We start from the raw sequence: 46,736 nt of genomic DNA, 5'->3' as shown, positions 1-46,736 counted from the left end.
TTCTTAAAGATATATAAATATTAACAGTAAAGATAGTAAGGATTGATTATCCCTACTATCTTTTTTTATCTAAACGGATAAATTTAAAATACATAGTAATAATAGATAATCCATGTTATTATCAGAATATTAATTATATTCTTTTGATAAAAGGGGGAATGTAGCCTCGGTGCGAGGATAGCACTCCGCAGGACGGTAGTCCGAGGACCTTGATTTTAATAAATGGGTTAAAGGAGTTAATAGTTAGATGAATATACCTAAAAAAGAAAAAACACTAAAAGGTAAATGGCATGAAGTTATATCTATACGAGAGGCACAAACAAAAAATGGTGTAATGTATTATCTCATGGATGAAAACCTTGATTTCATACCATTAGTAAAAGAATATCTCGATATAATACAGGCAAGAGCTGAACGAGAGGTATCTCCTAATACAATAAGAACATACTGTTATCACTTATGGTATTTCGTTGTATTTTTAAAGATTAAAGGATTACAAATTCTGGACACTGATGGTAAACCTGATATTTTAACAAAATTCAAATTGTGGTTAAAGAACCCATATAGGTTTTATGAAAATGTAGACATGTTAGATTACGACTATGAGGATGACGACATAAAAGTTACAACTGTTAATGCAATTATAGATAGAGTAAGCTCTTTATTCCTTTGGCTCAAAGCCAGTGGCAGGATAAAAGATAATCCTGTTGTCTACCGTAATGTAATGATTACAAATGCGATGAGGGACAAAGATATGTTGGCTCATACAAGAAGGAATAAAACAGTACAGAAAAATACTCTTAAATCAAAGGTTCCTCAAATTATCCCAAAGACCATTGAACAAAAGGACTTTAAGAAGTATTTAGAGGCTGTTAATCTCTTACGAGATAAGATTATCCTTCTTGTTCTAAAAGAGGGTGGTGTAAGGTCTGGTGAGCTGTTAGGCATCAAACTTGAAGACATTGATTATGGTGAGCAAGGTATTCATGTTCGTTTCAGACCTGATAACGAAAACGGTTCGAGAGCTAAAGCGGGGTATGGAAGAGACAGGTTCGTTCACTTACCAACTGACCTAATGGTTTTAATAGATAGATATATTAGTAGTGATTGGGTAAACAGTGACCCTGATAGCGACTTTCTATTTGTGGTGGTTAATAGTAATAATCCTATTGAAAATGGTAAACCAATGAAAAAATCAACCCTCTCATCAATCCTTAACTATTACAACAAAAAAACAAAGATTAAGTTAAACACCCACAAATTAAGACATACTCATGTTACCGAATTAGCAAGAGAATACATCATCAAAGGTGAACCGATAAACTGGAAATACATTTCCGAAAGAGTTGGTCATAAAAACGTGTCGACAACGATGGGTATATACGCACATTTAAATGTAGAAGACCATAAAAAAGAGTACAAGCGAATGAGTGATTATAGAGAAGAAAAACGTAAGGAGCGAGAAAATGGTAAAAATTAAAGCAACAATTCATCCTATTTCATCAGGTTCGGAAAACTTAGAAACAAAAGCAACTGTAACTCCTTTTCCCGTTGGAGCTATTGATACATCTTGGATGAGTAAGGGGCAGAAAACATTTTTTGAAGTCTTACAACAACCTGAAAACCGAGATAAAAAGTATGACGAATTATCTACTATAGCAGGATATAAAAGTACATTTACCTGGTATAACGCTATTAAAGATGAACGGTTCACTGAGCTTTTAGAAAACATGGGTGTTCAGGTAAGACACTACGAAGATGACTACCCTGCCCATCACGAAGTTGAATACATTAAAAACCCAAAAGAACGAGAAGAATATCTCAAAGAAGATGTGTGGGATGTAAGAAGGTTATTGAAGAATTATCCAAAACATCTTTCTCCTGTTCAATTTATCGTTAAATTGACTAAATTGGAAAATACTCATTTACGCCAAACGGTAAAAAGGTATTTTGTAAATATGCTTGGAACTTGGGAAGCTAAAACGTTTAAAGAAAACATCCAATATTTGAGTGATTTTTTTAGTATATTGCATGATAAATTTCCAAATATCAAATCTTTTAAGGAGCTAAATAGACAGGAACATATCGAAAAAATTCTTCCTGACATATATTCACGTTCTAACTACAAGTCTATCAGAGCAATAATAACTACCCGTTCTATGTTCCGATATATGTACGAAAATAAATGGTCCGATGGACCAAAAACAGACACTTTATTGATTAGTTATGATACGCCTAAAACGGTAGAAATCCTACCAAGACCCATTCCACCACATATTAAAATAAAATTGGATGATTACTTGGAAAATACAGTAATCCCCCTATTGGAAGATGGTGAGGAAACTCCTATTATATCCCCGACTTATTGGGATTTAATTGTCATTTTAAGATATACAGGAAGACGTGTTGAGGACATAGCTCACTTAATTGCAGATGGAAGTGATATTGATTGTCTGAAATATGATTTGGATGGAGACCCACAACTTTTTCTTGACCATCGCATTGCAAAAATCAAAAAAGATTTGGTCGTGCCATTAGCACATTTAAAGGACTCCAAAGGAAGAAATATGGTGGAACGGGCAATTTTACGCCAAAAGGAACGGGTAAAAGATTTACCCCCTACTTCTGATAAGCAAAAGTATTTATTTAGGGAAGTTATTACTTTCGCTCAAGAAAAAACTCCGATAACGAAGTCTATTAGTTATGCCACCATTTATCAATATGTACTGTCTAAAATATGTAATCAAATCCCATTATCAGATATTGGTGCAGAGTCTGGAGATATTTATAAAATATCTCCACACCAGTTCAGGCATACAGTAGCCACCGAAATGATTGATGCAGGAGTCGATATATACGCTGTTAAAAACTTTTTAGGGCATTCATCAGTTATCATGACAGAAAAGTATATTAAGGTCTACCAACAACGTTTAAAAAAGGAGTTTAAAGATAAACTTCTTAAATCTGATGCTACAGCAATTAAAGATAATCTCCCAGAGCAAGAAGAAATTTTCGGTGATAACAAATGGGTCAAAAACAAAATTATCGCCATTTTCGACCAAGGTGACGGATGTTGTGAGCATCCTTATAAAATGCCTTCCTGTCCTCACCAGGTAGCTTGTAAAACGTGCATTAAGAAAAAGATATTGCCGAGACATAAAAACGCAGTTATAGATACAATAGATGCCTTTACAACGCATTTAAACCAAGCGAAACAAATTGGACTAAATGAAAAAATTGAGGAATTTGACAAGGTAGTTCAGTTCTATCAAACCGCATTGGAAATCATTGAAAAGGGTGAAACATTCGATGCCTCAAAACATTTCTACACAGGAGGTGTCCATTAATGGCTAATATGAGACCAAATACCGCCAAAATGGTTGAATCAAAGAAAATGGAAAGCGAGTTAAAGAAACAAGCTGTTTTAGCCGTTCTTAAGGAACTAACGCTCCTTGATGACCCTATAAGTAACCCTATATCAAAAGCTGAAATATGCCGAAAGGCAGGAGTAAGTAAAACATTCCTTTACTCATACAAAGAGGAACTTCTTAAACCAATTGATGAAGCAATAATGAAACAAAACCAGAGATTAAAGGTTATCACAAAAAAACAGAGATTTAGTGAAAGTTCAAAGGACAAGCTGATTGAGTCACTGAAAAGAAGAATAGCTGAATTAGACGAAGAAAATAGAAAACTAAAAAAGGACAATGCCCTTTTACTTGGGAAGTTGGCGCATAAATAATGATGGGAATAGTTTCTTCTTCAACTAACGGTGCAGGACAATTGAAGAAAGATTGCGAAGTTATAATGTTGGATGTGTGATTAGAAATAACAGGAGGTTGGAATTTTTGAGACTTAGACAAATGGCAGTCGCTTTCCTTTTAAGTGAAGAAGAAGAAGTTTTGTTTCTTCAAAAAAAGCAAAAAGATACTTTTCTCGCAGGGTTTTTAGTTCCAATTGGTGGACATATTGAAGGTGATGAAATCAATGAACCCCAGGAAGCATGTTTAAGAGAAATTGAAGAAGAAACAGGTTTAAAAAGTGATTGCATAAACAATCTAACACTTCGATACATTGTACTTAGAGTAAAGGGAAAGCAAGAAATTCGAATACAGTATGTGTTCTTTGGAAATGTATTTAAAAATGCTACTTTAATTGAAAGTGATGAAGGTTCATTAAAATGGATAGATTATAAGGATATTCCAAACCAGAATGTTTCAGCCACTACCAATGAAATAGTTAAGCATTTCAACGAAATAGGTAAATCCACTGAAAAAGTATATGTAGGCTCAATGAAATCTTTAAAAGGAAACCCTGAAATTACTTGGGGACTTTTAGAGGATTGGGAACTGCCGATTTTTAACTAACGGGTGCTTTAATTAAAAAAGGAATACACAATAAAAATAGCCTGTATCTTTGATTACTAAGTAATCAAAGATACAGGCTATATTTTTAGGTGATTAACTATCCTTATATATATTTAAGAATTTCGAGTCTCTTTTTTGTATATATTAGATTTAAATTGTTTCCACATGTGCGCCATCGTAACCACTATGAATCATCATCGGCGCCGGATAATCTCCATAAGCAACAGATTTGTCATCCGTATTTGTTCCAACTGTCAGAAAACCAATAAAACTTAGTCCCAATACAATCGCCGCTATTTTCTTCATTACTTCAACGCTCCTTTTTCATTCTTTTTCTCTTTTGCTTGATGCTGCATGTGAAAATACTCGCTTGCTTTCACTGGGTTTCCTTCTTTATAGAAACAAAGCGCAAGTTTCTCTGTATATTCTCTCGTATATTCATATAACTCTTCTTTGTCGAAATATGTAATTCCTTCTAAAATTGCCTTTTCGATGTTTTCTGTAGAAATATTTAAGTTCATCTCATTAAGGATATTGAAATGATGTTTGTATAATTCATCATTTTCGCTGCAAATCTCCATTCCCTTGTTAACAAGTTCAGAAACCTTGCCCTTTTCCCCTAGTTTATGATACTCACGCGCCAGTAGTAAAATAGATTTGTAATTATTCGGCATTCCCTCTACAACCTCTGAAAGGTGTCGGATCGCAAGCGTAGAAAGGTTTTGACTCGCATACAGCCAACCGAGATTGTTTCGAACCCGTAGGATTAGTTCCGTTGCGTCCTGTTTTTTAAGAATATCGATCGCAGCTGTGAAATATTCTTCCGATTCTTCAAATTGGTCCAGGTGTACACAAATACCACCTAGTAAGTTTTTACACAGTCCCACGTTAATTTCGCAACCTGGATTTTTTTCAAAAATATCTAGAGCCATGTTCCCAAATTTAATTACTTTAAGTGGTTTATACGTATAATTATAAAACGCAGCTGCTCTATAATAAAATTCTCCAATTTCAATTTCGTTTTGAATTGATTTTAATAAGCCTTCTGCTTTTTCAAAGTGTTCACGTGCTTCCAGGAAGCTTGAAATCGATGTTCGGTGAATTGCTTTGAAGAAATGATAATAAAACATAAGAAGATTATCTGAAGGCGTATAGATCGCTTCAATTTCTCCGAAACTATCTTTTGTAATTCCTAATCCATTCGTTAACACTTTGTATCGGAATTCTAATAGAGAATAATACAATAATAGATTCTTATCATCTTTCATTTCATCTTTTTGTTCTTCGATTTCCTTTTTCATCACTGCAGCTTCTTTGGGCTTTTGAGAAATCATAAGGTGATACCAATCATTTAATAACTTGTACGTATTTTGATTTGTAAAAACACTTATATTCAATTGCTTCTCCTCCTCCTTGGCTCTCTATTTGTCTAAATGTTACCATATTTCTGTAAAGTCTATATTAGTTCCTTTGCGTTAAGTAAAATGATAAATAATTTACAGAATATTCAGTTTATAAAAAGAGATGTGATCCAATATGAATCACGTCCCTTTTACTTATGTTATTTGTTATTTTTGTTGTTTTTATAGGTAACTTGGGTCATATAGACCGCCGGCTTATCTTCGTATCGATAATATCCGTAAAAAACTATTTTTTCCCCTGTATCTGTTACAATATAACTTTCTTTATCCTTAAAAAATCCAGGGAATTCCATCTTATATTTCCTCTGATTTTCCGGTCCTAATTTTTGTTCATAAATTTCGAAGTGTCCGATATTTTGCCCATTAGATTTCTCTACAGACTCCTCTGTAAAAAAGAAGTATTTTTCTTTATCTGAAGCTACGACTTTGCCATTTTTATCTGGTTTCATCCTTTGTCCCTGTGTATCATAGACATATTTTTTCTTATCAAATTCGTAAATTTCATCATCCTTGAGAAGTGTTTTTTTGTCTACATTAAAATATCCGTATAGCCCAGGTGAATCCTTTGTTCTGTCTAATTTCATTACTTCCTTCCCATCTTTTTGAGACATTACAGTTATATGGTTTTCATTTTCTTTATGGAAAATTAAGTTTCCTTTACTAGAACCAACAATGGAATTTTGTAATTTGTTAGAACCTAAAGATTCGTTGATACTTACAGATCGAAGGTTATCTGTTTTGTCTTTAAATACAACATCCCCCTTATAATTTACAAATACATGTGTTACCTGGCTTTCTCCACTTTTTATTTCCAGGGCTCCATAACCCATGGCGACGAATTCTCCACCCGGCACAATAGATTCCACTTTGATCTCTTTATCCTTCGCCCATTTCCCATTCTCAAAAGTAGAAATATAAGGTTTTGCCTTTGAAATAAAAAGAACCCCTAAATTATTACCCTCTGGAATAAAATAAACACTGTCTTCATCGTACTTATCCAGTTCCAAATTCGTAAAACTTTCTTTTCCAAGCTGTTGTTCTACTTTTCCTATACGGAAAGGACTTTTCGGATCAACGATCCTTCCTCCACCTTCAATTTCTTCGGAAATCTCGCCTTCTGTTTTACTTCCTATCGTTTTTGAATCTGTAGAACTTGTTTTGTTCTGTGAGGTTGTTTCTACATTTTTATCTTCCCCACACCCCACTAAAGCAAGCGAAAACACAGACAATATCCCCAATGATTTCATTTTCCAACCCATTCCAACATCCCCTTTGTATTAAATTCGAACTACCCAGACCGGTTTATTTTATACGATTCACAATTTAATTTCTATAATTTTTAAAATAAAACAAAATAAAACAAATCGAACAAATTTTGTTCGATTTTCGATTTCTTGTTCGATTTTAAATTTGGTGTCTTAAACACTGATTTAACAGTCCTTTTCTTTGTACAAGTATACATATTTCTAGTAACGTAACATTAAAATAGAGGACCGGTCGATTTCTTGCTTGTTAAAAAACGAATCTTGTAATTCCTCGTCATTTCTTGGATCTATACATACGGAATCCCAAACGATCTTCCCTATTTTTCTTTAGAAAACATACGAGAAAAGAAACCTTTTCGTTTTTTGTTTTCTGTTGTTTTTTCGTTTTCTTGTTTTTCTAGTAATAATTGTTGTTGTTGGACTGTTTTCTTCAATTCTTCCATTTCTTTCGTTATCGTTTCTGTTTGCTCGGTGACAGCTGCAGCAACTTGTTTTTTCGTTTCTTCTTCTATTTTCGTTTGTTCCTCGGTACTTATTTTATCTTCTAATAACAGCGGTGTTTGATTTTCTAGTAAAAGTTGTTGATCTCCAATTATCTTTTTTAAATCTTTTACTTCGCTCGTTAATAAACAAATCTGTTGAAGCATGACTTCCATTTGTTTGTTCATATCATGGTTCATATTTGATATATTCTCTTTGATCGGTTTAAATGATTCTTCGTTATACTTGTTCATTACTTGATCCATAAAATCTTGATATCGTTTTTGTTCTTCACTCTCTTTTTCTTTTTCTATTAAACCATCTACCATCAATTCGCGTTTCGCTTGCTCTAACGTTTTCCCATCGATGTGCAGCAACATATTGATTCTATGTATCTTTTCAAATTCTGTTTCTGGTATGAAATAAGATTTCCCATCGAAATTGCTTTCGATAACCTGTTCACGGGACCAACGTTTCAACTTATCATATGAAAATTTCATTTTTTTCTTTTCTTCTTCGGAGAAGTTACCCACTTCTATCATTTTGTTCAATTTATCTACAGCCTGTTTAACTTTATAAACTTCAGCCATGGACATCCACCCTCCTATCCTCGCATTATCCACTTATTTTATTACATATTTTTACAGTTGATTACTCGTATATACTCTTCTATTAACATTACAACTTATATAACGGTAAAACCTTCTATAAATATAGAAAAAGTACGAGGATAATCCGTGTACACGTTACCCACGGAACTATTAATACCCAAAACTTACCTGTACAAAAAGTAGAATAAGGTTTATTATTCCTATATACCATGTAATTTCCATGTAAAATACATATAAAACACATGGTTTTTCCAGATAAAAAAACAGCAAACTCGTCTTCTTTTTATTTATTCCATATATTCTATAAGATAATTACATGGAATCTACATGTAAAAAACATGGAATTTTTTAAAACAAAAGAAGGAGATTCTATTTTTTTGAGGAAATATATAAAAGTACCATGGAAAACACACGGAATCTACATGGCATTTACGTGAAAAAAACATGGAATTTCCAAAATAAAAAAAGGATAATCCGTTTTTCTAACAAAATATATAAAAGAGGACATGGAAATTACATGGATTCTTCATGGAATAACTAAGGAAAACACATGGTTTTTCTTTAGTTATTCGAACACACAGTCATTTTTCAAAAGAAAAGGGAGGAATTTAAAATGAAAATTAACTATTTAGTAGGGAACGATAACGGTAATCATGAACAGGATTTAGTGGTAAATGGAAAGATGTATCCATTTCCAAATGTTTATTCAGTGGTAACGAACACAGTGGATCCAGAAGATGTACCAACAGAAGAATTGATTCCTAATCTATTAGATCGCCTACATACCACTGTACAATCTCGTAATCTATTACATAACACATCCGTAACCGTGTTTGTTGGTCAACGAGCAATTAACGAAGGTGAAACGATCCGAAATATGAATTTAAAAGTCGCTGCCAAACACAAACAGGATCTTCCACTTATCAATACATTATCAAACCTAGCTGCTATTGCTGTTAAAGAAGCTTTCAATAAAAAGAAAAAAGTAGTTAAAGAGATTGAATTAATAGTTGATTATATGACAACAGCTTTGCCAGCTTCCCAGTGGACAAAAGACAATGCCGAATATTTCTCAAACCGCTTCACAGGAGAACATCTTGTAACTGTTCACGTAGGTGATACGGACATTATAGTAAAAATCAATATCAAAAATACAAGAACAGTAAAAGAAGGCGTGGTTGCATTATTTGCCCTGATCGAAAATGAAAAAGGTGAATATCGTAACGATGATCTGTTTAAAGAATTTAAAGAAGAATACAGTTTAGAAGATATGGATGGAAGTTTCTTTGAAGATATTAGAATCGTGCATAGTGATATTGGCGATGGAACAACAGAATATGCGGTAACAGAAGGATATGAAACCAACGGGCGCACGCACGGAAAAGAGCACGGGATTGGGCGCACAATGGAACTTGCAATCAAAAACTTTAGTGAGATTTGGGGAACAGAACCGACACGTCAAGTATTTGCTTCTTACTTAAAAAATGAAAAATCGAAGTTCCATGAAGATGCCGTGAGTTCAATGGCAACTGCGAAAAAAGAACTTGCTAATATCGTCCTAGAAGAGATTATGACAACTTCTAAAGATCTTGGTTATGACTATGAAGTTCTGGCTGTGTACGGTGGAGGAAGCATCCAATTAAAAGACGTTTTATGGAAAGAACTAAAAGAATTCTGTGATAGCAAGAAAATCAAGTTACTTTGGGTTCCAAAAGAATATGCAACAACATTGAATGCTCGCGGACTTGAAATCTTTACAAATCTAGCTGCGGAAAAATTAAAAGAAAGTGCCGTACAAGAGTAAGAGGGGGTATGATTTATGGCAACTGCGAAAGAAAAAACAAAAGAAAAAGAAACAAAACGTCCTAAATATAAGCAATTGACCTTACGAAAAAAAGAAAATCCATTATTCGTAGAATGGTTGGACAATCAAAGTGATTTCTCCGATTCTATTCGAAAATTAATCGAGAATCATATTATGAGACACGGAACAAAGGATATGACGGATCCAAATGTTGTGTTGGGTATGGCGAAAGATTTAGTTTTATTGGATCAATTCCAACATGGACAAGTTGTTCCGACTACTAACCAACAAGTACAACAAACACAATCGATCCAAGCAACAGAAGAAATCGCGGCAACAAAACAAGAAGAGCCGGAGAAAGAAGTAGAAGCAACGATCGTAGAAGAGAAGAAGGAATCAGAAGAAAAGAAAAAAACAGGAAGAAAGAATTTGAACTTAGATAATTTCTAATAGATGAAAACGAAAAAACGTCCTTCAGTGACGTTTTTTTATTTAAAAATTGCTTTTACACAAATATCTTCTATAATCTCAACAAAGAAAAGATAATATAGTAAATAATTTAATATATTAAAAAGAAAGGGGATGGATGGTAGTGAATCAAAACCACTCCGATATGATCCAAATCTTATGGTACAACGTAAAAAAGAGCATAGAAAACAATAACGATCAAGGATATACAGTCGATTCAATTCAATTTGATTCGATATTGATAGATATTTTTCCAACAACAAATTTTATCGATGAACAAGCGAATAGATGTGGAATCGCAATTCAACATTCCATTTTCGTTGCTGAACAATATTTTGGGATCCCTATAGAAATTGATTACCAGGCAAGAGAAGAATACAGGATTTTCGAAAACGCCGGTGATGTCCTGGTTTATCTGTACTGTAAAATAACAAAATTAGATAAGACACTAGAACAAATTCTGAAAGAAGTATGAAAAAACGTCCATTGGGCGTTTTTTTTGTTGTTTTTTTGATAGAAACGAGTATGGTAAAGATCGAGGTGATGCCTAATGTGGTATTCTGATTTAAAAAAGAAGATGAAACTTATCACAGACACCTTGTTAAACGGATCTGAAGACCTCGTATACGGCGGTAGAGATTACGAGGATAGAACGAGAAATACAAATGCATCCAGCGGCTTGAGAGACCGTTTAAACAGTGTTATAGAGATAATAAAGACACCGAATTCGAATATAGATTTTGATAGCTTTGGATATGATTACATAGACACGAAGTACAACTACAAAGAAGCTACAGATTACTTTGCTGGACGTAGCTTGAAAGATGAGGAGAGTCAAAAGACATTCCAGGAAGAACTCACGAAAACCAATAAGGAAGAAAAAGTAATAGATTTTATGGAAGAGTTCAAGAAACGAAGACAAGATATACAAAATCAGATCCAAAATCATCAAGAAAATCTACAAAAATATGAAAAAACATCCTATAAAAGAGAAGAATTGTCCAATAAAATTAATCATTTGAAAGAACAATTGAGCACAATCGATGATATGCATAAACCATTTCTGAAAGAACACACAGATCAAACATATCATAGTAACTTCGTAGGAACCGCAAAAAATCGAAAAACAGAAATGCAGCATGCAAAAAATGCCCAAACAGAACTTAAAGAAAAGGGATATAAGCCGATAGAAGTCGCTAGATCGCTAAAAGAAGGGGTAACTCGTATTCAAATGGCTCTATCCGAATCCGCAGCCTTTTCTCCGGCACTCAAAGAAGAATTACAAAGAAATATACAACAACAAATTAAGGAGAACAGCACGATGAAAGAAATGTATTTTTAGTCCTTTTGTTTTTTCAAAGGACTTTTTTTATTTTGATATTCAAACTGTATAGGAGATACATAACTTTTGCCCTATAATCCAGGAGGAAAGGGTGTGACATATATGTTTAATACAGTTCAATTGAACATGGACAACTGGAAATACGTCCTTGAAACCAATTTTTTTAAAAGTGATGAAGAATATGCAACTTTTTTTCGATGGATCACAAAAATAAATGAATTCAATTTCATAGTAGATAAAGAAGGTACAATGGTAGAAACCGAGTTCCTAGGGGATTTAGGGGGAATGGAAATAACAAAAGCAATCAAATTCATTGAACGATTAAAGGAAAATGGTTTTTTATTAGAGGTTATCATGCCGGATAGTGGATACTATATTATAAATCCTAACATAGCGGTACCGAGCGATGCATATACAAATTGGATACATATTTTCAAAGGAGATTTTTTAGAACTAGAACAAAATGGGGTATTAAAAGATCTTCCACATTCATATTGGAAAGAAACATTTAAAGACGAATCATAAGATCCGTCTTTTTTTATTAAATAAAATTACCCTCTATTTTCACATAAACCGATTAAGAATTCTTTTTCTTCTTCTGTAATGATGTTTGGATTAAGCGTTTTATCTTTAATTGCTTCTAGTTCTCCTATTTTAACCTTCGCTTTTTCTTTGAAGTATTTTTCATCTGCCCCAATAGATTTGATTTTACCGATCAATTTGCGATCTAACACAATTGGAATTGTTAAAACTTTAGAAAACGATCTGCTTCCAACAATAATTACTTGATCGTCTGCTGCATCACAGCCTAGACCTGCAATTTCATGATTATGCTTTCCCTTGTATAACATTTTCTCTACATAAAAATACGAAGTAATATATCTCTTATCACCGATTCTAGCATTAAAAAAGATAAAAGACCCAGGTGAAATATGTTTTTTTATAATCTCCCCATTTTTTTTACTATTTCCATAGACTAATTTTGTGAAATTTGGATCCACGTGACCGCTAGCCGCTTTTTCTACACTATAGGTAATTAACATATGTTTTGGTTCATTCATCGCTGTTTCCCCTTTTCTAATTCATATTTTTACCGGTAATGTGTACAATTCTATCACAATAAGTGGAAAATTATTCCCTCTTAGATCTGAATCCCTTCATACAAAAAATAAAAGTGATCCCTCCGGTGAAAGGGGACCACTATGTAAAAGGATCGATTCATACAATTTATTCATACCTTATATACAATAGAATTTTGTTTCCCTATAAAAATGCAACATTACTTAGAGAGACAAGGGAATACTATAATACGTTATGACGTACAACCAACATTTTAACGAAATTATACACTAAGCAAATCAATACATTACAAGAGAAAGATAGTAAATCGATGTTATATAATACATAAGTATTTAATAGATCGTTAGTGTCTATATTATGAACGGGGGCTCGAAATACATGGATGACGTATTGCCTATTGGAGAGAAAAATGGATGTTTTACTATAATCGATGGGTTTGAAGCATATCAAATAGAAGTAATGGCTGAAAAAATATTGCGTTGTGAACAAGAAAAGCAAAAATTTATAAAGGGAGAAAAAAGTAATTGGTCCAACTTTGAGTCTGTAGACGTTTTTGACAAGCGTATTCAAAGTTTCAAAGATATTAAGAATTACAAATGTCAGTGTAAATGTGGAACAATAAAATATTTAGATAAAGATACATTTTTAAGAAAGAAATGGAAGGATTGCGGAGAAAATTGTGAACTGAAACAAAAACGCGTGAGAAATAGAATAGCATCCTATCCTAGAGTAAAAGATAAAAGTTATGATATTGATTATTTACATACCATACATGAATCATTGGAAATATTAGAATGTATTGATGAAAATTACGAGGGAAAACCTATTATATTTAATAAAGGAAGAAGGGGGAAGGAAGGTGGCGAAGTTAAATTATATAAGTTATATAGATGTAATTGTTATCTGTGCAATGAAGAATATCAATTCCTGTCATCAGATTTTAAGATAAAAAATGATAGATACGGATCCAAAGCAAAAGATGGATATTATTGTAAAGCTCGTTGCGACTGTCATAAAATTTCATCATTTCAGTGGCGAACTATAAAAATACTGAGAGAACATAATGTAGCATATAAAGTTGAAGTTGAGTTTCAGGATTTATATGGTGTAGGGCAAAAAAACTTGTTACGTTATGATTTTGCTGTTCTCGATTCAAATAATAGTATTAAATGCCTTATTGAGTGTCAAGGTGAACAACATTATAAGCCTGTAGATGAATTCGGCGGTATTTTACAACATAATTCTCAAGTAAAGAATGACGAATTAAAACGTAACTATGCTAATTCACACAATATATCTTTAATTGAAATTCCGTATACTTGTGATACATACGAAAAGGAAATAAAATTTCTTAAAGCCGCTGGAATTATTTAATCACATAATATAATAGCTGTTATATAATTCACTTCTAGCTTTTTTATTTTATAGAAAAAAAGCCCCAGATAGGACTATATGATTTTCTTCATACCGCACCTACGACATTCTCTTAAAAAGATGAAATCCTTAACAGAACTCTTGAATGAGGTATTGTTACAGTTGTCGCAACGACCACTAATATTATCGGGGAATTCTGTGTATGCGTATATTTTGCCTAGATCGTATTCCTGTTTAGGTTCTTTATTTTCCATTTGTTTCACCTACATATTAATTCAAATTAATATAACTTAATTATAATAACATGAAGTATTTACATAGTGGGGGACAAAAATGACAAACATCATTTTCCACTCAATAAATTGACTTCCAGGATCCTTTTTCTAAAATGACAGTGGAAAAGAGGTGAGTTCCTTGGAAGATTGTTTGTTTTGTAGAACAAAAGAGAAGAATTCTATCATAGATACGCTCCCTTTGTGTAACAGCTGCTGCAATACATACCAGAAAACGAAAAACAAAGTAAAATTGATCGAGAAATACATAAAAGAAGAAGTGAGAGATTATGAATATGAACGAGGAGCCCTGGCAACTCGGATGTATGTGTTAATACATAATCAAGCCAAACATTTAATTGAAACAGATCATGATTGTTTGAATCACAAAGAATCAGCACAATACCATTTAAAACGCGCGAAAATACTTATACATCATCCCTTTGTACGACTCAAATACCTTTTCATGCAAAAATAAAAAGGCGGCTAAAAACCGTCTTTTATTTCATCTTTCGTAGTTGAACAAAAATTTGAGATTCGAAATCTTTAGTTCGTATTTCAACATATTCCCCAAAGTTCTTAAATATAAAATCCATTGTTTCTGTAATGCTTAAATTCCTATGAGACAATCGCAACACTGGACAAAAATAATGTTCGAAGACATATATATCGGCTTTTTTAAAACATTTAATTGTATGTTTCAGTATGATTTCTTCTGAACTTTCCTCACAAAAAAATCGATAGCTTACTTCATACTCCTCTATTTGATGTGGTTTCACTAAAAAAGATACTTGCTCTAGATCTGATACTTCTTTTGTATAAACATACTGTCCTGGATCTACCATCTAAGTTCACCTCTTTTGCGAGATCATAATCAAAAAGATGCATAAATCAAGAAAATATAATACTTTCCGAATCATAAACTTTTAGTAGACAAAATCGGTAAAACATTTATATTTACATAGATCAAACAAAAATTTACCTTTCTATTTTTAAATTTGCAAAGCTGAAAAAATTTGAACATTGCTAGTATAGATTTTTAAATTTTTTTAGAACGACACATAATATGTTTCATGAAACAAACCAAAAACTAACGTGGCGACAATGATGTCCAGTGATTGTACACTCACTGGGCTTTTTTATTTTTAATAGACAAATACATATAAATTTGTATAATAACAACGATCGATAGATCAAAAACATCCTAAATCACCTAATCAGTATTGTAGTTGTGACAAAAACAAAAAAACCGGTTCTCATAATAAGAACTGGTTTTTATTAATTTTGTTACTTCCCAGGTTCGAAACGTCCCTCACCGTATTTATAATATTCCTCAAATTGTTTACACTCTTCTTGTGTATATGGTTTTGGACAATTTTCAGCACTTACATTATTATCTACAGGATCCGTTTTTTGATTAGTATTTTCTTCTTGTTTGTTTGGTACATTAGATTCCTTTATATCTGTTTTATTTGTTTTCGGTAATTGAAGTAAAGATTCAATTTCTTCTTCTAATTTAGGAATTTTATATTCATCGGCTACCACCATATCATTTAACAGTTCGACATCTTTACTAGGGAATTTATTTTCTTTTTTTGCTGCAACACCATTATAGATAAATAAAAGTTCCCCTAATTTATCTGCAGTTTCTTGTTCTATTTTAGATAATTTACCATCTTCATTCTTTTTTTGATAATTAAAAAGAAGTGCAAAACCTTTTGATTCTTTTTCAAAGCTATTTTTTTTAACTTTCTCTTGATAATTATCATATATTGTTGTGAAATCTTTATAACTTTGTTCTGTAAAACCATCAGGAATAGTTTTTGTTTCTGTACAACCTGTAATTAATAATAGAGATAAGATCAAAACACTACATAATCCTATTAATCGATTCATATATTTCCCCCTAATTGTATGTATCTTTGTTTACAGTAATACTGTTATTATCCACTATGTATATAATACATTTTATACTAAATTACTAACGTAAACATATTATAAAAACGTTCATTTTAATCTATAACAGTTGTTTTATATACAAGTAATATATAATCCCTCCTATGAAGATAAATACCCCAATTTATATAGTTATATATAAGCTTTCTTTCTAAAGCAAAAAACAAAGTATATCTTTAGATCCATAACATGTATAATACATTCCTCCAAATATTAAACAAATACAATTTTTATATAAAAGTGTTACGTTTGTAATACAGATTGATCCAAAAATCAAAAGAAAAAACATTTCAAAACCTACTTAGGAAAGAAAGTTGTCGCTGCGCTCCTGTTAAAAACAAAAAATAAAATTTCACGTCATGGAATATATACATAAATGATATGAATAAATAAAATGTATGAACAAAAAAGTTTTTAAATAGGGCGACAGCCCGTTTTCCTTCAAAGCAAAAGGTTTTAAAATGGTTTTTTATTATGTTTGGATCCCTTTTATATGTGGATAAGTCAAAAAGTAATGTTACCTTATGGCGTCTAATTCAATTTAAAAAGTATTTATATCGATTTTTTTACAATAAATAATGTAAAGCTATATCGTCTTTTTGTTTTTGGGTTTTATGGTTTTCCAACTTTTTTAGGTGCGAGACTGACCAGAGGGTGAGCGAAGCGAGGGGGACTGGTCCCCCTTTCTTGTAAAACGAATAGCGAGATCTATTTAACATAACGAACAATTTAAAAAAACTCATTTATAATAGTTAAATCAAGTCGAGTAAATAAAAATCAACTTTTTCAGTTTGCTCGACTTGACGATCACGTAACAAATGAGTTTTTTTGAATTGCAAGGGCGAAGCGTTTTTTGCTTCGGTGAAAAAATTTTTTAAATGGTTTTCTTAAAAAATTTTTTTCACGTACCCTTGGTTAATATATATAACAAGTAAAAAACAATTCGCTTTTTAGTTTGGTTTAGTACAAAGTAAATTGCAATGTTAACCTATATCGTCTATTTTTTAGAATAAAAGTATCTATATCGATTTTTCATTAACTAATGTAAAGCTATACCTACTTTTCTAAAAAACAAATGAACAGAATCATATGTACATTTTATTTATCCACAACTAAATTTGATGTCAATTTAGGTTTTACAACAAACAAACATGCACTCAAATTTAATTGCATATACACATTTTGTTTAAGTTCCTGTATCAAAAAAACAAAAACAGAAGAACAAAGAATAAAGAATAAAAAAAGACCTAATTATTTATAATAGCGTCAAGACGTGAAATCAGTTGGGGCAGTAAGGGTGAACCATATTAAAAGTAGGAGATATACACTTAATTTTGCACGTAAAGTAGGAGATATACACTTAATTTTGCACACTATTATTTTATTTACTATCCAAAACGATCCAACATGATAAAGCTAAAGTAGGAGATATACACTTAATTTTGCACGTTTTATGGAGTCATATGTTTACTTCTATGAACAAAAGGAGTCATATGTTTACTGTTGGTCATAGCACGTTTTTAAGTTAAAAAACGGAGTCATATGTTTACTATAATGAAAAGGAAGGTATTTATTTACCCATAAAAAAAGAAGCGTTTTTCGCTTCTTTTTAAGTCTATTTTGTTAAATCGAAAAGTGTTGTAATTACTTCTTTCCATCCAGGATCACATTTGAAACCAGGACTAGAGTATATGAGTTTTGGGTTAATTAGAAATAATTTTTTTCCATTCGATCTCCACTGAGCAAGGATGCCGACATCTAACAATATTTCAAGACATTCTTTCAATTCTTTTTGCTCGTTTACGCTCAAAACAGTGACATTTTGACCCGAATATATATTCCATAGTTCATAGTTTTTCATGAATTGGAATCGACTTCTTTTTCGTCGAGAAGACAAAATTTCTTTTACCGTTTCGCCTTCTAAAATAACATCTTCGGAGTTATTTTTTGCTAATAAATAAGTATTATAACTAAAGTTTGGGACAAGCGAGCCGAACAAAGCTAATGGGTAAATTGGTGAAACTTTTCTATTGTTCTTTTTAGCGACATTTTCTCTAGCTGTTAATTTCTTTTGAACAGCAGTGATATATTTTTTTAATTCTTCTTCATCAATTTTTTGAGTGAATTCTTTTTTATTATTTTTACCACGGAAAACAATCTTTCCAGTTGCTCTATACTGTTTTCCATTTTTAATACCAGAATCTTCTTCTATGATAATACCGTCATTGAGGAATGATTCCAAAATCATCTTCCCAGTTTTATTAGAAACGCCCCATAAATGATACAGATCTTTTGTACCCAGGACCTTGTCATCGATTTTCACAAGGGTATCTTTGAAATTGATATATGGCATCAATTTCACCAAACAATCCTTTGTTAAACGATTATAATCTTCAATAATTTTTTCATATTCTTTCGAACACTGAACAAATGGTTCTGTACGTGAATTTTTATTTCGGTATTCACGGGCTTTTTTCTTCTTCGCTTCTTTTTCAGGATCCAAAATAATAACGGGTTCTGTAATATGTGGGATAAGTCCCAAATCCTCACCGGTTTCCAGGTCTACAGCGTGAACAAATTTGTATTTTGTTTTCTCCGCTTTCGCGGTGTTTCTTTTCTTTCTAATCATAAAAAATCTCCCCTTTCGATTCAAAAACACGAAATTTCATCGTTTTTTCATCAAAGAGAGAAGGAATTTACCAACTTTTATATAACTAATATATACAGTATTAAACTTGATTTTCGAGTTTAATATGATATACTAATCACATATAAGTTAAAAATGAATGTGTTTCTCTTCGGATAAGAGAATGGTAATTCCTAAGGTTCTCCTTGTGAGTTCCGCAAAAAGGTTTGTGTTCGCAGCACAAGCCTTTTTTTGTTGCTTGTTTATTATCAAAATTGTACACGAAAAATCAACAAAAGACTAGTTTTTTCGATAGTTTTCTATTTATATCTAGTTCTCTTGTTACTGTAATAATCCTTCTTTGTATCGTATCAAACAGAAAGAAAGTTCTTTTTAGTATAGTAATAAAATCATATTTCTTTCCGTCTTTTCAAATTATTCACGGAACAGTTCCGGAGGGAACTTGAATACAAAATGTTTAATACTATCAAATTCCATGACATGAATTAAACCAGACTGTTGCAATGAAGAAATGAATAATTTGATTTTTTCTCTTGTCCTATTGTTCACTTTGGATTTTGATCCTGAAGACAATTCCCATAGTTTCAACTCTCCGAACGGTTTCGAAAGTTTTAGCTCTTTTTCTACAATGAAATGCTTTTTGTCTTTTTCGACGACGATCTTTCGTTCGAAGTCTTCACAAATAAATAAAAGGTTATCATAATTCACATTCATTAACATGACCAAGAAAAATGATAAAGGGTAAACGTTGTGAGTTCCATGTTCCCCTTCGTGTAGGAACTCATCTTCCCAAATTTCATGGAATTTGATAATACATTTCTTTAAAAATTCACATGAAATACTTTCATAGCACTCTTTTTTCGCTTCTAAATCGAAATATTTCTCTGTGAGAACATATCGATTTTCCCTATCTTCACGAACTTTTAACAAAACCTCATTCTTTACTAGATTAGAAAGATATTTTGTTCCCGTAGGTTTACTTACGCCCCAATAATCAATAATACTCTTTGTATTTCCTAGTTCGATTTCTTCCATTTCATTATCTTTAGGTGTATGTACAAGACCGTCTTCGTCTATGAACGGCAGCAATTTCGCTAGAAAATGTAATTCTGGTTGTGAAAGAACTCCAAACAGTTCTTCGAATTCTTCATGTATGTAAATGTATCCTACCATTTCACTCACGGTACGCCCTCACTTTCAAAACTTGTCCTTATTACTATTCTTCAGCATTTTTTCTCATTTTACAAGATTCCTAGGTACAATATATTTATAAGGAAAAAAATGTAAATTAAGGAGAATGAAAGATGAATTATAAAATTGAACATGTACTGAAGATTACGGATGGAGAATACAAGGACTACAGAGAAGTGTATTTCGTTTCAGAAAACACGAGTACAAAGATGATTTACATGCTGTTAGATCCGAATAACGTATGTAAAAACTTCTTTTCCTTGGGAAGAACGTATATGGAAGGGGTAATGATAAAAAGAGAAGTGGAAGGAATGATAAGATCCGAAGGATATAGATTGAAAGAGTTGTTTTCTAATACAGAGACAAGTACAAATCTGGTCACATTTCAGTATCTGCAGTTGTTAAATAATCTTATAAAAGAGAATCAAAAGATCGTATGCGTACAGGAAGAGGAAGAAGATCCAGAGTACCACTATCGCATGTTTGTACAGTTACACAATAAAGAAACGATGGAAATAACAGAGTGGTTCAAAGAAGAGAACATAGTGAAAGGACGGATCGAATCAGGAATAGGATTCCCGAAATACATGAGAGAAAAAGGGTACAATATACACGTTGTAAGGCACCTAGAAGACGTTTCTACATTATTTTAACGATGGAGGGGTAAAAACTATGGATTTAGAAGTTTACAAAGTGACAATCATCACCTACGGCGTTTGTAAGGGTTTTGAAGAGGTTTGTTTCACCGATGGAAGTAAAGAGTGGGGAGAATTAATGGTATTATTGAATACAGAGAAAGAAATCGTACGTTATTTTTCTGAGGAAGATTCTTTGGAAGAACAAGAACAAATGAGGGCTGCTGCAGAAGAAATGATTGGATCTGGTGTGTATCGTTTGAAAACTTTGTTTATGGAAAAAGAGAAGACAAAGTATCTATATGATTTTCATTACGTTTTTAAAAGAGAAGAATTAGAACAACGACGTTTTCTCTATTTCGAACAAATTCCAAAAGGGTATGGGAAATACAAATACATTATTTATCAAGATAAAGAAGGTAAAGGTAATGTAACGTACTGTTTTCCAGAGTTCAATTTACAAGAAGATTACTATATTATATCCGATGAACATTTCATAGAAAAATTAGAGGAAATGGGATTTGATTTGACTGATATCAAGGAAACGAAATTGCCATTTTAAAGAACACTCCTCGTGAGTTGTTCTTTTTTATATGAATTGATGATATGGGTCCTTTTTTGTACGTCTCATGGAGTCATCTGTTTACTATTCTTTCGGGATGGAAGTGTGATATAATCGAAGATATGAGTTGTAGTGAAGATGTAAATCCGACTATACTACAAAATGCGGAATTTCAAAGCTATGAAATAATTTACAGAAAAGATGGAATTGTGAAGCACGCATGGTCACGTCATTTTATTGTTATGAACTAACTTCTAGTAAAGATGAAAATCATTTCATTTGTTTATGTACCCATTGTTTTTCTTTATTCAAATATCTCAAATTAGAGAATAAACCAAAGAACATTTCAGAAAAAGAAGTGTTCTTTTTGTGTTCTCGATAGGGAATGAAACATATATTAGTACCCATACCTCTTTTCTTATTTATCTAAAAAAAGTTAGAATCGTAGATGTCCAGGGAGAATACATTCCCTGGTTTTTTTATGCGCAGAATTGACGATCTGCCCTCGAATTTGTACGTTTTTTGGAGTCATATTTTTACCTTTTCAGTGGACTTATATCGATTTATACGTATAATCCAATTGTTTGAAAAGAGGGGTGATAAGCTTTGAAAAAAGGTTTTACTTTAATAGAAATATTAATTGTAGTATCTATCATTTCTGTATTGGTCCTGGTGTTCATGGTGAGCACAAAAGGATATGTAGCAAAAGCCGATTTACAGCGGCAAAAAACAAATTCTATGGTATTGGAAGAAGCAATTCGGCAGCATAAATTAGAAAACGAGTCTTTACCATTTTCTACGAAAATAACAAAAGAAATGTCAAACGAAACAAAAAAAATCATCGAACAGCAATTACGAAGTAAAGGCGTTACGTTCGATTCAGTGAAAGATTCGTTTTACGAGTTAGATAGACAGAAAATAAAACAATATATAAAAGGACAAATGAGCAATTTTGAACGTTATTTCTCTTCGAGCGCGAAAGAATTAGAAGGTATGGTGTTCACCTACGATACACTTAAATCGAAGAAGGAGGGCGTTTTCAGTGGTTCTTACTTGCTTTTAGAAGTAGAGGAAGGTGGAAATGAAGTGAAACCACCAGAGCCACCAGCAGTTGTTTGTAATACTTCTGATCCATCTGCAGACGAAACAATTCGTACACCTAAAACAGGAAGAGGGATATCCTATGATCCCTATATAATCACTACAGTTGGGGAACTCCAATCGATAAAATTAAAACCTAGTTCTTATTACGAATTAGGAAATGATATAGAAGGTTGTGTAACGAAAAGTTGGAACAATGGATTAGGATTTGAACCGCTGCCATTATTTACAGGAGTTTTGTTTGGGAAAGAGTTTACGGTCAAAAACTTATACATTAATCGACCTAATCAAGATTTCGTTGGTCTCTTCTCACAAACCAATAGACCTTATTCTGCTCTACATATAAAACTGAAGGATCCTGAAGTAACTGGGAGAGATTATGTCGGTGCTGTTGTGGGTTCTTCTGGTACAAATGATAGTTTGCAATATGAATTCACTCACGTTGAAAATGGGAAAGTTACAGGTAGGAACTACATAGGAGGTCTGATTGGAAAGCTAGGAAATTCAGCTTCTTTAAGTTATTCAAGTTTCACAGGACAGATAAAAGGTGCTGAAAATGTCGGTGGGCTCGTTGGTTCCATAGAGTTCAAATTCAATATGACAACTAGTTATTTCATCGGCAGTGTCGTTGGAGAAAACAATGTAGGAGGGGTATCCGGAAAAGCAGATGTAAACAATGGATACATAGCTCTAAACAAAGTGTATGTGGTAGCAGATCTTACAGGAGGTACGAATGTAAATTATCTGTACGGCGTTCGAAACCTTAAAGTTGGTGGATGGTATGACATACAATTTTCCGATGTGTATTTTGATAAAGAAAAAACGAAATACATTACACAAGAAAAGCAAGGAGAAGTAACGGGACTCACAACAGAACAAATGAAAAATCCTGCGAATTTCAGTGAATACTGGCACTTTGGTAGAGATTGGGAAGTCGATCCGAGCCGAAACGACGGATATCCTATTGTTATAGTTACATATGAATAGATCTTCTTCGGAGGATCTATTTTTATTGTCTTTTTAAAGAAAATCGTTAAAATGACTGAAAAAAATATATAGGAGGTGGACATTTTGGTAAGAAAAATCGAACTGAAACATGTAAATGAAATTGTAGAAAATGATACATATGAAGGGTTTAAGGAATTAGCTATACAGATTATATCAGGTGGTAGACCTATGAGCCTTGTACATGTTTTATTAAACAAAGAAGGGAATGTCGAGGATACGCATTTCAAAGGCAAAGGAACCGCATATACAACCAGAGATAAGTTTAATAAGTATGAACGATCTATAAAGAAATACATCGATACAGAGGAGTTTGAAACGCAGTTATCGACCATAGAAACAACAAAAATAAACGAATTCGAACTATTTAAGAGATATAAGAAAAAAAGAAGCCTATTAGAAAATAAAACAGAAATCTTTTACGTAAAAGAAGAAATGAGATCATATTATTTCCTATCTTTTTATAAAGAAAACAACGGAACAACGAAAGCTGTTACGTATTTGTTCGATAATTTTTTGAATGGGGCAGAAAAAACGTTACGAGGCGAAGAATTTATAGAAGAATTAAAAGAAAAAGGCTATAACTTGACCGAAATGAACAACAAAGATGAAATCGAAGCAATAATAAAAAACCAGTCCTAACTATTAAGGATCTGGTTTTTACAAGATTACTTTACTTTTATAAGGAATGCATTCTGAGGGAACTTGAATGACTTGAAAATAACATCCACGCGTTGTGGACCTTCTTTTTACTACGTATCATCGATAAAATCAAGTTTTTTGTTATACTAAAAAGAAAAAAGGCGGGAAACAAATATGAATGCATACACGGAAGAACAATTTGTATATTTCACCGGAAAGTTAAAACATCTGGAAACGATCAAAGAGGATAAAGAAACGTACTGGACGGAATATAATTTATTACAAGACTGGCTGCAGCAAAACCAATTGAGCACGGCATTTATTAACTGGGTAGAAAAGAAAATCGAACAAAAAACAAGATAAAAAAACAGACGATTATTTTCTGTTTTTTATATCTTGTTCCATTTTTTCGTAATAATCGATCACCTTTGCAATATTATAGCCGACACGTCGCAGAGATTTATAGAATGTTCGATGCTGGTAAATTAATTGTGTGGATATTTCGGATGTATATTCCTCAAAAACATCATTTATTTTTATAAGTTCATTTTTCCGATTCCGTACATAAAAGAAGAATTCGTATTTTCCGCTATGTGATTCTTTATATATACATGTAATGGGGATCTGTTCTTGTTTTAATCGTTGTCTGTACTCGTAATCCTCGAAATATCTCAACAGGTCGTTTTCTTCACGTTCCGAAAAAACAAGCTGCAATCTCCATGTTTTCTTATCAACGAATTCTTTTATTTCACGGAATTCTTTCCTATCGCGCTTATAATGTCGATTCATTCGCACAAACTCGTCTTTTTCATTCACTAGGACTCCAACGGGTAAAAACAGACCTTGTTTCCAGAATTTCAGTTCCTTATATCCCTTAAACGGACCATCTACGACTTCGAAATAACTCCTTAATTCGAACATCGAACGTCTCCTTTTCATCCTTTTGTTCTTATTCTATACATAAGAACAAAAAGAGAGACACTTTTATTTCGTTAAAAAGAACAATTTAAAGAACAGATACATATGAGATAAAACTCAAATTTGGCGTTTTTTCCAAATAAGATTTTGGACAAACTCCCAAATATGATGATTTTCCCAAAATAAAATTTGATAATTATTGACGAAATGGACTAGGAATCTTATAATAAACATATAATAAGTAATAAGTAGAGGTAGCCTACGTTATACCCAGATGGTTTGGGGTGAAACTCCATCGGAACATGCTACTCGTCATACGTGCGAGATTGCTACCATTTATTTTTCAAATTCAGAACCCTGTGTCCACAGGGTTTTTTATTTTATAAGGGAAAAAGGGAACGGAACCATGTCTATTCTTAACTTATCCGATCTAGAGAACCATCCTACGAGAACGAAACAACACGAAATTTCAATTTCATTGCTTGCAAATTATTATGAAACATATTTGCATCCAAATTATTATGATTTCAAGCTTAACAATGGAGTAACAATACGGATTGATTTCCATAAAGAGCATTTTTGCCATTTGGTTGGAATAGATCAAATATCTACAGCTAAGTTTAAAAACCCTAATGACACACGGTTATTCATGTATCGAGGGAAAAACGGATTTAGACGTTCCAAAAACGGAAAATATGAATTCAATCATCTACGAGCATTACATCAACATGAATTCAACAAACAAAAAGATAAAATGTTTTTCTTTCACTTTATACACACTATGTTAGATTCCGTTAACCTAACACTTGTGAATTATACAATCATATCCGGTAGTACGATTCGTTGTGATTTCATGTTTTATGATACATACGACAACGCTTTGTTACACTTGGGAGTAGAAAAAGATCGGAAAACCGGTTATTTTTTCCCAAAGACATTTTTCGTACGTTATTTAACAAATACACAGGCGGATAAATATGTAAAACCACAAACGGTCGTGGGAATTACACAATTAACAAAAGTACCTAGATAGTTTATCCTATTTAGGTTTTTTTATGTTTATATAGACAAAATACATACGTGCTTTATCGAGAATACAATATCATCTAAATGTTTCTTTTTGAGTTTTTTGATAATCGGAGAAAGCCTTTCGAATCACGGTGGGGACGTGATTCGAAAGGCTATTTTTACATAAGACAACCTACGTTTTTTATAAAGAATGCATACGATGTATTCCACTACTTAAGCCCCTTTTATATAATCGACCTGGAAAATCGATTAAGGGGTACATAATCGCTTGAGACAAATTCCAAATCACAGTTGCCGTTCATATACTGTTATCCCATAAGACAGTAACCTCTTCATAAAATTCGACCTGGAAAACCGAATAGAAGAGGTACATAAGGACAAAACACCAATTCTCCATCAAGAACATATAATGAAATTGGAATCGTAACAAAACAAAAAAAGAACTGGCATCGCTGCCAGTTCTTTTTTCATACAAATAATTTCAGCAGCCATGATAAAGCTGCGCCAATCACTGTTGTACCGGTCGCAAAAAGAACCGATAACTTTAACATACGATATTTCGTAATCGTTAAATCTAATGAAGCATCTGTTACATTGTTATGTATTTCTACAACTTTAAAATTGTATTCATGCTCACTCGAACGAACGTATAGCGCCTTGTCCTTTTTGAATTTTAGCTTGAATACTGTTTTGAATTTATTCACAGAAATTCCCCCGTATGATTTTTCCTCAAATCAAACCATATAGATCACATGTATTGGCACATGTATCACTCCCGGCGAGAATACTCCGCAAATGAATTGTACCCTGTTTTTCTGAGGAAATCCAGAGGTGAACAGTTAATTTCCAATTTTTTTCATGCTCAAAATAAAAAATTCAGACGGATTTGTTTTTGTTTTTTTACAACAGCAATGAATTCATTTTTTACACGTTCAGAGTAAACATCATGCTCAAAAATACAATAAAGATGGAACAAATATCCGCCGGGATGAATGAAATAATTGCAAAACTCTTTTGTTTCTTTATCATAATCAATAGAAAATTGTAATTCGCTTAACATAGTAGAACGACAAACGATTTGATGTCTCGTATCATAATGATAAATTGGTTCCATGCTTTCGAAAACTATGTAAGATTCGTCTATGAATAGATCATTACTCACAATTTGTACAACTTCCAGCATAGCCATACTTTGATATTCTACAAAGCGTTCTAGTCTTTCGGCTTGATAAAATTCTGAAAAGGCGATGTAAAGCAAATCCTCTTTTGTGAATTCAATTTCTTCTTTTGTTTCTCTACATAAATAATAAAAACTATCTATAATTCCATGTACTTTTTTATGTTCTTTGGTTGTTAGTATTAATATTTGAGTTGGTTCACCATCTTTAACAAAAGAATAATGGTACATTTGAGGGCGTTTTGTTCTTTTTATTTCCATTTTATGTTCATATGTTAATTTAAACATTCATTTTCACCTCATTTCACAAATAATAAATTCATACGTACTGCAGCATCGCTTCTAACAAAAGAATAAAACAAAGAATGTCCGCGTTCTTTTTCTTGTTCGATTTCTTCAGATAGATCTATAAACAAATCATAAGATTCAATATGGCAATTCACTTTTTCATCTACACAAACTAGTATCTTTATAATCATTTTCGTCTTTCTGTCCATAGAAAGACGAATAAAGTACGGTATAACGCCTTTTATAGAAAGATCCAGGAGAAAAACATCTGGATTCATTGAATTAATTATTTCTTTAAAGGTTAAATTTTCAGCACAAATAAACACACGGTATCCCCCTTTGTCGTTCAGGTTCATCCGTGTGTTTCGTTTTTCATCGTATTCATTTTTTTACTTGCTCCTTATAGAATAAAATGTAATCTTTGTTCTTTCATCTTTTTGATTTGTTCAAGCAAATACTTCAAATCTATTATATTAATACAACCACAATACTTTGGGTTGTCTATAAAAGCATTATAATAGCGGCAAACATGACACACATCATCCATATGCATCGTTTTTATATCTGTTGTAACCCAATCATTTAATTCAGGCTGAAAGAATGCTTCAAACCCAATCCTATTCTTTCCTTTTTTGAACGTGATTATGATCCACATCGTATTTCTTTCAAAAAATCCACTTGCATACAGATCTTCTATTTTCCGTTTGGATTTTCGTATTTCCACTCTTTCTATATCTAAAAAATGCTTTTTTTCTTCGAAATCCTCTTTCCAATGATTATCCATTTTTATAATCTCTTCCCACGTTTTTGTTAATCTATTTTTCTTATCATTCACCATTTATTCACCCCTTTTCTATTTCAACATCTGTTGTAATCGGTACCCTTTTAATATCCGAACCGATTTTTTATATTCTTCTTCAGTTAAAACGTTTTTTCTGAAATTGCTTTCTAATATGTACATAATTCTCTCGTAGCCTGTCGTGATAAAAATTTTATTTCCAAACATACTCCACGGGCTCCCTGTAAAACTAATCGTTTCCCAAATTTCATTATCTACTAAAGTTATATAAGACCAAATCTCTGTTTCTATTTTCCGAGGAACTTTTATAATACACTCGTCAATCGCTAGTTCTTTTAAGAAAAATCTAAAATGGATTTCTGTTTGATTTATGTACCACCATGTAAAATTACAAAATTGCCTTTCTTCTTCAGCAACTTCTCTTTCTAAAAACATATTAAAAAAATCATTAGGACTATAACAGTTCACAAGACCTCCCATCACGTCACCTCTTTTTTATTAAAAAATGTACTCTAAACGATCTTTTGTATATTTCTTCTTAAATTCTGGACTTACTTTAACTTGTTCTGGTTTGTTTTTAATAATATCGAGCATTTCTTCAAAGTATTTTACTCCGCTTTTCAGACAAAAGGCTTCTTCCTGATCTTCTTCCCATTCCAAAGCTTGTCTTACTTTTTCTAATTCATCTTGTACACATGAAATGAAACTGTTCTGACTTAGCATCTTACGAGCGATAGTTTCTATTTCATTCGTTACATGAGTGATATGGTCTAGTGAAATAAGATTTCGATGAGATTCATACCCAATAAGAACAGAATGATCTTTTAAATAAACATGTAAATCGAATTCTTCATGCATTGGTTTTAGTTCTCCGATTACTTCTTCACTTATATTCATCACCATGAAGCGGACGTAAAAGTCATGAAAAGAATTCGAACCGTCGAAATCGAAATACTCCATTTCGTCTAAAATAGCGATACGATACGATTTATTTACATTTAAAAACTCGAATTTCTCTACTTGCATTACACACACCCCTTTTATTCTTTTCGTTTTTTAGCTTTTTCAACGATGATCCTTGCCTGACTGTAGTTATAATTCATTTCAGCGAACGAAGTAGCGTTTTTTACTCCGAGCCTATATTTTTCGAACAGCTGTAATTCTTCGTCTGTTAATTCTGTTATAAACGTCGGAAAACGGATTATATCCCCCATAAAAGCACCGTCCTTATATAATCTTTGTAATTACAACTTCATTCAAATGGATTTCGTCTGGATTACTGTATTCAATTCGGATACTTCCTATCAATTCATCGACTTTATCCATTTTAAAATGTACATTGGAATAGGTAAAAGTGTCATAACATGGAATATAAAGTTGTATCTCAATGCAATTTTCCATTTGAGGCATTACAAATCGAAGTTCAAGTTCAAAATTATAAAAATGATCTACACGTTCCAAAATAGTACCTATATGTGTCTTTTTCTTTAAAAAGATTTTCCGAAGATCTTCTTTTATTATTTCTATCCGTTCTAGTGTAATACAATTCTCGAAAAACGTGATCAAAGGCGGCAAAAACTGATCATCAGGATTCAACATTGCTTCTAAACGAATCGATTTAAATTTCCTCTGTGCTTCGTCCATAATCGAATCGAACAAGCTTTTATTTAATGTTATTTTTTCAACTTGCATATTTTTATTTAAATAGAAAGTTCTCGGCTCCGCTTGATCTAATAAAATATAAATCTCCGCTGCGTTTTTTGTTTTTATATTATAAGTTATTCCCTCATAAGTGGTTATGTTATCTGAATGCTCTACAATCCAATGTACTTCAACCATTTCCCCATTTTTGGTGTATACATCTATATTCATTTGTTTCCCCTCCTTGGGATCATGTATCTCTTTTTATATGTTCACGTACCCTTCGTAGAAACTCTTCTTCGGTAATTTCTCCATTTAATTGTTTCAAGACCAAATCATTGTGTTGATCCGTTACCTCAAAACCTTCCGTTTCCATTGTTCTTCTTACGCTTTCCAGTTCTTTTTTTCTTATCTTCTTTTGTTTTTTCATCCTTTTTCTCCCTTACTTCTTCTATACTACGAATGATGAACGTATCTTCTCTTTTGTCGTTATACATCCCTATTAATTCGATGTAAAGAGTCCATTCTCCGATCAAATCCCCTTTTCTACCGTACATATAAGAAAAATAAGGGGATCTTACTCCTTTTTTTACATTGTATAGCTTCAATTGAAATTGTTCTTTATCATACATCCTGGTTATCGTGTAATCATATTCGATTTCATCGAATTCATTAAGGAATTTTTGTAATTCATATAACTTTATTTTTTTGTTTTTTAAGCTTCTTTCCATTTCGAATCCAATATAATCGAATTTATCTCTTGTGATCATGTTTTTTAAGTAAGCGGAAATCCCAGGTTCACCATAGTCAGAATATTGAAATAATTTTTGTAATCGTATTTCCTTGTTTTTTTGTTCAATAAAACATTTGATTTCTTGTTTCATTTCCTCTGGTAAGCGCTTTGCACGTCGAAACCCTTTTCCTTTGAGATGTACATAAGGAAGAAATTTATCTTTTTCTACGAGTACAAAAAGACGAAATTCCTCTATATCACACTCAAAATCAACTAATTCGCCATTCTGGACACATATTTTTTCATTTGTGATCATTTTCCACCTCTCTGACTTCCTCTACTCCACGAAGAATAAACAAATCATGCTCTCTGTCTTCAGGAGTCCCAAGTAATTCAATATATAGGACCAATTCTCCGACGAATTCACCAGCATTTCCGAAACGAGGTGAAAAAGATGGGATCATTGAATCTTTTTTTACCGTATAAAATTTTAATTGAATTTCTCCTTCGAAATAGATTCGCTTGATTGTTAGTTTGTGTTCAACGTCTAAGTCTTGGAAAAACTCACGAATTTCGAAAAAACGAACTGTTTCATTTAACAAACTTTCCTCTAAGAGAAATTTCATGTGATCAAACTTATCTCGTGTTATCTGTTTGCTCAAATAAGAAGAAATACCAGGATGACCATAGTCCGCACTTCCAAATAAACTTTGTAATCGAAACTCTTTTCTTTGTTGTTCGATAAAATCTTGGATTTCAACTTTCGTTTCCGTTAGCAAACGTTTAGCTATTTTAAATCCTTCGCCTGGAACATGTACATATGGAAGAAACTTGTCTTTACATACAAGAATATATAAACGTAAATTATCGATGTAACATTCAAAATCAACAACTTCACCATTGCGAATGCATAATCTATCTTCATTGATCTCAATCATATCTATACCACCTTTCTATAAGAAGAAGAGATTGAACGATCAATCTCTCTCTAATTCATATTCTTTCATAATCTTGTAAAACGAATTTCGTTTCAATTCTAATAAGTTCATAAAATAAGCTGCTGTGATCTCACCATCTTTCCACTTATCAAAGTTTTCTTCTATTAAAAGAAGCTGTTTCTTTTTCAAAGTAGATAAATTAACACGTGGGCGACCGAGGTATTTCCCTTGGGCTTTGGCGATAGCGATACCTTCTTCCTGGCGCTTTTTCGTATTTTCAATTTCTTTTTGAGCCACAAAAGAAAGGACCTGTAATACAAGATCACTAACAAAAGTCCCAAGCGTATCTTTGTCTTTCGTTGTATCAAGTAATGGCATATCAATTACCCTGATATCCGCTCCAATTGTCTGTGTGATATATTCCCATTCTTTCTTAATCTCTCTAGCGTTACGTCCGAATCTGTCGATAGAATGGACGTAAAGCAAGTCCCCGGCACGCAAGTAAGATTTCAAAGTTTGGTATTCTGGTCTTTCAAAATTCTTCCCTGTTTGTTTGTCCACTTTTATATTTCGTTCATCAATTCCAAGATCCAGCATCGCTTGAACCTGGCGCATTTCGTTTTGTTTTTTTGAGCTAACTCTAACATAACCAAATGTCATTTGTTTCATATGTAATTCCCCCTCTTCTTACTTTCAATATAGGGAAAGTATTTGTAAAGGTCAAGAGCATTTTACAAATATTTATAAAATATCAACCTATACCTTTATAACACGGTAAAACCTCGATTTTTTGCCTTCTGCAAAGGTACACCTTAATAAACAACGATAAATCGTTGAAAACAGTACATTCTCTTTTAAACAACAGTAAAACTTGATTTATGGATTTAAATGAGTAGGATAACGTCGTCAAAAGGGAAGAGGTGAACTTTTTGGATCAAACACTTTATGAAAAGAACAGGATTATGTTGTATTCCTTATTGGTCATTGCCAGTATTAATATGTTGATGCTCTATTTAATGGCGAAACCACTAAACCTTATTTTAACGATTACATCTTCGACTATCTTCGTGACTGTGATTATGTACTATTTAATAGAAAGAAATTTTCAAAGAGCGGCTACTTATTGGTATACGATCGGGATCAATAGTATTGTTATCATTTATATTTTTAAAGATCAAAATATCGGAAACCTGTTATTTCTTGCCGTTTGTCTTGCAATGACGATTTTATATCAGAATTGGAAGAACACACTACTATCCGGGATCATAGCAGTCACTCAATTAATTGTTACGTTTATATTCATTCCTGGAGCATTCGGAGAACAAAAAGTACAATTGCTATGTTATTTCTTGTTTTCTTATATCGTTCTAACAAGCCTTCTTACATTTTCTTGTTATTTCACATCTAAGTTACAACAAAAAATCAAGCATACATCAGACAAAGCGGTAAAAGATGCTGCAGCTGTAGAAAAAGCATATAAACAGAACAAAGAGAATACAAAATTAATCGATAAATTCGCAACTTCATTAAATCAAAACGTGATCGTCCTGAATTCTGGAACAAAAGAAATGAATCAATCATTCTCGGAATTAAACGATACATTTGCCATGCAGGGAAATTCTATGGGAGAAGTATCTTTGCATCTTGTAAACATAAAGGAACAAACAGAAGATATTCAAGGAAGTACAAACGGATTAATGAAATACAATACAGAATGCGAAATTGTTATAAACGATTCTTCCAAAGAAATTCATGAATTAAAAAATATTATCCAGGAATTAAATAACGTTTTTTTACAAAACGTAGAAACAGCAAATCGTTTAGATCAAAAAATGGAGGATATACAAAGCATTATCAGATCCATTAACGAGATTTCTCATACAATCAACCTGTTATCGCTAAACGCGAGTATAGAAGCGGCAAGAGCCGGAGAACATGGAAAAGGGTTTGCCGTCGTGGCTGGTGAGATCAAAAAATTGGCGTTTCTATCTAATAAAAGCACTACTGAAATTTCTACTATCCTACAAGAAGTACAACAAGAAACAGAGGAAAGTAAAGACATTACGAACAGTTCTAAGCTGTATATAGAAAAAACATTAGAAAATAGCAATAAGGTAGAAGAGGTATTTGAAACAATACTTCAGACAAGCATGCGAACAAAAGAAGAAATACGGAACATATTTAATCGAATCAACGTTTTAAAAGATTCAATTAGCGGCACTTCAGAGCAATTGGTCAATTTAAACGTCGTATCGGAAGAAAATAATTCGAATTTAGATCAGCTGAAAAAGAATTTCGAAGAAATCACCCATCAATTCGATCATATTCAAGAAGAATTTTCCGAAATGAATGCATTAGTGCAAGGAAACGAACTGTAACAGGTTCGTTTTTTGTTGCGGAAATGAAATTAGAACTAAACATACGATATAAATTTACTGTATGGAAAATATTATTGCCCTATGAAAAAAAGCTTCAATTACTCAAGTAAATGAGGCTTCAGACCGCTATATATAAAGGAAGAACAGTTTTGTTTCGAAGAATGACGAGCTTTGTTATGTATTTTTTACACATCAACAAAACAAAATAACAAATAACTATATATAATAGAAGAAACTCGTTCAACAAATATAATTTACAACTACAAAAAATCCATTCATTTTGTTTTGAATGCACATAATGATATGTAAATTTAATTTGTACATTACCCATTAAAATCACAAATAATAAATAAGACAAATTATTTTGTTTTCAAAAATAAATATCATTTTACATTAATTAAAAACAATCGTTTTATGCATATATAATAGAAGAGATCAGAAAGATGGTTAACCCCCTTTTCCATTTTTCTCCTCGATGTAAAGCGGAAAACACAATTAAATGAAAAACGTATTCACAATTCAAAAAGAGAAAACATCCCTATAATCATTGTTAAATCAATATTTCTATTCCCTTTTTATTTAAGTGCAATATAAATTGCACTTATTTTTTATTGTCAATCTCTATTGACGATTGGATAAATTTCTCGTATATTTAAATTAACATAATAGAAACGTAAAGTAATATATATACATGAAACACAAAAATTTTGTTGTCAAAAAGGAGATGTAAATTGATGAATAAGAAGATGGGAAAAAAAGAAGAAGAACAAAAGAAACAGGAAGTTTTAAGACAAGTATTGGCTGCCAAGGGCATGAGTGAAGAAGAAATCTTAGACGTTTTAAAAGATACGGAAATTAAAATGACTGGACGTACGGATTTAGATCCAAAATTAAAATCAGTGAAAGAAACGGCTGCTATCTTGGAGGAACGTTTGGGTGGATTTTGGAACGAAAGAAAAGTACATCGTGTCATCGGAAGAGGCGAATTAACACCAATCAACCTCAATACCCCAAGGAAACTAGGGTATCAATTAGAAATGAAGGACATCGAAAATTTCATTCGTTTAGAAAGCCAAACAACAGAAGATTGGAAAAACAGTTATTATAGCGAAGTAAAGAAATATGAAGATCTGAAGATACAAATCGAGAACAACCAAGGAAAAGATGCAGTAGAATTACTAGAGAAGATCCAGGAATTAGAAAACAAAGTAGACGAATTACAAGCTAAAAACGACCATTTAACAGAACAAAATCGCAAACTATTAGACGGTTATAATAAGGATATGGCAGAACGCCCTTCCAAAATCAAATACGAAAAAACACTGAAAGAAAAAGAAGAGACAGAGCGCCAACTAAAACAATTAAAAGAAGAAAACAGTGTATTGAAAGAACAAAACGACCAATTGATCAGCGAAACGAAAGATGTTGCTGCAGAGACAAATACAGAAGAGTTAGAGCAGCTGTTAAAAGAAAAGAATGAATTAGAAACAACAGTGAAAGAAAACGATCAAACCATTACAAAACAACGCACAGAGAATGATAAAAAAGATCGCAAAATCAAGCGATTAGAGAAGAAAATAAAAGATTTAGAAGCAAAAGAAATTACAGTGGAGTGATCCATTGTTTTTTTGAAATAAAAATAAATTATCCATACAGTATAAAATTACGGTATTAATAATTTTATACACAATCAATCGAATAAAAGGAGTGTTTTTTCAAAACACAAAGGAACTAAACATACAATAGAAGAATATCGTATGTATAGTTTTCTACTCTATTAACGAAGGATTGATGCTGCTGTGCTTAAAATTATTGATACCTTTGATCCAGAAGAAATCAAAGAAAGAATTTTAAAAATCGCAAATGAATACGATCCAACACTAACATGTCATATTCGAGAAGATGAAAAAAGTTTTTACTTTTTTATCTTTCAAGAAGCTGCAGGAATGGAGAACACTAGGTATCTGTTCCATTTCAGCAATTCAAAAAAAGAACATGGTAAAATCGATTCTGTTTTATTCAAAAACGGAGATGATTGTAAAGAATGCATAGTGACGGATACATTGGAAGGAACGAAAGAGTTCGTATTAACAATAGAAGAAGATTTAACCAAAATCGAACAAAAAATAAAACAAAAATTCGATAGTGGTTTTTTTAGTGAGATTGAATACAACGATTTAATAAAAGAAATTAAAGCAGAACGATTAAAATCGTTATTTAAGTAAACAAGGATTTCATAAAAAATAAAACAACTTCCTTCTATAGAAGAGGAGGTTGTTCATCTTGGCGATACGATTATTTTATGATAAAAAAACAACTTATATGGTATCAAATCTGCCTTCAGCAGCAAAAGAATCAGGAATGAAGTATGATGACACTTTTTTCAATTACTATAATGATGTATGTCCTGGCTGCCAACAGAAAATGAAAGTAGTCAATAATACAGTAAGACAGGTTGGTTCTGTTACTGCTGGAATTGCCTTTAGGACAGAATATATGTACCCTTATGTTTTGTGTAAAACGTGTGCGAAAGATACAGACAAAGATAGAATACTAAGCAATGTTCAAGGATATGTATTTCAGAAAGTTCCTCACCTGGGCATTATCTTGGAACAAGAAGAGTAAAGAAGACAACGGAAGATAGTTTTTTTATAGAAAAGATGAAAATTTCAGACTTAGCAGATTGATTGTATGAAAATTTTCGATTTATCTTATAGTAAAGATAAAAACGTGTCTTTCGACGTGGTTTCTCGACCGATTAAATATCAAGTACCTTACAGTAAAGGTCCAAAAAGAGCCATTAGCAGGTTCTTTTTTATTTATATACCAAATAAACAGCGATCACGCACATACACTGTAATGAGGTGTATCCAATTGAAAAACATAATCATAAATGAATTTCAGATATATACAAACAAAGGGAAGCTTGTCGAATTCAGCGTACATTACGAGTACAAAGTGACGAGGAATAGGGAAGAACAACAGATATTTGTCGTTTTAGACGATTCGGGAATTCGTGTTCTTCAATATGGGGATAAAGGATTCATAAAAAGGCGCATTTCAAAACGTGTTCTATATTTTTTTCTTCAAAAGGCAAAAGAAGAATTCGAAAAAGTAAAATTGAAAGCCGTGGTCAATGAATTTTATCCTATAAAACCACCTATCATGGATCATTTCAATACGATCATAACAAAAGAAAAATTCGAAGAGATAAAAAAAGAAGCTGCGGCAAAATTTTTGAACAAAACCATGCCACTCACAAGCGTTTATTTATGGTTCCGGGATCACGACGTCGTTATGTATGTCAATTTAGATTATTTCGATGAATACTTTACGATATTTTGTTACGAGCCTGTATACTCCGATTTCCACAGATTTAAGTATCCCGTGATCAGTTTAGAACGGTACATCGGGAGAGTCGATTTTCGAACCAGAAAATCAGATTCCGGTTCTGAATTCAGAGAAATTCTTTCTATAGAATAGAGAATAGAGAATAGTATATAAATCTATTTTATGTATATACTAAAACATAGTGATATAAGAAGCATTTGCAACTATGTGGATTGTAAACAAATATCGCTGAAATACGAAGTGTTTGGTCAGCAATTTTTCGTTTTATGTGAACTATTCGGATTGTGAAAACGGTTTTTTGTGCATTCTTCCTTCTGTTTCCTGTATTTTATAAGAACAATTTGGATTGTAAATTGGGAATTTTTTAAGTTTTTTGCTTACGATGTGAATTTTATATTAACCATGCGGACTGTAAATGACATTACTTCAGTATATGAAGATAAGGATGCTTTATACGAACTAAATGGACTAAAAACATAGAACAAAGAAAAAAGAGCCTGGGAAAAGGCTCTTTTTTACACACAGTTGATATGACATGGAATTTAAAATGAAATTAACTTGGAACACTTATATATTTCTTCGAATCGAACAAAATCCTTTTCGTTTTTTCGATAAATAAAAAAGAAGTCGTTTTGACTTCTCTTTTCACAGTTCTTTAACGGAAAACTTACATAAGTGAGATTGTATTGTGTTTAAGATGTAGGTCCCACAATAGCATTTATAGTTTTGAAAGGGTTTTTAACGAACAGTCCGTCGACCTTTTCCCTCCTACATACTAGGGACACGTCTGATTTCAAACGAAACCTACGAATTCGTAACCTTTCTTCTTAGGAGTTCCAAAACAAAGACCAAAATACAAGTGTAACAAGAAAACAGGACAAAAACTCGCTCTTTTTCTGCCCTGTTTCTTTATAATTCTTTTTATATCTTTGTCAATCAATTATTTTCCCCAGCGCAATCGAACCCATAATTCATTTTCTAACCCTCTTTCTCTTATCCATTCCGGAAAGGCATTTCTTCGTTGTTCTTCCTCATACAATTCGAAAAAATAATCATAATCGTCTACTGCAGCAACATCTTTTGAAATTCGCTCATCTTCCATATACAATCCCCCTTATTTGCCATTCATTTCGTGTGTCCACTGTATATACACTCTTCATACACCTATCCATAGTTTGAGTAAGAAAGCCCGTTCTTATGCGTTTTTTAGTATTATTTTCCATACAGTAAAATTATACTGTATGGAAAATAATATATCTTTGCAAAAAAAAGAGGACGCAAATCCTCTCTATTCTTCGTTATCTTCTAGCTGCGGCGCCGCGTCTTCCTTCTTTTCTTCCGGTTCGTCTTCTATTTCATCAGGCTTATTCTTTACGGAATCCCAATGGATTCGCAAATCTCGGATCAATTTCGTATTTTCTTCCTTGCTAACAATGGTATAAGGTTTATTTAATATAAATTCTTTGATTTCTTTCATTTGAGTATGCTGTTGAAATTCATTCGTCATAGATTTTCCTGTTAAATTATACGTGCGTAAGACTTCATAAAAACTTGGGCAGATCAACACTTCATCTTCTTCAATAAGAATAGAAAGGTATCCGCTCTGATTCGTGAATTTGCTGTAGTCTGTCAATAATGTAAGAATATCTTTTTCATCCTTTATATTCATTTTACGTGGAGTTAAAAATGAATTCATGAAATCCTTTATTTTTACGAATACATTGTCACCACCACCATTTTCATAAAAATCCATCACATTATATTTAAAATTAGGATCTGTAATATCGATCTTTTTGTTTGTTCTGTGTGTTTCTATTTTTTCCAAAGCTTCCTCGATCATCTTTATATGAATAGAAATGATTTCTTTTAAACAATGATATTGAAACTTCGTAACCTTTCTATAACAGTAATATAAGATTTGAAGATAAAAAGAGATCTCTGTCAAAAATTGTTTTGTGTCATCTAAATAATTTTTTAATTTATACATTTCCATATCGTTGCCTAATATGAAACTATTATGTATGTTTTCGTATCTGTCCAGGAATTTTATATATTCAAGGAAGTACACTCTGAGTACAAGTTCGTATTTCTCTTTTTCCGCCATTCTTTCAACCCAGCGTGGATCTGTAGATTCTGGGTCCATCTGATTCTTTTCATCTACTGTGACATGTATATGGGGTTTGCTCCCATCTGGCTGAATTTCCACTAATAAATAATAATTTTCCTTATTTTCTCTCGGGCAATCGAAGTCTGTAAAACGCGTATCGCCTTTTTTTCTTCTTTTTTCACCGAATAATCTCCCTACTCTCCATAACCCTAAACCATATGATTCATGATCATGCATAAGTGCTTTTAAGAAACCCCATGGTGGGATATGTGGATAAAAAGTTTTTTCTTCATCGTAGAATTTCATATGTATTTCGTTTCTAGCTAGAACATCTTTTTCCAATCCCGGATAAGTCATTTCTTCTGAAAACCTCAATAGAAGCTTTTCGTCTTCATTCACATCTTTTTCTACTATTTTCAAAGATGGAAAAATCGAAGATCTTTTAATAAATAATTTCAATACATCTCTTTCTTCTTTCGTTATATTAATTTCTTTCACGGTCATCACCTCTCATGTTTTCATTGTACGACAAAATTTACTTTTTTCCACAAATTTACAAATTTTATGCTAAAATAATGGGGATTTAACTATTTTATAATCAATTTCCGATTATTTTCGTGACTCGCCCATCATAGCAGTTCACAAAAAACAAACTACGAAAGACGTATATTAATAAACAATATTTCGTCAAACGAAGAGGACCATCACGAACTTCGCTGAAGGATCTCACAACAATTAAATTACCAATTTTTAAAGATTTACCTGTAACAAACGCAATAAAAATTTAAAAAGATTTACCGCAACACAAGTAACAAGATTCAAGCTTTATCAAAATAACAAAGCAATAAACAGTATTAGATTCACAGCAAAACCGATTTTATAAATCAAAGATTTATCGTAACAACAAGGAAAAAAGATCAAAAAATATGAAAGGATTAAATGTATCAAATAGAAACAACAAGTAACAAAAAAGTAATAACGAGTTTTAAAGATTTACATGCAACAACAGTAATAAAAAAAGGAAATAAATTGACAAAATGAAATTCAGATTTACCGCAACAAATAGAAACAAATAAATAAAAAACGAATTACCACGGAAAAAATAAGAGATTACGTGGCTTTTTGCATTCCATCAAACATGTAGAAAAGATCATAAAGGAGGAGATCACATTGGGTTCTTAATGGATTGAAGTGAAACTGATCAACACAACAAAACAGAAAGAACAAGCTTTGCAAACTGATCAAGCAAAGTGGCAAAAACACAAAAATCTTTGAGAGGAGTGATTTACACCAGAACTTATAGAAGTTTGGTGAAGGAAAAAAGTCTGTCAGTGCCTGAACGGGGAGAACAGATACCAGATGAAAATAAGAAAACTGGAAAAGAGAAATAGATAAAAAATATACGAGAGGAGAAAGAGGAGGAGATAAAGCGAACAAATAACAAAAAAATAAATTATTGGAGGGTAACAAAATGCCTTAAAACAAAATAAGAAAATAATGTTGATAAGCAGCTTTTAGCCTTGAGGAAGTAGTACAATAGCAAGTTTCTAAGATCCGGTTTTAGAGTGACCTCATCGCGAAGAAGAACTTTTAATACAAACCACATTTTTTTTGAATTTACCATTAATGTGCGTCTTTTTGTCATGGTGTTTCGGTTTTCGATCGCTTTTATGTGCTGCGTGATAACGCGGCACATAAAAGGGGGCGAAAACGCAGACAGGATGCTGATTTATCAGCATCCGTCTGCTTGTCGAACGTTGGATTTGTGTCTCGTTTCGCATTCGCGGTAGCGAATGTGGAGCGAGGCACGAAGTCAACGGAGACAACATCTTTGCCGACTCTTAACTTCAGAATTGGGGTAATTTGTGCTTGGCACAAATTACAATCAATTCTGAGGTTAAGAGTCGAGGGGTAACGCTCTCGACTCTGGGGCAAAGAAAGATCGTGGTAACACGAGATTGCGCACACCAGAGTCGATTACACCCGCCTCTACCGAAGTCTGCAGCGAAATGCAGGCGTGGTGAAGCTGACGAGTCCAGCTTCGACTTTTTCTTTTTCGACAATCTTTTTTGCAATTTTCCACATTTATGATATAAACACACACGAAATCCATTCATGGATACAAATCGTTCAAACATAAGAACGAAAAGACTTTTTTTGCTTGGGAAGGAGGTAATTGAATGAGTCATCTTCGATATTCCATGATGATAGAACGTTCATTCATACAAGAAAAAACCAACCAAAAACAATTTCCGTTCCAAAAAATAAATACAAAACGAATCGTTATCTTAACGCATGCATACAAGACAGCTTTCGGAGGGAATCGATTGTTAGAAGTGTTTTTTCGATTCGAACAAAAAAATGACAACTTTTTTTATATAAATTTTTACTTTGATCCTATAATGAATACATGGGAAATGAAAGAATTCCATCATTTATCGAGGAATCCATTCATTTCAAAGAATTTCAAAATTTTGTACATACATGAAAACCATAAAAGAACAAAAAAAGAAATAAAAAAACAAATCGAACAACTTGTTTTTTATCACGATACGATTCAAAAACTTCCATTTATTATAAATACAACATTATCATAAGAAAGGTGGTGATTGACTTGGGAAGAAAGAAATCGCGTAAGACCTTAATAAAAGAGTCAGTAAAAAAACGCCAAAAACGATCGTATAAAAAATCTAAGTGGCAAACTTGGGATGATTTAGGGATTTCGGACAAGTTCGGTTGGACCCACGATGAAAGACAAATGTATTTTAAGTTCATATCAAATATTCACAAAGCCTTGAAGAAATCTAATATGATCATCGAAGAAAATCGAATTGACGATCGAACAAAAAAAGATTTCGTTGATCATAATAACCATGCAACGGGAATATGGAGCATGTCTACAAAAAACGGATTAGATAAAACAGCTATTAATTTTACAAAACACGTTGTAAAGAGCCATTCCAATGCGATGAAACAGTACGAAAATGGAGAAATTCCTTACAAACCAAAGAAAATGGAGGATTTATGCCATGTGAGACTTACACACGTACGTTCTTACACAGAAGATAAATTACTAGGTAGATTTAAAGATAATTTCGTAGAAGATGAAGAAAAACAAGTCCCTCTCGCCATTTCTACGGTACAAAAATACTGTAATGATATAAAAAAGATTTTCGAATGTACTTCAGCTTTTGGAATAAAGGCACATGAAAACCTGGATTTCAAATCTGTAAAAAAAGAAATTGGAACTGTGAGCCTATATGATCGTGTGCGCGGCAAGGGGAAAACCGACGGGCGAAAGGGATATACATTAGAACAGTGCGAAAAGATGATCAAAGTAATGGATGATGATCCGGTGGGACAATCTATGTTAAAAACATTAACGTATATGGGCTTTCGTCATGAACATTTAAGTTTGATAACCTGGGACGAATTGTATGATACACAGAAAAAACAACCAAAAGAAACAATCGACTTTTACGAGGGAAAAAAACTGAAAGGTGGTCGTGTTTTAACAACCGATGCGAACGAAGAAGTACGCGAATCTTACAAGGAACTCTTTGAATCTGGCGCTTTTAAAATTGATGATCCAGTCTACGGACACATGAGTCGTTATCATATGGAGAAAATCGTCAAAACTGCAGCGAGTAGAGCTGGTGTCGATTACAAGGGTTTCCACGAATTTCGATACGCTCACAGAGATTATCGCATACAGCAAATGGAAAGTTACACAAAAGACGAAACCATTGGGACCATCTTAAAACTAGTGAACCATATCACAAAATACCATGCAGACGGAACAGAATATCATCCATTAAACCCGGTAGAAGACAAAGAGCGATTTTTACGAGATAAAAATAACAAGCGAATTTTAAAATGTTACAACAAAGACGGACATGCTGTTTATAAGAAAGAAAAAGTGCGCGATCCAAAAACAGGACAAGTCGTAAAAGAACAACGTTATACATATGCTAGTTTGGTTTCCAAAGATGAAGAGGTACTGAAAAAAATGGCTGTAGCGCTCTATTTAAGCCACTCAAGAAGTTCGGTGACGGACATTTACGAACACAAGGAAAGAGAAGAAAACAAAGCAGAAGAGATTACAGAAGAAGTAGAAGAGAACGTCGAAGAAGCGCTTCAGCGAACAATGGAATTCTTAGAGAAAGAAGAGGAACCAGAGGAAATAGAAGAATTACCTCGCGATCAGTGGGAGCAACTTTCACTTGATTTGGATGAAGAATAATGACGAGATTTCGGGAAGACAAGTGCGCCGCACTTAAAAGGATGATAGCCTTCGGGCTTTTTTAAATGCCGATAATAGCGGAGGAAAGGGAAGGAAAAGCTTGATTTTTTGCGAAATAATTATAAACTAAACATACAATAAAAATTTACTGTATGGAAAATAACGTATTTGTACCAAGACGAAAGAGAGGGGCGAATCTTATGAGATATAAGAAGTTAAATGCAATTGTACCTTTTTATGAAACGTATCGTGTGATTGAATTACAACATATTGAAGGAACGTTCTTTAATTTTCTATTAAAAATCGAACTAAATGGAAAAAGGGAGACTCGATTAATCGAAATTCATTACTCACAACTGCCGGACGAAATCCCTTTTATTATTTTTGAGGAAACAATAGAAGATACATTTTACGATCAAGTGAAGATTTTCGGTTTGATTTATGATGATTTAAAGAAAAAATACGAAGAATTACGAAAGCCATTCCGTTTGCAGGATGTTTTAAGCGGAAAAGATAAGAAACTTGAAATTGCAGAAATAGAATTGCACGGAAAAGAATCATTTGGAGAATTAAAAACATATCAGGACATCCCTATCGTATTAAAACAAATAGAAGAATTTAATGAAAAGTTCCAGAACTTCTTTTTGCCTGTAAGGAATGATTTCGAAACATACATAGAATCATTGAATGTTGCAGCCAGCACGAAAAAATCTTATTTAGATGGATTAGAATCATTTTTCCGTTATCTATTTGATAACAAAATCGATCGTATGACTTGTTTCGATGAACAAGATATAAACGATTTTATTGTATATAAAGTTCAGAAGGAAGATAGAAAAACAAGTTACTTAAAACGATTAATGACCGTTATTTTCGATTACTGCAGATATAAGCAACGTTTTCTGGATAAAAAGAAAATACAAATGCTAGAAAATCACACAGAAAACAAAGGAATCATAAAAAAGGTAACAATCGAACAAATAGAAGAAGAATTGTACAACCAGTATTTAGAAGTAGCAACACGGGACGAAATTATTCCTAAATTGTCCAAGCTTCGTGATAAAAAACGAAACTACATTTTATTTAAATTGTTATTAGAAACAGGTTCCGAAATTAATGAATTGCTGCAGTGTGATTTCGATGATATTAAGATCGAAAATGGAATAACAGGAATTCAAATTCAGGATCGTTTTGTCCCACTGAATCAAAAAACATACAATTTAATACAAAATTACATTACATTCCGTAAAAAGAAAGATAAAGAAGTAGAAATAGAAAAGTGGGAAATTGGTTTTACTACAAAAAGATTAGAAGAAAAGATCCGTAACGAAATAGCACCTTCCTATGGAAGTAAAATGTTGTGGGAAGACTACAAGAAAACAAGAGAACAGTTTAAAAGAGATGGAACTCTCGAATCTAAAACAGCAACGATCGTGTTGAACGATAAATTTTTTGGAATTTGTTTGAGTGCAATCGAAAATTACGTGAACGAAACATTTGTATTTAATAATAGTTTATTTGTTTCTAATCGGTACAAGAGGATTAGTAAAGTAACAGTTATGGAGATACTGCGAAAACTACGTATAACGTCCACAACGCTCCGACAGAGAGCCGTTCAGACATTTATAGATAATGGTCTAGAAATCGATGATATCGTGCGCCTAATTGGAAATATGGACGATTTAAATATAGATAAATACAAGATAAAAGATAAGAAAAAGAAAAAAAGATTACAAGATATCGAATCCGATTTACCAGAAAGAGAAATATAAAAAACCAGGGAGGAACGATCCCTGGTTTCTTTTTATAACATGGAGATTATGTAATGACTAATTACATTTCCTAATACCGTTCCACTAACAGTAATCGCAAATGTAACGATATATTTTGTATATTTCATATTAACACCTTCTTTCCATTTTTGAATTCTATGTATAGTAGTAATTCCGTAGTGGTTTTATAACAGAAAATTGACGAAGACGTGTCGAACCTCGTATTTTTTTGGAAAAAGAATACAGACAAAGAAGGAGAAAATATACTAATACAGAAATGTTTTCCCAGTACACTTTTCAGGGAGGAACGGAAAATGAACATACAAATGAAATATGGGGTACAGATTTGGAGAGAAATAAAGAAGAATGTAGCGAAATATTCGCAGAAAGAAGAAGAAATAGTACCAGAAACAAGAGCAGCGGACCTTTTTTATACAGACACAACAGAAGGAAAAAACAGATATGGTCAAGTTTTGTTCGATACATTTAATTACGTAAATACATTAACAGGGAAAGAACTAAGAATAGACTACAAACCACACACGGAATTCCAACATTTTAAAGAAATACAGGACATTTGGATCTATTTTATAAACAAACTCGAAAACTTGGGAGATCGGGATTCTGAAGAAGATAACGTGATCCAATTGACACGCTAATTATGGCGTGTTTTTTGCTGCCCTATAACCTTTTCTGGCACTTTTTACAAGACTGGTAATATTTCGCACAAGGGTTAATTTGAACTTGTAAATAAATTTAACCAAGAAAGGTTTTGATTAGAATGACGAAGATTTATCGATGTAATGACTGTTTTGGAAAGGCGTTATGGTACCGAAGACCAGGAGCGGTAACAATGACCCATGTTTACGTTTACTGTACCGTCTGTGAAGAATGGAAGTGGATCCCCCGTGAATGAGCGAAGGCAGAGGGAATCCCCCCCTGTCTCCGCTCTGTTCTTGCAAAATGATCTATTATTACGATACGTGAAATTTTAAACGGACAGGTGCGATTGCTGTGGTTAATCCACTTTTCACAATCTTTTAACAATAAAAGAGAAAACCGTCAATTTTTTCCCAGTTTTGTATGTTACAATAAAAGAAAACCAAATCATTAACCTCATTACAAAAAGAGACCCGAAT

49 protein-coding genes are annotated in these 46,736 nt (G+C 32.6%); 25 read left to right on the top strand and 24 right to left on the bottom strand.

The annotated features are described in order from the left end of the window. Window positions 1-247 precede the first annotated feature (247 nt). From NST14_RS30930 to NST14_RS30915, 4 genes are all read left to right on the top strand, one after another. Window positions 248-1,480, top strand: a complete 1,233-nt coding sequence (locus NST14_RS30930; RefSeq protein WP_341119038.1) for a tyrosine-type recombinase/integrase — start codon at window positions 248-250, stop codon at window positions 1,478-1,480. After that, window positions 1,467-3,347, top strand: coding sequence for a tyrosine-type recombinase/integrase (locus NST14_RS30925; RefSeq protein ID WP_076856713.1), 1,881 nt, complete (start codon window positions 1,467-1,469; stop codon window positions 3,345-3,347). The genes NST14_RS30930 and NST14_RS30925 overlap by 14 nt, the downstream gene beginning before the upstream one ends. Continuing rightward, window positions 3,347-3,742, top strand: a complete 396-nt coding sequence (locus NST14_RS30920; protein WP_076856712.1) for a DUF6262 family protein — start codon at window positions 3,347-3,349, stop codon at window positions 3,740-3,742. Before NST14_RS30925 ends, NST14_RS30920 begins: the two co-directional genes overlap by 1 nt. A 106-nt stretch (window positions 3,743-3,848) precedes the next feature. Further along, window positions 3,849-4,367 (top strand): NUDIX domain-containing protein, encoded by a 519-nt coding sequence (locus NST14_RS30915; protein ID WP_076856711.1) that lies wholly within the window; start codon window positions 3,849-3,851, stop codon window positions 4,365-4,367. A 150-nt stretch (window positions 4,368-4,517) separates the two neighbouring features. Here NST14_RS30915 and NST14_RS30910 read toward each other — a convergent pair whose 3' ends face one another. From NST14_RS30910 to NST14_RS30895, 4 genes are all read right to left on the bottom strand, one after another. After that, window positions 4,518-4,673 carry a Phr family secreted Rap phosphatase inhibitor gene (locus NST14_RS30910; RefSeq protein WP_319611251.1) on the bottom strand — a complete coding sequence of 52 codons (156 nt, stop codon included), beginning with the start codon at window positions 4,671-4,673 and terminating at the stop codon, window positions 4,518-4,520. Beyond that, entirely contained in the window at window positions 4,673-5,764 is a 1,092-nt protein-coding gene (locus NST14_RS30905; protein WP_319611250.1) for a response regulator aspartate phosphatase, read from the bottom strand. The genes NST14_RS30910 and NST14_RS30905 overlap by 1 nt, the downstream gene beginning before the upstream one ends. Before the next feature lie 164 nt (window positions 5,765-5,928). Then, window positions 5,929-7,047 carry a hypothetical protein gene (locus NST14_RS30900; RefSeq protein WP_341119667.1) on the bottom strand — a complete coding sequence of 373 codons (1,119 nt, stop codon included), beginning with the start codon at window positions 7,045-7,047 and terminating at the stop codon, window positions 5,929-5,931. 323 nt (window positions 7,048-7,370) lie between these two features. Then, entirely contained in the window at window positions 7,371-8,123 is a 753-nt protein-coding gene (locus NST14_RS30895; RefSeq protein WP_319611248.1) for a hypothetical protein, read from the bottom strand. 634 nt (window positions 8,124-8,757) lie between these two features. On the opposite strand from NST14_RS30895, the gene NST14_RS30890 reads away from it, so the two are divergent. The 5 genes from NST14_RS30890 to NST14_RS30870 all read left to right on the top strand — a co-directional run bounded on the left by NST14_RS30890 (window position 8,758) and on the right by NST14_RS30870 (window position 12,283). Further along, on the top strand, window positions 8,758-9,948 hold the full coding sequence (locus tag NST14_RS30890; RefSeq protein ID WP_319611267.1) for a ParM/StbA family protein: 1,191 nt from the start codon (window positions 8,758-8,760) through the stop codon (window positions 9,946-9,948). 15 nt (window positions 9,949-9,963) lie between these two features. Beyond that, window positions 9,964-10,398 (top strand): hypothetical protein, encoded by a 435-nt coding sequence (locus NST14_RS30885; protein WP_319611266.1) that lies wholly within the window; start codon window positions 9,964-9,966, stop codon window positions 10,396-10,398. A 142-nt stretch (window positions 10,399-10,540) separates the two neighbouring features. After that, the gene (locus NST14_RS30880) at window positions 10,541-10,891 is read left to right on the top strand and encodes a hypothetical protein (RefSeq protein WP_319611265.1); all 351 of its coding nucleotides are present in this window, start codon (window positions 10,541-10,543) and stop codon (window positions 10,889-10,891) included. A 75-nt stretch (window positions 10,892-10,966) separates the two neighbouring features. Further along, window positions 10,967-11,758: a hypothetical protein gene (locus NST14_RS30875; RefSeq protein ID WP_341119666.1), complete on the top strand. Its 792-nt coding sequence runs from the start codon at window positions 10,967-10,969 to the stop codon at window positions 11,756-11,758. A 102-nt stretch (window positions 11,759-11,860) separates the two neighbouring features. Then, a complete protein-coding gene (locus NST14_RS30870; protein ID WP_319611268.1) occupies window positions 11,861-12,283 on the top strand; it encodes a hypothetical protein in 423 nt (140 codons plus the stop codon). Between the two features lie 26 nt (window positions 12,284-12,309). Here the strand turns inward: NST14_RS30870 and NST14_RS30865 are convergent, their stop codons facing one another. Further along, a complete protein-coding gene (locus NST14_RS30865; RefSeq protein ID WP_319611263.1) occupies window positions 12,310-12,819 on the bottom strand; it encodes a hypothetical protein in 510 nt (169 codons plus the stop codon). Window positions 12,820-13,216: 397 nt separating this feature from the next. Between NST14_RS30865 and NST14_RS30860 the strand changes: the two genes are divergently transcribed. Further along, window positions 13,217-14,212, top strand: coding sequence for a hypothetical protein (locus tag NST14_RS30860; RefSeq protein WP_341119665.1), 996 nt, complete (start codon window positions 13,217-13,219; stop codon window positions 14,210-14,212). 74 nt (window positions 14,213-14,286) lie between these two features. On the opposite strand, the gene NST14_RS30855 is transcribed toward NST14_RS30860, so the two are convergent. The 5 genes from NST14_RS30855 to NST14_RS30835 all read right to left on the bottom strand — a co-directional run bounded on the left by NST14_RS30855 (window position 14,287) and on the right by NST14_RS30835 (window position 20,260). Beyond that, window positions 14,287-14,466, bottom strand: a complete 180-nt coding sequence (locus tag NST14_RS30855; protein ID WP_319611262.1) for a hypothetical protein — start codon at window positions 14,464-14,466, stop codon at window positions 14,287-14,289. Window positions 14,467-14,984: 518 nt separating this feature from the next. Beyond that, window positions 14,985-15,329, bottom strand: a complete 345-nt coding sequence (locus NST14_RS30850; RefSeq protein WP_319611261.1) for a hypothetical protein — start codon at window positions 15,327-15,329, stop codon at window positions 14,985-14,987. 442 nt (window positions 15,330-15,771) lie between these two features. Beyond that, on the bottom strand, window positions 15,772-16,380 hold the full coding sequence (locus tag NST14_RS30845; protein ID WP_341119662.1) for a hypothetical protein: 609 nt from the start codon (window positions 16,378-16,380) through the stop codon (window positions 15,772-15,774). Between the two features lie 1,675 nt (window positions 16,381-18,055). Further along, window positions 18,056-19,069 carry a hypothetical protein gene (locus NST14_RS30840; RefSeq protein WP_000619730.1) on the bottom strand — a complete coding sequence of 338 codons (1,014 nt, stop codon included), beginning with the start codon at window positions 19,067-19,069 and terminating at the stop codon, window positions 18,056-18,058. Between the two features lie 432 nt (window positions 19,070-19,501). Next, the gene (locus NST14_RS30835; protein WP_413551097.1) at window positions 19,502-20,260 is read right to left on the bottom strand and encodes a hypothetical protein; all 759 of its coding nucleotides are present in this window, start codon (window positions 20,258-20,260) and stop codon (window positions 19,502-19,504) included. A gap of 131 nt (window positions 20,261-20,391) precedes the next feature. On the opposite strand from NST14_RS30835, the gene NST14_RS30830 reads away from it, so the two are divergent. The 5 genes from NST14_RS30830 (at window position 20,392) to NST14_RS30810 (ending at window position 24,586) form a co-directional block, all read left to right on the top strand. Beyond that, on the top strand, window positions 20,392-20,931 hold the full coding sequence (locus tag NST14_RS30830; RefSeq protein WP_001106903.1) for a hypothetical protein: 540 nt from the start codon (window positions 20,392-20,394) through the stop codon (window positions 20,929-20,931). 19 nt (window positions 20,932-20,950) lie between these two features. Further along, window positions 20,951-21,475 carry a hypothetical protein gene (locus tag NST14_RS30825; RefSeq protein WP_000362837.1) on the top strand — a complete coding sequence of 175 codons (525 nt, stop codon included), beginning with the start codon at window positions 20,951-20,953 and terminating at the stop codon, window positions 21,473-21,475. A 606-nt stretch (window positions 21,476-22,081) separates the two neighbouring features. Then, the gene (locus NST14_RS30820; RefSeq protein WP_000715235.1) at window positions 22,082-23,563 is read left to right on the top strand and encodes a type II secretion system protein; all 1,482 of its coding nucleotides are present in this window, start codon (window positions 22,082-22,084) and stop codon (window positions 23,561-23,563) included. An 84-nt stretch (window positions 23,564-23,647) separates the two neighbouring features. Further along, window positions 23,648-24,223: a hypothetical protein gene (locus tag NST14_RS30815; RefSeq protein WP_000251802.1), complete on the top strand. Its 576-nt coding sequence runs from the start codon at window positions 23,648-23,650 to the stop codon at window positions 24,221-24,223. A gap of 174 nt (window positions 24,224-24,397) precedes the next feature. Beyond that, on the top strand, window positions 24,398-24,586 hold the full coding sequence (locus tag NST14_RS30810; protein ID WP_000995357.1) for a hypothetical protein: 189 nt from the start codon (window positions 24,398-24,400) through the stop codon (window positions 24,584-24,586). Window positions 24,587-24,598: 12 nt separating this feature from the next. Here NST14_RS30810 and NST14_RS30805 read toward each other — a convergent pair whose 3' ends face one another. Next, complete coding sequence (locus NST14_RS30805; protein ID WP_000462451.1) at window positions 24,599-25,144, bottom strand: hypothetical protein; 546 nt, start codon at window positions 25,142-25,144, stop codon at window positions 24,599-24,601. A gap of 403 nt (window positions 25,145-25,547) precedes the next feature. Between NST14_RS30805 and NST14_RS30800 the strand changes: the two genes are divergently transcribed. After that, window positions 25,548-26,174 carry a PBECR4 domain-containing protein gene (locus tag NST14_RS30800; protein WP_000025665.1) on the top strand — a complete coding sequence of 209 codons (627 nt, stop codon included), beginning with the start codon at window positions 25,548-25,550 and terminating at the stop codon, window positions 26,172-26,174. 463 nt (window positions 26,175-26,637) lie between these two features. Here the strand turns inward: NST14_RS30800 and NST14_RS30795 are convergent, their stop codons facing one another. The 11 genes from NST14_RS30795 to NST14_RS30745 form a co-directional block, all read right to left on the bottom strand. Beyond that, window positions 26,638-26,874, bottom strand: coding sequence for a hypothetical protein (locus tag NST14_RS30795; RefSeq protein WP_001031933.1), 237 nt, complete (start codon window positions 26,872-26,874; stop codon window positions 26,638-26,640). Between the two features lie 158 nt (window positions 26,875-27,032). Beyond that, window positions 27,033-27,635 carry a hypothetical protein gene (locus NST14_RS30790; protein WP_341119657.1) on the bottom strand — a complete coding sequence of 201 codons (603 nt, stop codon included), beginning with the start codon at window positions 27,633-27,635 and terminating at the stop codon, window positions 27,033-27,035. 11 nt (window positions 27,636-27,646) lie between these two features. Continuing rightward, window positions 27,647-27,961, bottom strand: coding sequence for a hypothetical protein (locus tag NST14_RS30785; RefSeq protein ID WP_341119655.1), 315 nt, complete (start codon window positions 27,959-27,961; stop codon window positions 27,647-27,649). 74 nt (window positions 27,962-28,035) lie between these two features. Then, window positions 28,036-28,473 carry a hypothetical protein gene (locus NST14_RS30780; RefSeq protein WP_000245833.1) on the bottom strand — a complete coding sequence of 146 codons (438 nt, stop codon included), beginning with the start codon at window positions 28,471-28,473 and terminating at the stop codon, window positions 28,036-28,038. A 15-nt stretch (window positions 28,474-28,488) separates the two neighbouring features. Next, entirely contained in the window at window positions 28,489-28,902 is a 414-nt protein-coding gene (locus NST14_RS30775) for a hypothetical protein (RefSeq protein ID WP_154214303.1), read from the bottom strand. 30 nt (window positions 28,903-28,932) lie between these two features. Beyond that, window positions 28,933-29,460: a hypothetical protein gene (locus NST14_RS30770; RefSeq protein ID WP_001195695.1), complete on the bottom strand. Its 528-nt coding sequence runs from the start codon at window positions 29,458-29,460 to the stop codon at window positions 28,933-28,935. Window positions 29,461-29,474: 14 nt separating this feature from the next. Beyond that, window positions 29,475-29,648: a hypothetical protein gene (locus tag NST14_RS30765; protein WP_154214302.1), complete on the bottom strand. Its 174-nt coding sequence runs from the start codon at window positions 29,646-29,648 to the stop codon at window positions 29,475-29,477. 13 nt (window positions 29,649-29,661) lie between these two features. Further along, a complete protein-coding gene (locus NST14_RS30760) occupies window positions 29,662-30,306 on the bottom strand; it encodes a hypothetical protein (RefSeq protein ID WP_001018088.1) in 645 nt (214 codons plus the stop codon). Between the two features lie 125 nt (window positions 30,307-30,431). Continuing rightward, window positions 30,432-31,124: a hypothetical protein gene (locus NST14_RS30755; RefSeq protein WP_000632199.1), complete on the bottom strand. Its 693-nt coding sequence runs from the start codon at window positions 31,122-31,124 to the stop codon at window positions 30,432-30,434. Next, entirely contained in the window at window positions 31,111-31,746 is a 636-nt protein-coding gene (locus tag NST14_RS30750; protein ID WP_000570060.1) for a hypothetical protein, read from the bottom strand. The genes NST14_RS30755 and NST14_RS30750 overlap by 14 nt, the downstream gene beginning before the upstream one ends. A gap of 39 nt (window positions 31,747-31,785) precedes the next feature. Further along, a complete protein-coding gene (locus NST14_RS30745; RefSeq protein WP_000812197.1) occupies window positions 31,786-32,415 on the bottom strand; it encodes a recombinase family protein in 630 nt (209 codons plus the stop codon). A gap of 260 nt (window positions 32,416-32,675) precedes the next feature. Between NST14_RS30745 and NST14_RS30740 the strand changes: the two genes are divergently transcribed. From NST14_RS30740 to NST14_RS30720, 5 genes are all read left to right on the top strand, one after another. Beyond that, window positions 32,676-34,124 (top strand): methyl-accepting chemotaxis protein, encoded by a 1,449-nt coding sequence (locus NST14_RS30740; protein ID WP_000372946.1) that lies wholly within the window; start codon window positions 32,676-32,678, stop codon window positions 34,122-34,124. 734 nt (window positions 34,125-34,858) lie between these two features. Then, window positions 34,859-35,740, top strand: a complete 882-nt coding sequence (locus NST14_RS30735; protein ID WP_001035782.1) for a hypothetical protein — start codon at window positions 34,859-34,861, stop codon at window positions 35,738-35,740. Window positions 35,741-35,923: 183 nt separating this feature from the next. After that, entirely contained in the window at window positions 35,924-36,349 is a 426-nt protein-coding gene (locus NST14_RS30730; protein WP_000912539.1) for a hypothetical protein, read from the top strand. Between the two features lie 58 nt (window positions 36,350-36,407). Continuing rightward, the gene (locus tag NST14_RS30725) at window positions 36,408-36,749 is read left to right on the top strand and encodes a hypothetical protein (RefSeq protein ID WP_001007742.1); all 342 of its coding nucleotides are present in this window, start codon (window positions 36,408-36,410) and stop codon (window positions 36,747-36,749) included. Between the two features lie 249 nt (window positions 36,750-36,998). Beyond that, on the top strand, window positions 36,999-37,607 hold the full coding sequence (locus tag NST14_RS30720; protein ID WP_319611257.1) for a hypothetical protein: 609 nt from the start codon (window positions 36,999-37,001) through the stop codon (window positions 37,605-37,607). A gap of 808 nt (window positions 37,608-38,415) precedes the next feature. On the opposite strand, the gene NST14_RS30715 is transcribed toward NST14_RS30720, so the two are convergent. Both NST14_RS30715 and NST14_RS30710 read right to left on the bottom strand, forming a co-directional pair. After that, window positions 38,416-38,577 carry a hypothetical protein gene (locus NST14_RS30715; RefSeq protein ID WP_154214301.1) on the bottom strand — a complete coding sequence of 54 codons (162 nt, stop codon included), beginning with the start codon at window positions 38,575-38,577 and terminating at the stop codon, window positions 38,416-38,418. Window positions 38,578-38,763: 186 nt separating this feature from the next. Further along, window positions 38,764-40,086, bottom strand: coding sequence for a hypothetical protein (locus NST14_RS30710; RefSeq protein WP_445662297.1), 1,323 nt, complete (start codon window positions 40,084-40,086; stop codon window positions 38,764-38,766). 1,676 nt (window positions 40,087-41,762) lie between these two features. On the opposite strand from NST14_RS30710, the gene NST14_RS30705 reads away from it, so the two are divergent. The 4 genes from NST14_RS30705 (at window position 41,763) to NST14_RS30690 (ending at window position 46,256) form a co-directional block, all read left to right on the top strand. Beyond that, complete coding sequence (locus NST14_RS30705; RefSeq protein WP_000018996.1) at window positions 41,763-42,179, top strand: hypothetical protein; 417 nt, start codon at window positions 41,763-41,765, stop codon at window positions 42,177-42,179. Between the two features lie 17 nt (window positions 42,180-42,196). Continuing rightward, the gene (locus tag NST14_RS30700) at window positions 42,197-43,825 is read left to right on the top strand and encodes a hypothetical protein (RefSeq protein ID WP_000532783.1); all 1,629 of its coding nucleotides are present in this window, start codon (window positions 42,197-42,199) and stop codon (window positions 43,823-43,825) included. Between the two features lie 200 nt (window positions 43,826-44,025). Further along, a complete protein-coding gene (locus tag NST14_RS30695; RefSeq protein WP_341119644.1) occupies window positions 44,026-45,597 on the top strand; it encodes a tyrosine-type recombinase/integrase in 1,572 nt (523 codons plus the stop codon). Between the two features lie 314 nt (window positions 45,598-45,911). Further along, entirely contained in the window at window positions 45,912-46,256 is a 345-nt protein-coding gene (locus tag NST14_RS30690) for a hypothetical protein (RefSeq protein WP_319611252.1), read from the top strand. Window positions 46,257-46,736: the final 480 nt, after the last annotated feature.

The sequence above is a fragment of the Bacillus sp. FSL W8-0519 genome (assembly GCF_038005585.1).
GTDB lineage: Bacteria > Bacillota > Bacilli > Bacillales > Bacillaceae_G > Bacillus_A > Bacillus_A paranthracis.
Note: the sequence above shows the minus strand (reverse complement) of the source record. Positions and strands in the feature narration are given on the sequence as shown.

Coding starts and splice junctions, on each gene's coding strand:
- NST14_RS30805 (WP_000462451.1), bottom strand. CDS start 25,144: ATGTTCGAATTAAGGAGTTATTTCGAAGTCGTAGATGGTCCGTTTAAG.
- NST14_RS30755 (WP_000632199.1), bottom strand. CDS start 31,124: ATGATCACAAATGAAAAAATATGTGTCCAGAATGGCGAATTAGTTGAT.
- NST14_RS30715 (WP_154214301.1), bottom strand. CDS start 38,577: ATGGAAGATGAGCGAATTTCAAAAGATGTTGCTGCAGTAGACGATTAT.
- NST14_RS30695 (WP_341119644.1), top strand. CDS start 44,026: ATGAGATATAAGAAGTTAAATGCAATTGTACCTTTTTATGAAACGTAT.
- NST14_RS30745 (WP_000812197.1), bottom strand. CDS start 32,415: ATGAAACAAATGACATTTGGTTATGTTAGAGTTAGCTCAAAAAAACAA.
- NST14_RS30750 (WP_000570060.1), bottom strand. CDS start 31,746: ATGATTGAGATCAATGAAGATAGATTATGCATTCGCAATGGTGAAGTT.
- NST14_RS30930 (WP_341119038.1), top strand. CDS start 248: ATGAATATACCTAAAAAAGAAAAAACACTAAAAGGTAAATGGCATGAA.
- NST14_RS30900 (WP_341119667.1), bottom strand. CDS start 7,047: ATGGGTTGGAAAATGAAATCATTGGGGATATTGTCTGTGTTTTCGCTT.
- NST14_RS30800 (WP_000025665.1), top strand. CDS start 25,548: ATGTCTATTCTTAACTTATCCGATCTAGAGAACCATCCTACGAGAACG.
- NST14_RS30825 (WP_000362837.1), top strand. CDS start 20,951: ATGGATTTAGAAGTTTACAAAGTGACAATCATCACCTACGGCGTTTGT.
- NST14_RS30865 (WP_319611263.1), bottom strand. CDS start 12,819: ATGAATGAACCAAAACATATGTTAATTACCTATAGTGTAGAAAAAGCG.
- NST14_RS30885 (WP_319611266.1), top strand. CDS start 9,964: ATGGCAACTGCGAAAGAAAAAACAAAAGAAAAAGAAACAAAACGTCCT.
- NST14_RS30910 (WP_319611251.1), bottom strand. CDS start 4,673: ATGAAGAAAATAGCGGCGATTGTATTGGGACTAAGTTTTATTGGTTTT.
- NST14_RS30765 (WP_154214302.1), bottom strand. CDS start 29,648: ATGGGGGATATAATCCGTTTTCCGACGTTTATAACAGAATTAACAGAC.
- NST14_RS30875 (WP_341119666.1), top strand. CDS start 10,967: ATGTGGTATTCTGATTTAAAAAAGAAGATGAAACTTATCACAGACACC.
- NST14_RS30790 (WP_341119657.1), bottom strand. CDS start 27,635: ATGTTTAAATTAACATATGAACATAAAATGGAAATAAAAAGAACAAAA.
- NST14_RS30890 (WP_319611267.1), top strand. CDS start 8,758: ATGAAAATTAACTATTTAGTAGGGAACGATAACGGTAATCATGAACAG.
- NST14_RS30735 (WP_001035782.1), top strand. CDS start 34,859: ATGAATAAGAAGATGGGAAAAAAAGAAGAAGAACAAAAGAAACAGGAA.
- NST14_RS30860 (WP_341119665.1), top strand. CDS start 13,217: ATGGATGACGTATTGCCTATTGGAGAGAAAAATGGATGTTTTACTATA.
- NST14_RS30920 (WP_076856712.1), top strand. CDS start 3,347: ATGGCTAATATGAGACCAAATACCGCCAAAATGGTTGAATCAAAGAAA.
- NST14_RS30705 (WP_000018996.1), top strand. CDS start 41,763: ATGAGTCATCTTCGATATTCCATGATGATAGAACGTTCATTCATACAA.
- NST14_RS30710 (WP_445662297.1), bottom strand. CDS start 40,086: ATGACCGTGAAAGAAATTAATATAACGAAAGAAGAAAGAGATGTATTG.
- NST14_RS30895 (WP_319611248.1), bottom strand. CDS start 8,123: ATGGCTGAAGTTTATAAAGTTAAACAGGCTGTAGATAAATTGAACAAA.
- NST14_RS30850 (WP_319611261.1), bottom strand. CDS start 15,329: ATGGTAGATCCAGGACAGTATGTTTATACAAAAGAAGTATCAGATCTA.
- NST14_RS30840 (WP_000619730.1), bottom strand. CDS start 19,069: ATGATTAGAAAGAAAAGAAACACCGCGAAAGCGGAGAAAACAAAATAC.
- NST14_RS30845 (WP_341119662.1), bottom strand. CDS start 16,380: ATGAATCGATTAATAGGATTATGTAGTGTTTTGATCTTATCTCTATTA.
- NST14_RS30780 (WP_000245833.1), bottom strand. CDS start 28,473: ATGGTGAATGATAAGAAAAATAGATTAACAAAAACGTGGGAAGAGATT.
- NST14_RS30870 (WP_319611268.1), top strand. CDS start 11,861: ATGTTTAATACAGTTCAATTGAACATGGACAACTGGAAATACGTCCTT.
- NST14_RS30855 (WP_319611262.1), bottom strand. CDS start 14,466: ATGGAAAATAAAGAACCTAAACAGGAATACGATCTAGGCAAAATATAC.
- NST14_RS30810 (WP_000995357.1), top strand. CDS start 24,398: ATGAATGCATACACGGAAGAACAATTTGTATATTTCACCGGAAAGTTA.
- NST14_RS30835 (WP_413551097.1), bottom strand. CDS start 20,260: ATGGTAGGATACATTTACATACATGAAGAATTCGAAGAACTGTTTGGA.
- NST14_RS30925 (WP_076856713.1), top strand. CDS start 1,467: ATGGTAAAAATTAAAGCAACAATTCATCCTATTTCATCAGGTTCGGAA.
- NST14_RS30770 (WP_001195695.1), bottom strand. CDS start 29,460: ATGCAAGTAGAGAAATTCGAGTTTTTAAATGTAAATAAATCGTATCGT.
- NST14_RS30690 (WP_319611252.1), top strand. CDS start 45,912: ATGAACATACAAATGAAATATGGGGTACAGATTTGGAGAGAAATAAAG.
- NST14_RS30830 (WP_001106903.1), top strand. CDS start 20,392: ATGAATTATAAAATTGAACATGTACTGAAGATTACGGATGGAGAATAC.
- NST14_RS30760 (WP_001018088.1), bottom strand. CDS start 30,306: ATGAATATAGATGTATACACCAAAAATGGGGAAATGGTTGAAGTACAT.